A 43,076-nucleotide genomic window follows, 5' to 3' on the forward strand; every position below is an offset into this window, starting at 1 on the left:
GTTATAATCTTTGATTTCACCTTTGTCTGTTGTACAACCAGCTACTAACATAGTAGAAGCAATAACTGCACCGATGCCATATTTAAATTTCATTTTTAAGAAATCCTCCTTTAAATGTGTGTGTTATGTTATATAATATTTTATGATAAATCAAATCTATTACTGTATTTTTCCTATCTAACTTTGGTATATTTTATAATAAGGAAGGTGTATGAACAAATGTTAACAATGAAAGATATTATAAGAGATGGACATCCTACACTTCGTGAAAAAGCAAAAGACGTAACTTTGCCACTTTCAGAAGAAGATCGTAATACATTATTAGCAATGCGTGAATTCTTGATTAATAGTCAAGATGAAGAAACTGCTAATAAATATGGTTTACGCTCGGGCGTAGGACTTGCAGCACCACAAATAAATGTTTCAAAAAAAATGATTGCTGTTTATTTACCTGATGATGGTAATGGTAAGTCTTATGACCTTATGCTAGTTAATCCTAAAATCATGAGTCATAGTATACAAGAAGCTTATCTACCAACTGGTGAAGGATGCTTGAGCGTTGATGAAAACATCCCTGGCTTAGTGCATCGCAAAAACAGAATTACTGTAAAAGCAACTGATGTTGATGGTAAAGAAGTGAAATTACGCTTATCTGGCTATCCTGCGATTGTAGTACAACATGAAATTGATCATATCAATGGTATTATGTTCTATGATCACATAGATAGTAATAACCCACTACAACCTCATGCTGATGCAGTAGAAGTTTAATTAGAAACATTAAAATACCGTTAGCAATGTATTCTTTTGCTAACGGTATTTTTTTACATAAAGTCGTCTCTACGCTCATGAAACGGGATGTCAATTTTTTTCAATTCGGTCTTAAGTTGATTCAATTGCTGAATATCGATAAATTCTGGATCATGATTATGTTTAACATAATTTTGATCACCATTCACATTATCAATAATTTCATCATAGTTAAAAAACATTAGGACTTGCTCAGCGCGTACTTCAAATGTAATATCTTGAAAAATTTTATCTGTGCGCTTTTTTTCTTGCTTTACATCTTCAATAATTTTTTTGACTCGGTCCATATTTATCACCCTCAACAATACTTTCCTGACTTTTTTCAAAATGCTTAAAGCTGTTTGTCTCTTCATCTTAAATAAATTTAACAAGCTACTCAAGTTTTATCTTGTATTTTTATTAATTTTTTATATTTTAACTAACAATTCATAATCCCCTTTTTATGTAACCAGTCATTATATGTCATTAATCGCATACATAAGATAAAACTGCTTTATTTATTCTAGTACATCATGTAAAATAAGAAATAACTGAAAACATGCAAATGATGATATTTGTATTTTTCTAATCGAACGAACTAAGAACGAAAATTCTCTAGAAACATACTGGGCAAGCTAGTATGTTCTATTTATATATTGACATTACAATGTACTTTGGAAATTTAGTAATTCTCATACTTGAATTATTCATTTTTCAACTTATCGTCAATCTAGGGATATACAATAATAATTAATTAAAAAATCAACACATGATTTTTAGGAGGAAAAAATAAATGGCAGTATTTAAAGTATTTTATCAACATAATAAAGAAGAAGTAATTGTACGTGAACATACACAAACAATTTATGTTGAAGCTCAAACAGAGGAACAAGTAAGAAGATATTTAAAAGATCGTAATTTCAATATTGAATTTATAACTAAATTAGAGGGCGCACATTTAGAATATGAAAAACAATCTGATCACTTTAACGTGGAGCAAGCTGAATAATGAAACAAATTCATAAAAATGAAGTTGCGGTTTATGCACTTGGTGGCTTAGGTGAAATTGGTAAGAACACTTACGCTGTCGAGTATCAAGATGAAATCGTAATTATTGACGCCGGTATAAAATTTCCTGACGACAACTTATTAGGAATTGATTATGTTATTCCTGATATCACTTATCTTGTACAAAATCAAGATAAAATCGTTGGATTATTTATCACGCATGGACACGAAGACCATATAGGTGGTGTGCCCTACCTATTGAAACAAATCAATGTACCTATTTATGGTGGACCATTAGCTTTAGGCTTAATTAGAAATAAATTAGAAGAACATCATTTATTGAGAACGACTGAAATGATTGAAATCGATGAGAGTAGTGTTATCAAATCGAAGCACTTTGAAGTTTCTTTCTATTTAACAACACACAGTATACCTGAAGCTTACGGTGTAATTGTAAATACGCCTGAAGGTAATATTGTTCACACTGGTGACTTCAAATTTGATTTCACGCCTGTAGGTGAACCTGCAAACATGGCTAAAATGGCTAAGCTAGGTGAAGAAGGCGTATTATGCTTGCTTTCTGATTCTACGAACTCACTTGTTCCCGACTTTACTTTAAGTGAACGTGAAGTGGGACAAAATGTTGAAAAAATCTTCCGCAATTGTAGTGGTCGTATCATTTTCGCAACATTTGCATCAAATATTTATCGTGTACAACAAGCAGTGGAAGCTGCAATTAAGCACAATCGTAAAATTGTTACTTTCGGACGTTCGATGGAAAACAATATAAAAATCGGTATGGAATTAGGTTATATCAAGGCACCACCTGAAACTTTCGTTGAACCCAACAAGATTAATACAGTACCTAAGCACGAATTGTTAATACTATGTACTGGTTCTCAAGGTGAGCCAATGGCAGCTTTATCTAGAATTGCAAACGGTACCCACAAACAAATCAAGATAATTCCTGAAGACACAGTGGTATTTAGCTCATCACCTATTCCAGGTAATACGAAAAGTATTAACCGTACAATCAATGCACTTTACCGTGCTGGTGCTGAAGTTATTCATAACAAAGTATCAAATATCCATACGTCAGGACATGGGTCTAAAGGCGATCAACAGTTAATGTTACGTCTCTTACGTCCAAAATTCTTCTTACCTATTCACGGTGAGTATCGTATGTTAAAAGCACACGGTCAATCTGGTATTGAATGTGGTGTTGATCCTGAGAATGTCTTCATCTTTGATATCGGTGACGTTTTAGCTTTAACACATGATTCTGCCCGCAAAGCAGGAAGAATTCCATCAGGTAATGTACTCGTTGATGGTAGTGGTATTGGCGATATCGGTAATGTTGTAATTCGCGATAGAAAGTTACTTTCTGAAGAAGGCTTAGTTATCGTAGTTGTAAGTATTGACTTCAAGACCAACAAATTATTATCAGGGCCAGATATTATTTCTAGAGGCTTTGTTTATATGCGTGAATCAGGTCAATTAATATATGATGCGCAACGCAGAATTAAAACAGATGTCATAGGTAAATTGAATCAAAATCAAGATATCCAATGGCACCAAATAAAATCATCAATTATTGAAACCTTACAACCTTATTTATATGAAAAAACGGCGCGTAAACCGATGATTCTCCCTGTTATCATGAAAGTAAATGAAGACAGTAATCCAATGGCTACGAAAAAGCCAAATAATAAATCAGGTAAAACTCAAGCAAAACCATCACAAAAACAACAACCAAATAAAAAGTCATCTGTAAATGATTCACGAAACCAAAAACCGAATCAGCAAACTACAGATCAATCAGAATCTTAATATATACAAAAAGCTATGAAGTTTTCATTCTATGTTGAAATAGAATGTTACTTCATAGCTTTTTATTTTTACGTATCTTCATTTGAAGTTTTTATCAACCCTAGTCAACCATGTTAGGTGGGATTACGAAACCTTTATTAGAAAATTTGATTTCTAACCGTGTTCTTGGCAATTCATTTCACTTCAATAAATAATGCCTATTAACGCACTACCTTTTTCTCAAATCGATTTAAGTCATTGTCATGGCCAATCATAATCAATATATCGCCTATTTCAATGCTGATATTAGGATCTGGAGACACAAGTATCTCTCTACCGCGCTTAATAGCGATAATACTTATTCCAAATTGCGCACGAATATCTAATTGAATAATAGTTTGCCCTGCCATCTTCTCACTTGCTTTAATTTCAACAATAGAGTGTTCATCAGCAAGTTCTAAATAGTCCAAGACACTCGCACTAGCAACATTATGCGCTATCCTTCTACCCATATCTCTTTCAGGATGTACGACAGTATCTGCACCAATTTTATTCAAAATTTTCGCATGATAATCATTTTGTGCTTTAGCTGTTACTTTTTTCACACCTAATTCTTTTAAAATTAATGTTGTCAATGTACTAGACTGGATATTTTCTCCAATAGCAACGATTACATGATCAAAATTTCTAATACCTAAACTTTTCATCACTGCCTCATCAGTCGTATCAGCAACGACGGCATGTGTTGCAATGTCACTATATTCATTCACACGCGCCTCATTCATATCAATCGCCATAACATCCATATCTAATGCGTTTAATTCTCTGACAATACTACCGCCAAATCGACCTAAACCAATTACCACATATTCTTTATCCATGTGCGTCCTCCAATTTAAAAATCGTGGCATGGCTACCATATCAATACCTTACAGCATCAATATATAACCATAACCACATTTGAAAATTTTTATTATTTTTTGCCTTCAACATATTTTTTATCGAAAACGAATAATCTCAATAATAATATTAACGATGGAATGAGCAAAAGTAAACCTAAAATAAAGACAATTATTAGCGCAATTGCCATACTACTATTTACAACATGCTCATCAATTCGAATAAATGGATACAGTAAATATGGTAATTTACTTGCACCGTATCCGAAAAAGGCAAAGCCCATTTGCAATATGACTAGAATAAAAGCATAACCATGCCCTTTTTTCATAAGCGTTAAGACCATTGCACCTACAAAACATACAAAGCTTAATAAGAACATCCACCAATAATTTGAAACTGCATTTATGAAATGCGCTTCATTCTGTAAACGTAATGATAAAAATACAAATAATGAAATAGCTATCATTGGAGGTCCCCAAATTAAGAACCAATATCTCAATAAGTTATACGCAGGCTTATCTTTTGCTTTTGAAGCATAATACGTTAAGAAGCCTGAAGATATATACAATACTGAAATAATTGCTAAGAAAACAACTGACCATGAATATGGACTCAATAATAATTCTGTCCAATTTAAATCTAAATTATTTTCAGTACCGGTAATATAACCACCTTCTGAAATTGTTAACGTAGTTGCAAGAGAAGCTGGAATTAATAATCCGGCAATCCCATACATTGCTAACCAAGGTAATTTCGTATCTGGACCATAGTTTTCAAATGCATAAAATGCCCCTCTAATTGTCAATAATATCAATGCGATTGAAGCTGGTAAGAGTAATACTGTACCAAAATACATTGCTGTATCTGGGAAAAACCCTACCATTCCTACAAAGAAAAACACAAAGAATACATTAGTAACTTCCCATACTGGATTTAAATAACGTGCTATAAGGTGATTAATTTTTTTATCTTGTTTCGTTATTTTTGCATGTAATGTAAAGAAGCCTGCACCAAAGTCAATTGATGCAATAATGATATAACAAAATAAGAAAATCCAAAGTACCGATATACCAATATAAGCAAATAACATTATGCACCACCTCTTTCTTTGGCAATTGACTCTACATCTTTATATGCTGGTTTTTCTTTAAACATACGTATCAACACGTATGCAGAAGTAAATAACAATACAAAGTATAATAAACCAAACAATATTGTTACTAATGTTAAACCGCCAGCCTGTGTAGCTGCATCCGCAACTTTCAGGTATCCACGCACCATCCATGGTTGACGTCCTTGTTCAGTGAGGAACCAACCAAATTCAATTGCTAGCATAGCTGCAGGTCCTGTTAATAATGCACCATAGAGCATTGGTTTTGAAAATGTGAACTTGCGTAATTTTTTGAAAATAAGTGTCAATATAAATAGACCAGAAATAACTAAACAGAACACACCCATCGACACCATAAGGTCAAAATAATAATGTACGATCATTGGTGGGTGTAATTCTTTAGGGAATTCATTTAAACCTTTTACCTCAGTCTTAGTACTGTTATCAGCTAAGAAACTAAGTAATCCTGGAATTTTAATTGCTCCTGATACTTCTTGTGTTTTTTCATCAAGAGAACCAAATAATACTAAATCTGCGTTTGATTCACTTTCAAAATGCCATTCGTATGCTGCCAATTTTTCTGGTTGTTCTTGATGTAAAAATTTTGCTGATAAATCCCCGGCAAGCATAGAACCTAATGTGAATATAACACCTAAGATCATTGTTAGTTTTAATGCTTTCATATGATACTCAGTGTCTTTTTTAAATTTATTTTTTAATAGCTTAAATGCCGCAATCGCTGCTAATACAAAGGCCATTGTCATAAATGCTGTTGCAACTACATGAAATGAACGAATTAAGAACGAATCGTTGAACATTGCCGCTAAAGGTTCTACGTTAACCATTTTGCCATGTTTCATTTCAAACCCTGCAGGAGTATTCATAAATGAGTTAACTGCTGTAATGAAAAATGCAGAAAACGAACCACCAATTATTACAGGTATACTAATTAAGAAATGTGTCCATTTACCTTTAAATCTATCCCAAGTATATAAATAAATACTCAAGAATATTGCTTCGAAAAAGAATGCAAAAGTTTCCATAAATAATGGTAATGCTATTACATGTCCACCCATTTGCATAAATGTCGGCCATAGTAATGAAAGTTGTAGACCTATAATCGTACCTGTTACAACACCAACTGCAACCGTAATTGTATATCCTTTAGACCATCTTTTCGCTAATGTTGTATAGATGGGATTATTCTTTTTAATCCCTATAAATTCAGCAATAGCAAACATGACCGGCATGCCCACACCGATTGTTGCAAAAATTATATGTACTGCGAGTGTCATCGCAGTCAAAAAACGAGCTAATTCAACCGAATCCATAATATCACCTTTTTTATTTATTTGTGACAAAAATCACAACGTCCATTTATTATAAACTGCTTTACATAAATTTGAAATTAATTTCGCTTAAAATAAAGTGACAAATTAATGACCAATTTCATGCAATTTACACACTTGAAAAATATGCAAATGTCTCTTATATTTAAGTATATTGAATACAGAAAGGACTCCTAAATATGAATCAAATTATTATTTATACTCAAAATGATTGCCCTCCTTGCACGTTTATAAAAAATTATCTAAACGATAAAGGCATTGCATTTACTGAAAAAAACATTAGCCATACGCAATATAGAAGTGAAATGATTGACTACGATGCCTTTGCAACACCATTTATATTATTAAATGATGAACCTATGTATCAAATTGATATGGATAAGCTTAATGATACCTTAAACATTAAATAACCCTTTTGAAGAAAGATAGCTTGGAATTTCGATATTAATCGTAAAATCAATAATCTACCTTTAACGTAACTTATTTAGCGTCGTATTACAAAAGTAGACCATTCAAATATCAAACCTTTATAAATAAGTAAACAAGAAAATAAAAATGAGCTACACACAAAGTGATCACATTTGTGTGTAGCTCTCTTATTGTTCTATTATGATGACATCAAATTATTTAGCATATTGGCTAACTAATTCTTGTACTTCCTCAGATGTTGCACAATCGATTGCTCTTTGTGCTAACTCTTCCATTTCATTTTGACTAAGGTCTTTAATTTGGCGACGTGCTTTTAGCACTGAAGTCGCACTCATAGAGAATTCATCTAGACCTAGACCTAATAATAATGGAATAGCAATTTCATCTCCGGCCATTTCGCCACACATACCAGTCCATTTACCTTCTTTGTGTGAAGCTTCAATAACTTGTTTTACTAATCGTAAAATTGAAGGATTGTATGGTTGATACAAGTATGAAACACGTTCAGACATACGGTCAGCAGCCATTGTGTATTGAATCAAATCATTTGTCCCAATACTGAAAAAGTCAACTTCTTTAGCAAATACATCAGCTAAAGCTGCAGTAGAAGGAATTTCTACCATGATACCTAACTCGATATCATCTGAAACCTCAACACCATCATTTTTCAAGTTTTCTTTTTCTTCAAGTAGCAATGCTTTCGCATCTCTAAACTCTTTAATTGTTGCAACCATTGGGAACATGATATTTAATTTACCATAAGCTGATGCACGTAGTAATGCACGTAATTGTGGTCTGAAAATATCAGGTTGATCTAAGCATAAACGAATCGCACGATAACCTAAGAAAGGATTCATTTCTTCAGGTAAGTTGAGATAAGGTAATTCTTTATCCCCACCGATATCTAAAGTACGTACGACAACGCGTTTGTCTTCCATCGTTTCTAATACTTTTTTGTAGGCTTCGAATTGCTCATCTTCAGTAGGCATTTCATCTCTACCCATATATAAGAACTCTGTACGGTATAATCCAATACCTTCCGCACCATTTTCAATAACACCTTTTAAGTCATTAGGTGTACCAATGTTTGCAGCAAGCTCAGCATGTCTACCGTCTACTGTTGTTGTTTCTTCATCGCGTAATTTTTGTAGCTCTTGTTTATCTTCAAAGAAGCGCTCGCGCTTATTTTGGTAAGCGATAACTTCGTCTTCTGTAGGGTCAATGATTACTTCTCCAGTTAATCCATCAACAATAATCATATCACCTTGTTTAACTTCTTGTGTAATTGATTTCGTACCAACTACTGCAGCAATTTCTAATGAACGACTCATGATTGCTGAATGTGATGTTCTACCACCTATGTTAGTTACAAATCCTTGTACAAATTCTTTATTCAACTGAGCAGTGTCTGAAGGTGTTAAATCGTTTCCGATTATAACAACGCTTTCATCGATCATACTAGGATTTGGTAAATCAACACCTAAAATGTGCGCTAACACACGTTTCGAAACGTCGCGAATATCAGCAGCACGTTCTTTCATATATTCATTATCCATCGATTCGAAAATAGTAATGAATTGTCCAGTAACATCAGATAATGCAGTTGGTGCGTTAACTTGTTCATTTTTAATTTTTTCTTCAATCGGTTGAATTAATTCAGGGTCATCTAAAACAAGTAAATGCGCATCAAAAATAGCTGCTTTGTCAGCACCTAAGTTCTTTTCAGCATTGTTTCTAATTTTAGTTAATTCAACTTTAGATGTTTCGATAGCGTGATTGAACTTAGCAATTTCAGCATCAACGTCTGTGATTTTCTCACTATCAAATGATAGATCTGGTTCGACTAATAAATATGCTTTTGCAATAGCTACACCATCAGATGCAGCTATTCCGTTAATATAATTTGACATAATTATTTAGTTAAACCTTCTTTTGATAAAATATCAGTGATTGCTTGAATTGCATCCGCTTCATCGCTACCATCTGCATAGATAGTGATTTCTGCATCTTTACCTACACCTAAACTCATAACACCCATGATTGATTTCAAGTTAACTTTTTTACCGTTATATTCTAATTGAATATCTGAATCAAATTTTGAGGCAGTTTGAACAAGCATTGTTGCTGGACGAGCGTGAATACCTGTTTCGTCGATAATTACATATGATTTTTGTTCCATAATAGATTTCTCCTTCGTATAGTTAGAATCGTTAGTTTATTATAAAACCTAGCATAGTTTTATATAATAACATTACCAAATTATTTATTTAAATTCAATTCGTTGCACCCATGATATGACAATATTCAGCGAAATTTAACTATTTTGTGAAAACGCTATAGTTTTAGACTAATGATTTAACTACTTTTTCACATTTTTGAATGTGGTCATCACCAATTTTTTTCATAAAGTAATAACTAATCGAAGCTGATATCGCTTGTCCAACAATTGGAAACCATTTCGTCTGCTTAGCTGCAACACGTTTAGCAACATCACGAATAACAACTTTTAAAATAGCATTAGATACTTTTTTACCGATGAACTGACTACCTTGAATCGCTGCAGCTGCGAAAACGCGTTCTCTAACATCGTCCCCCATGTTGTTTACTTGCTTATGGTCTAAACCATAGATTTTATTTACATCTTCAATAATATCGCGCATAAGTTTGATGTCTACACCAAAATCTAGACCTGGGACAGGAACGATACTAATACTTGATGATAATACTGATTTTTTTCTAACTAGTGCTTCGGCACGTTTACGACGTTCTTCAATTTCAATATTTGAAGTTGGAATATTACCTTTTTGCTTGATATCTTCAATTTTCAAGACTTTATTGCCAACTTTTTGTGTAACATTATTTGTTAATTTATTTTTAAAACCCATAATTTCACTCCTTAAATATTAAATACATATTTAGTTAAATACCCATTTTTCAAAGTTTTACTGTACTTTTACAAAAATAGCTTTTAAATATTTCGATGGCTTGTAATGTGCATGTGTTTTAAAATCTTTTGGCAATCCCATTACATCTTTAATTTCGTATTCAACATTTGCTTCTTGAAGTGTATTATTGATTACGTTTTTAAACGCTTTTAAAGAAAATGCACTATTATTCGTACATAAAAGAAGCGTACCGTTTGGCCCTAATATCTCCAAGGCACCTTTGATTAATTTGTCGTAGTCTTTTTGAACCGTAAATGTTTTTTTCTTATTTCTAGCAAAACTTGGCGGATCAATAACAATAGTGTCATAAAATAAATCATGGCGACGTGCATAGTTAAAGTAATCAAAGGTATCCATAACATAAATATATTGTGATTTAGGATCAATACCATTCAAACCAAAATTCTCTTCGGTAAGTGCTCGAGAACGATTTGCTAAGTCAACACTTGTTGTCATCGTTGCTGGTTCAGCTGCAACTACTGAAAATGCACCCGTATAACTAAAGACATTTAGTATTTCTTTATTTTCTGCATAACGCTCTTTTAATTTTTTACGTACCTCTTTTTGGTCTAAGAAGATACCTGTCATTGGACCATCATTTAAATCTACATTATAGAAAGTAAAGTTTTCTTCAATGACAATTGGAAATTCAGGTGCTTCGCCATCGACAAAGCCACCTTTGATTTCAGCATCTTTAAAACGCATTTTTTCAAAAACTGATGTGTAATCAAATACTTGTTTTAACGCAGATAAGACATTGTAGCGGAATTTATAAATTCCCTTAGAATACCATTGAATCAAGAAATGACCATCATAGTTATCAATTGTAAGTCCGCCTACACCGTCACCTTCACCATTAAATACTCTAAATGCATTCGTACCATCAATATTATAAAAATATTGACGTTCTTCCTTAGCTTTTTCAAATAACTTTTCAAAAAATTGAGTGTTTATCACTTCATCTTTATCGTAACTTAATACCCAACCTACACCTTTATGTTGTTTTCCTACATATGCTGTCGCAATGTACTGTTCACTATCATTTACTAAATTGAATAAATCTCCTTCTTTTAAATGATCGTGTGAATATAAATCTTCTTCGTCGATTAATGGATATTCATTTAAATATTTTGTTTCTTTACCTTTATTTAACGTGGCGATTTTCATAAAATTATGTCAGCCTTTCTACTTTTTAAATTTATTATTATTATTTTCTTATTCATTTTATCATCTCAACTACAATGAAACATTAAATTTGTTGAAATAACTACAATTAACTGTAACTAAAAAACCTATCTTCCATTTTTCAGGAAAATAGGTTTTCTTAAATCTAGTATTTAGATGGCTCACGCAACTTCATAACAAATGCAACTATTACGGCAACTATCATAATTAATAATATTGGCGTGATAAAAATAGATAACAATAAGCCATGAACCATGATATTCATAAATTCTGTAATCAACTTGAAAAATAATAAACTTACCATAAATAATTGTAAATAATAAAATCTATCTTTCAAGAAATTCGTTAACGTCGTTAAAATATAAATAATGATAATAATCATCAAGAAGAATAATGTAATCCATTCAATTACATATTGCGTTTGTGATATTTCCCAATTACCTGAAACAAATAACGCATTTCTATTATTAAATTCGATTAACGTAAAGAATAGTAATACAGCACCACAGAATAACTCTACATACGCCGGTTTAATCCATTTTGGCTTTTTCATCCAATTTGGAACGTCATCTTCTTGAATATCAATAATTTCTTTCCATTTTGCTATGAACTTATCCTTTTTATCTCTCATTTTTTGGAGATCTACACTTCTACGTGTATTTCTTGTAAATTCAGTCGTTTTGTCTTGCAGATGTTTCCATCTTTCTTTCGTTTGATTCGTTACTGTTCCTTTACTTGTTCTTGATAATTCTGGTTCTTCCTCACCCAACTCTTGCTTCGTTAAAGGCAGTGCTCTTCTTAAGAATAAGAAATTCCAAATTGACATTTGACCTAGCAACCACATAATAATGAAGAATGTATTTACACTTAGAATGTCGATTGGAATAATTTCGTCACTGTCAATTCTACCAAACAACACGATTTGCGTTAATAGATAGCTAATGCCATAACTGAAAATAATCCATAAATAATGATTTTTTCTATGATCTGTATTTAACTCGTCTTTATAAACGATATAACCAATATGAATTGCAAATGGTATTACGAAAATAATAGCAAAAAAGCTATACACTTGAGTCATTAATATCAGTGTGATGATAAAGAACAGAATACCTATAACTAGAAAGAATACTGAAATATCATAGTCATATCTTGTTGTTCTAAACAATGTGAGTCCGAGCATAATTACACCAATACCAAATAAAATGATAATAATAGCACTGATTATTGGAAAGTTTCCTATGTAATTACTCATTACTCTTATAATTTCGCTAAAGAATGCATTAATAAAATCCCATACATTATGAATATGTAATTCAATTTTACCTTTACCATTTAATTTGTTTATTAACGGTAAATTAATCAATATGATGAGACCTGTGAAAAGCGAAACGATGCCTATAATATAACTAAATAATATTTCAGCGTGTTTCTTTATAAAAGACATACCATTCACCTCAAAAGTTATTATATATGAACATTTAGTTCTTGTCTTTATTTATCTAAGAAATAAGTCCATAGTATGATACAAAATGTTGTATAGTCAACTTTCCACTTACTGAACATACTCAAACACTTTTTTGTTTATCCTTCGATAATCTATACTTATTTTCTTTAAAATGATGACTAGTCCAGCTATGATTGCTGATTCGGGACTTCCATCTTATATTGAATTACAATGTTTGATTTTTTGAATAACGTGGTATGTTTTAATTACAAATCAATTTATTGATAAAGGAGCGCTTTATTATGAATAAAGAAGAATTAAACAAACAAGCAGCTGAAAAAGCAAAAGAAGCTGAAGATAAATTAAAAGATCAAAAAGAATCTGCAGAAGAAAGCACTGAAGAAACGAAGAAAAATATCCAAGATACTTTAGATTAATTCCGCGTTTTATTATAAAGATGTAAAAGATAATTGGGAGTGGGACAGAAAGCAAATTTTCTAATAAAGATTTCGTAGTCCCACCCCGACAAGGATGACTAGAGTTGAAAGGTTTACCTGAGCTGAATTTCAGGTATAATTTTCACTAACTTAATAAATTAAGCAGTGAGACTTTACATTTCAATTCAATCATCTACTGCCTAATTGGAAACATACTAACGATTAGCTATGAAGAAATCTATGACGATAGATTTTTTCATAGCTATCTTTTATAATTATAGAGAGATTTTCTATTGAGGTCCTTGACATTATCATTTAAAAATCATACATTATAATTAAATTTAAATAAATCATTCGCACTAGGGGTGTTTTGAAACTGAGATGAGGTATACCCTCAAACCCTTTGAACCTGATCTAGATGAAACTAGCGTAGGAAAGTGTACTGCGATACCTATGTCATAGGTATCCGTATGCCTATTTACGCGCACCTTAACTAGAAGGTTGTGCGTTTTTTATTTTTAGGAGGAAAAATTATGTCAAAAGGTTTAAAGCTTTCTGAGATTTTAGTAACGGTACTTATTGCCGTGGTATTCGCAGTCATTTATAATATTTGGAATTTCGTGTATAAAGCCGTACAAGTGACTGGGTTGCATTTTGAGGAACTAACGTATGGCGCATGGTTTATGGCTGCAGTAGTTGCATACCTAATCATACCTAAAGCAGGTATTGCTATTTTAGCAGAATTTGCTGCAGGTGCTGGTGAAACAATAGTCATGGGAAGATTCGATATTGCAACAATGGTCTATGCACTATTACAAGGTCTAGCTTGTGAAATTATATTCGCAATCTTTAGATATAAATCTCGTTCTGCCATGGTTGCAATGATGGCTGGATTTTTAGCAGCTGTGGCTACACTACCACTAGATTTTGCATATGGCTATTTAGGAGAAATCGCTGGATGGAACTTAGCATTATACATTGGTTTCAGATTAATTAGTGGCATCATCGTCGCCGGACTGCTCTCTTATTATATTGTTAAGGCGCTTGATCAAACCGGTGTAACTAAATTGTTCCGCCCAGCAACACAAAATGATTATGACAACTTATAAGGAGCAATCACTTTGATAGCTACAAAAAATTTACGCTTAAAATATCCTAATGGTCAGAAAAAAATATTTAATGACCTTTCTCTTCGAATAGAAGATAAAGAAAAAGTTTTACTATTAGGACCTTCGGGATCTGGAAAAAGTACATTATTAAATGTGCTTAGTGGTATTGTTCCAAACCTCATTGACCTTCCAATCAAGTATGATCAGTTGGAAATTGATACTTCATGTGGCGTCATTTTCCAAGATCCCGATAGTCAATTTTGTATGCCTAAAGTTTATGAAGAACTTGCTTTTGTATTAGAAAACCTACAAGTTCCAAAAGAAGCAATGCATACCCGAATCGTTGAAGCACTTGCAGCCGTTGATTTAGATGTGGATGAACATCAATACATCAATCAACTCAGTGGTGGTATGAAACAGAAATTAGCCATCGCTGAAACGATTTTACAACAAGCAAACACGCTGTTTTTAGATGAACCAACCGCAATGCTTGATGTTGAATCTACCGCCGATTTATGGCACAAAATCAAAGCCCTATGGCAAGACCAAACTGTACTTATTGTAGAACATAAAGTTGAGCATATTTGGGAACATGTTGATCGTGTCATACTAATGAATTATGATGGTGCCATTATTGCTGATGCTGCACCGACTACAATTTTAAATGAATATGAACATTTACTGACTGAATTTGGTGTATGGCATCCTAATGCTTGGCAATCAGCTCCTACACCAATGCGCTACACTGCAACAGACGTTGATGAAAGTGATGCTTTTAATGGACGAAATCTTTTGATCAAACGTGGTAAACAAGCCCTTGCTGATATTCCAAATCTACAGGTTGGCCAAGGTGAATGGATAACAATTACAGGTCCAAATGGCTCTGGGAAGACATCATTACTTGAATCAATGATGCAGCTCATTAAATATGATGGTCAAATGTTTATAGCTGGACAATCACTTACAAAGATTAAGCATGCTGCTAAATACATGTATTTAGTCTATCAAAATCCAGAATTACAATTCATTACGCACTCAGTATATGAAGAAATTCATATACAATACAAATACCAATTGCGTTCATCTCAAGAAGCTGAAGCGCAAACTCAAAATATGCTTAAAACTTTAAATTTAGAATCTGTACAATCACAACATCCTTATGAATTATCAGTAGGACAGAAAAGACGTTTGAGTGTGGCAATTGCATTAAGTTCAACGGCAAATTTTATCTTGTTGGATGAACCCACTTTTGGACTCGATAGTCATAATACTTTTAACCTTATTAAATTATTCCAACAGCGTGTACAAAATGGGCAAACGATTATTATGGTGACACATGATCCAGAAATCATCTCCCGTTATCCTACTCGGAAATTGCGTTTAGTTGATCACCACTTAGAAGCATTGGTAGGTGATTCAAATGTTTGATATTTGGAAAAAGCATCACACCTTTGTTGATGATGTAAATATAATTACCAAACTCGCGCTTGCGATTGTACTATTTTTCTTTGTTATCTTTGTGCATCAATTTGACTATATGCTATATATTACTTTACTCATACTTATATGTTTATTGATCTTTAATGGCTTACAGTTTAAAATCACTAGCGCTTTCATCATCTTCACTGTTATTTTCAGTCTGATATCAGCACTATTCATGATTTTTTATGGCGATGGCACACATACCCTATTTCAATTTGGATTTATCCATATTACTATGGAAAGTCTATACCGAGGGCTACATTTGGCAATGCGTACAACAACAGTATCCTTTTTTGGTATTTTAATCGCCTTTACTTCTCAAATCGTATTAGTATTTTATAGCTTAATGCAACATCTAAAGGTGAAGCCCAAAGTAGCATATGCATTTATGGCTGCTATTCGAATGGTACCTTTAATGTTCATTTCTTTAATACAATTAAGAAAATCATTAAAAATCCGTTATCAATTAATTAGCGCACAGAATTATCGTGGCTTTAATAGAATTAAACATTTAATCATCCCATTGCTAAGTCAAAATATCAGAAAAGCACATCAACTTTCAGTTGCAATGGAGAAAAAAGGGTTTAAAGATGGCCCTAGAACTTATTATTATCATGCACCTTTCTCGTATAAAGATATTCTATTCGTTGTCGTAGTTGGTATTATTTTAATAAGTGCTTATTTTTTAGCACAATACTTACCAATTACAGGCATAGAAGACGTTCGTATAAACCGTATATATTAGAAATTCAAAAAAATCATTTTAACCAATCCAAAAAGCGCGCAAACAAAACTTAAACCACTTTGTTTGCGCGCTTTTCTTATTTTAGTATTTGTAATTGTTTTATAAATTGTTATGAATTGCTTTATCGCTGATATCATTACGGTAAAACAAAGCATCACTTTCGATACGTTCAACTGCTTCATAAGCTTTTGCCTTAGCACTACGTATATCATTACCTTTACCTATAGCTAGTATCACACGTCCACCTGAAGTAACATAATGTTGATTTATTTTTTTCAATCCACTTACAAAATAATCACCATTCAACTCGAATCCTGAGACGTTGCCCCCTTTTTCGTAGGTACTTGGATAACCTTTAGAAGCTAACATTACGCCTACAACCGCATCTTCTTTCCATTCAAAATGTATCGGTTGTTTCGCCTCTAAATCAAGTATATGCTGCATCAAATCGCTTTCCATTCGAGTTAATAATACCTGCGCTTCTGGATCTCCAAATCGTGCATTAAACTCAATCACTTTTGGTCCTTCTTTAGTAATGATTGCCCCTATATAGAGCACTCCGAAAAATGTATAACCTTCTTTCGTCAACGCTTGAGCTATTGGCTGTGCGATTTCTTTATTGGTACGTTCTAGTATTTCATCTTTAATATGTGGTACTGGACAGTACGCCCCCATACCGCCAGTATTTGGACCTTTGTCATTATCAAAAGCACGTTTATGGTCTTGTGCAATACAATCAAATGGCACGGCATACTCACCATTTACAAACGTCATAAGTGAAAATTCTTCACCCTCTAAAAATTGTTCGAAAATCACTGTTTCTCCATCGTTTGTAAATAATGTATCGATGGCTTCATATGCTTCATTCAAGTTATTGGCAATGATAACACCTTTACCTGCCGCTAAACCATCTTTCTTTAATACGACTGGATATTCGCATGATTGTATATATTCAATCGCCTGTTGTTTCTGATTGAATTCTTGATATGTAGCAGTTGGAATATCATATTTTGCCATTAATTCTTTTGCGAAGCGCTTTGAACCTTCAATTTGAGCTGCTGCTTGGTTTGGGCCAAACACTTTGATTTGTGCTGCCTGTAATTTGTCAGCTAAACCTTCTGTAAGTGGTTGCTCTGGTCCAATAACTACCCATGCAATTTGATGTTTTTGTGCAAAATCTACAATTGTTTCATGCTCTGTTTCAGCTATATCAGTATGAATTGTAGCTACATTTTCCATCGCATCGTTTCCTGGAATTACATGTATTTCATCAACTAATGGTGATTGTACCAACTTATGTGCCAACGCGTGTTCTCTACCACCAGCGCCTATAACAAGTACTTTCATAAATGTACTACCTCCAAGATTTATTAATGTTTAAAATGTCTTACACCTGTAGTTACCATTGCAATACCATGCTTATTAGCCATATTAATTGAATCTTGGTCTTTAATTGAACCACCAGGTTGAATAATAGCTTTAATACCAGATTTTGCAGCTAATTCAACAGTATCATCCATCGGGAAGAAGCCGTCAGAAATCATAGCTACATTGTCAGTAATTTCAATCGCTCTATCTATTGCAATTTGTGCTGAACCTACACGATTCATTTGACCAGCACCAATACCGACTGTTTGCTTATCATTACTTAAAATGACCGCATTACTTTTCACTGATGCAACGACTTTCCATCCGAGTAACATTGCTTCCCATTGTTCATCAGTTGGCTCAACTTCAGTTACAACTGTCATATCTTCACGTGATAATTTCACATTGTCCTTATCTTGAACTAAATAACCACCGGATACTGACACAAATTCTTGTTCACTGTTATCAATTGTCATGTCAATTTCTAAAAGGCGAATGTTTTTCTTTTGGCCTAATACTTCCAAAGCAGAATCTGTAAACTTCGGTGCAATGACTACCTCAAGAAAAATGCCATGTAACGTTTCAGCTAATGATTGATCAACTGTTCTATTTAAGGCTACGATTCCACCAAAAATAGACTGACTATCTGCTTCAAAAGCATGTTTATATGCCATTTCAATATTTTCTCCAATACCGACACCACATGGATTCATATGTTTAACTGCAACAGCTGCTGGTTCTTCAAATTGTTTGACTAATGATAAAGCAGCATCTGCATCTTTAATGTTATTGTAGCTCAATTGTTTACCGTGCAACTGCTTTGCGCCTGCAAGTGTATGCTTAGCGTCAGACGTTCGTATAAAATGCGCTGATTGTTGTGGATTTTCACCATAGCGTAAACTTTCTTTATTGTCTTTAAAGAAATCAACAATGGCTGAATCGTATTGATTTGTATGTTCGAATACTTTGATCATCAATGATTTACGATATGTTTCATCCAAAGTGTCATCTTTTAATTTTTGAATAATTTCATTAAAGTCAGCCGGATGCACAACTGTAATTACATGCTTGAAGTTTTTTGCTGCTGCACGTAACATCGTTGGCCCACCGATATCGATATTTTCAATAGCATCTATTTCCGTAACATCCGGATTAGCCACTGTTTCTTTAAATGGATATAAATTAACTACAACCATATCAATCAAATCAATATGTTGTTCTTTTAATTGTGCTAAGTGCTCTGGTTTATTTCTATCCGCTAAAATACCACCATGTACAGATGGATGTAGTGTTTTAACTCTACCATCCATTATTTCTTCAAACTGGGTCAATTCTGATATTGATTTAACTGGAACACCAGCGTTTGTTAATTCACGCATTGTTCCACCTGTTGAATATAACTCATAATCAAGTTCAATTAATGATTGAGCAAATGCAACAATCCCTGTTTTATTAGATACACTTAATATTGCTTTCTTCATTATCTATTAGCACCTCTTATTGAATGATTTTTGAAATAACTTCTGGGTAAAATTCATGTTCGATTGCTTTAATACGCTCTTCAAGCAATGATTTGTTGTCGTCCGGATATATATCACATGTTCTTTGTTCAATAATTTCTCCCGTATCCATCCCACTATCTACATAGTGTACAGTTGTGCCTGTTTGAGTATCACCACTGGCTAAAGCTTGGCCAATTGCATCTTTCCCTTTGTACTTTGGCAATAATGAAGGGTGAATATTTAATATACGTCTTTGATATGCATTAAGGATATTTTCTCCGATGAGTTTCATATAGCCTGCTAAGATAATCCATTCTACCTTTTCAGCAGTTAACCATTCTATGATTTTGCGTTCATAATCTGCCTTAGAATCAAAATTCTTTAATTCATTTATATGTACATCTAAGTTGTATTTTCTAGCACGTTCAATACAATAGGCATTCACTTGATCCGTGTATAAAGCAGTAACTTCAATTTGAGGTAATAATCCTTGTTCGATTTTCGACATGATACTGTCAAAATTACTTCCTGAACCAGATGCAAAAATTGCTATTTTAGTCATTGTTATACCCCCAACAATTCAATTGGTGCATCGCCTTTAACAATGTCACCAATTTCATATGCTTGAATCTCATGAGATTTAAGCACCTCTAATGCAGTTTTAACTTGGTCACGATCAACGACTAATGTAAAACCAATACCCATGTTAAAGACATTATACATTTCATTCGTTGTGATATTACCTTGTGCTTGCAACCAATCAAATATTGCTGGCGTTGGGAATTGGGTTACATCAATTTTAGCAGTCACACCTTCTGGTAAAGCTCTTGGTATATTTTCATAAAAACCGCCACCCGTTATATGTGTCATTGCATGTATTTTTAAAGCTGATTTTACAGCTAAGACTGGTTTTACATATAAGCGTGTAGGTTCTAAAAATGCTTCAAGATAGCTCTGCTCTTGATTAAATTTATCGTCTAAATCAATGCCTGATTGTTGAATTAACTTTCTCACTAGGCTATAACCATTAGAATGTATACCACTTGACTCGAGTCCAATAATAACTTGTCCAGGTTTAACCGTTGATCCATCTATATATTCACTTTTTTCTACTGCACCAACGGCAAACCCAGCTAAATCATACTCACCTTCATGATACATTTCTCCCATTTCAGCAGTTTCTCCACCGATTAATGCTGTATTTGTCGCTTCACAGCCATCACTTACCCCTTTAACGATTTGTTCGATGACTTCTGGGACAACTTTATTTGTTGCAATATAATCTAAAAAGTAAAGTGGTTCAGCACCCGTAGTTAAAATATCGTTTACACACATTGCCACTGCGTCTACACCAATCGTGTCATGCTTTTGATGATCAATCGCTAATTTCAATTTTGTGCCTACCCCATCTGTACCTGAAACTAGTAATGGTGCTTTCATATTGAGTTGTGATAAATCGAATGTTGCACCAAATCCACCTAATCCACCTAAAACTTCTTTTCGCATTGTTCTTTGAACATGGCTAGACATACGTTCAACGGCTTCATAACCTGCATTAATATCTACCCCGGCTTGTTGGTATGCTTTAGACATTTAAATTACCCTCTCTATCAAAGTATTGTTTGTGTTGCTTTAGATATTCTTTTTGACGTTCACTTAAATGCGCTTCATAATCCGCTTCATAATCGTATAAACCAGCAGGATAATCCCCTGTAAAACTTTCAACACATAAGCCACTATATGGTGCATCCATATCAAGCCCAATAGCTTCAATTAGTCCATCTACTGTTAAATATGACAATGAATCTGCACCAATATAATCACTAATTTCTTCTGGTGATTTACTAGATGATATCAATTCGGCTGTAGTTGAAACGTCTATTCCGTAAAAACTAGGAAACATAAATTCTGGAGAAGCAATACGCACATGTACTTCATTCGCACCAGAATCTTTTAACATTTGTACAATACGTTTACTTGTCGTACCCCTAACAATAGAATCATCAACGAGCACAATATTTTTTCCATAAACAATATCTTTAACTGCTGATAATTTCACGCGAACACCTTGTTCTCTTAGCTCTTGGGTAGGTTGGATAAATGTTCTTGCCACATATTGGTTTTTAACAAGTCCCATTTCATACGGTAATCCGCTTTCTTCTGCATAACCAGATGCTGCTGATAATGATGAATTAGGCACACCGATAACCATGTCAGCATTCGCCGTAGGGCTTTCTTTTGCTAGTAATTTTCCTGATTGTTTTCTAACGGCATGTACATTTTTTCCTGCAATAGTAGAATCTGGTCTTGCAAAGTAAATGTATTCCATAGCAGAAATGGCTGTCGTCGTTTGTCTTGTGTATGATTCCACTCTTATACCTTCATCGTTAATAACGACATATTCGCCGGCATGTATATCACGTACAAATTCCGCGCCCAGTACATCAATTGCACAAGTTTCACTTGCGATGATATATGATCCGTTTTTCATTTTGCCAACGACTAATGGACGGATGGCATTTGGGTCTACTGCTCCATAGAGTGCATCTTTTGTTAATACCGCAAATGTAAATCCACCTTTGATTTTTCTTAAACTTTCTTGAAAAGCCGCTTCAAAAGTTGGTGCCTTACTTCTACGAATAAGATGCATGATGACTTCAGTATCTGAAGAAGAATGGAAAATCGAACCTTGTTGCTCTAAAGATTTTCTTAAACTTTGTGCGTTTATTAGATTGCCGTTATGACAAATTGCTACGCTCATATCATAGAAGTGGTAAAGAAATGGTTGGATGTTTTCGATACCTTTATTACCAGAAGTAGCATAACGTACATGACCAATTGCATGTTGATATGATTTGAATGTTTCCATTTGAATATCTGAAATCGCTTCTGTTAATAATCCTAGTCCACGCTCACCAATTAACGTTTCACCATCCGAACAAACGATACCTGCACCTTCTTGACCTCGATGTTGCAGACTGTGCAATCCCATATATGTTAATTGTGCAGATTCCGGATGATTCCAAATTCCAAATACACCACATTCTTCATTTAATCCGTTGCTGTCATACATTTAGGTATTGCTCCTTCCCATAAGTCAGTAAGTGTCTTAACATCACGTACGACTGTTGAATCTTGATTAGCTACCTTAAATTGACCATCATTTGTCATCTCGCCGATTTCTACTGCATCTTCTAATTGTAATGTTTGTCCTGGTTTTACTGCGACAATGTAACGACCTTGTGTTTCACTAAATAATTGTGCATTGGTCACATCAATTTCTGCTTGCAAGCCTAGTTGGTAATGTGCACTGATACGTGCTAAAGCCAATAGTAAACCGCCTTTACCAACAGTTTGTACATGTGACGCTATGCCATTACGTATAGATTGTTTAATTGCTTCACCTTTACTTACTTCATCTGACAAATCAATAGTTTCAAATTCATGATTGACTTGACTATAAAGTAATTTTTCAATTTGACTGCCACCAAAATCATCTTTCGTTGCACCAACAAGGTATAATTTATCGCCACTCGTTAAATGGAAATCATTCAAATAAGCAATATCTTCAATTAAACCAACCATTCCTACGACTGGTGTAGGGAAAATAGATGTTTCTTTTGTTTCGTTATACAGCGATACATTCCCTGATACAACTGGCGTATTCAAAACTTCACATGCTTCTGCCATACCTTTAGTTGAGTCTGCTAATTGCTGGTAAATTTCTTTTTTCTCTGGTGAACCATAATTTAGACAGTCTGTCATCGCTAACGGTGTTGCTCCTACAGAAATCAGATTTCGATATGCTTCTGCAACTACCATTTTTCCGCCTTCGTAAGGATTGTTAAATACATAGCGTGCTTCACCATCAATTGTTGATGCAATCGCCTTGTTTGTACCTTCTACACGTACCACAGAAGCTTGTAAACCTGGTTTCACGATTGTATTGGCACCTACTTGTTGATCATATTGCTCATATAAATAACGTTTAGATGCAATAGTCGGATGTTGAAGTAATTGATCAAAGACTGATTCTACATCAATATCGCTATAATCATTTTTCGTTTCATTGTAAGTCGGCGTTTCACCTTCTAGCACATATACTGGTGCTTCGTCAGATAATGGCTGTACGGGAATATCAGCAAAGACTTCATCTTCATAAGTTAATACAAAACGATCCGTATCTGTAACTTCTCCAATAACTGCACTATCTAATTCATGTTTATCAAATAAGTCTAAGAATTTTTGTTCTGTACCTTTTTCAACGACAAGCAACATACGTTCTTGAGTTTCAGACAACATCATTTCATATGGTGAGATACCTTCTTCTCTCGTTGGTACTTGCTCTAAGCGCAAATGTAGACCACTTCCACCTTTTGCTGCCATTTCTGATGATGAAGATGTCAAACCAGCAGCACCCATGTCTTGTATACCTACAAGCTCATCGAAAGTAATTGCCTCAAGCGTAGCCTCCATTAATTTTTTACCAACAAATGGATCGCCAATTTGTACAGATGGACGTTTACTTTCACTATCTTCACTTAATTCTTCTGATGCGAAAGTAGCACCATGTATCCCATCACGTCCTGTCTTCAAACCAACGTAAATCACTGAATTACCCACACCTTTTGCAGTCCCTTTTTGCACCATGTCATGATCAATAATTCCGACACACATTGCATTCACAAGTGGGTTACCATCGTATCTGTCATCAAACTCTATTTCACCAGCTGTTGTCGGTATTCCAATGCAGTTACCATAACCGCCAATACCCGCAACAACACCACGTAGTAAACGACGATTTTGTTTTTCAGTTAGTTCACCAAAACGTAAGCTATTCAATAAATTGATTGGACGTGCACCGATTGAGACAATATCTCTTATAATACCGCCAACACCGGTTGCGGCACCTTGATAAGGTTCTACTGCTGAAGGGTGATTATGTGATTCAACTTTGAATACGACTGCTTGGTTATCACCAATATCAACTACGCCAGCGCCTTCACCTGGCCCCATTAATACATGTTCACCTGAGGTTGGAAACTGAGTTAAAAATGGTTTCGAATGTTTGTATGAGCAGTGTTCACTCCACATTACTGAAAAAATGCCAATTTCTGTGAAATTAGGTTCTCTTCCCAAAATGTCACATACTTTATCATATTCTTTATCACTAAGTCCCATATCTTTATAGAGTTGCTCAATTTTAATATCTTCATTACTTGGCTCAATAAATTTAGACATTTTGTTCCCTCCAACTATTTACCATTGCTTGAAATAATTTGACGCCGCTATCTGTACCGAGAATTGTTTCAATCGCACGTTCTGGATGAGGCATCATGCCACACACATTACCTTGTTCATTGACAATACCAGCAATGTCATTGAACGAACCATTTGGATTATCAATATACTTTAAAATAATTTGATTGTTTTGTTCCAAAGTTTGATACATTTCTGGTGTACAGTAATAATGACCTTCACCATGTGCAACTGGGAACACCACATTTTCATTTTCAGAATATAGATTTGTGAAAGCTGTTTGATTGTTAACTACCTGTAATGACTCATTACGGCTTACAAACAAATGTGAATCATTATGTAGTAATGCGCCTGGCAACAAGCCAATTTCTGTTAATATTTGGAATCCATTACATACACCAAGTACTGGTTTACCTGCTTCAGCGAGCTGTTTCACAGCATCAGTTATAGGCGCAACACTTGCCATCGCACCAGAACGTAAATAATCACCAAATGAGAATCCACCAGGAATAAGCACACCATCATAACCATCTAATGTCGTATTTCTATAATCGACATATTCAGCTTCTACACCTGATTTTATCGCTGCATTATACATGTCTCTGTCACAATTTGATCCTGGAAATTTTAGTACTGCAAATTTCATTCTGCTTTCTCTCCTTCTTCCAAGACTTTATAGCTATAAGTTTCAATCACAGTATTTGCAAATAATTTTTCACTCAATGTTGTAATAACATTATGAACTGCTTCATCTGTAGCTTCTTCTACGGTCATATATAATAATTTACCAACCCTTATATCATTTACTTGCGTATATCCTAAATCATGTACAGCGCGATTTAATGCTTGACCTTGTGTATCTAATACCTGTGGTTGTAATGTGATGTGCAATTCAATAGTTTTCATTATTTATGTGCCTCCAATTTATTTAAAAATGTTTGATATACTTCAATAATTGATCCTGTATCTTCTCTATATACGTCTTTGTCAAAATTCGTATCACTATGTGCATCCCAGATACGACAAGTGTCCGGAGAAATTTCATCTGCTAGCAATATTTGTCCATCTTTCGTAAGGCCAAATTCTATCTTGAAATCTACTAACCTTAATCCCATGTCTGCCATAAGCTGTAGTAATACTCGATTCACTCCGAGAGCTGATGCTTTAAGTTCTTGTATCTCCGCTTCACTTGCTATGTGTAATAATTTAATATGATCATCCGTAATTAATGGATCATTTAAATCATCGTTTTTATAGAAAAATTCAACGAGTGGCTCATCAAACACATATCCTTTATCAAAACCTAGTCGTTTTGTAATTGAACCCGCTGCAATATTTCTAACAACTACTTCCAAAGGAATGATTTCTACCGATTCGACCAATTGTTCAGTTTCAGAGATTTGTTCAATAAAATGACTTTTCACACCATTTTCTTTTAAATAATTAAATATGTGCGAAGTGATTTGATTATTTAAGCGACCTTTACCTTCAATAAAATCTTTCTTCGCACCATTACCTGCAGTAACTTCATCTTTATATTCAACTCGAAGTACATGATCTACTTCTGTTGAAAAAATTCGCTTCGCCTTTCCTTCATATAACAATGTCATTAGAGTGCTCTCCCTTCGAATGCTTTTAGTAATGATTGCTCAGTTTGATTAACATCTTCAGTTAATACTGTTAAATGCCCCATTTTACGATTAGCTTTGCGTGTCTTTTTGCCATAAATGTGTATGTGCCAATCTGGCTTTTCTGAAAATTGGGTTTCTAATAAATCGAGATCTTTGCCTAACAAGTTCATCATAATAGCCGGTTTTAATAATTCTATTTCTTGTGGGAGTTGTTGACCTGTTATAGCTAAAATATGTGTATCGAATTGTGAATAATCACAAGCTTCTATAGAATAATGACCAGAATTGTGAGGCCTTGGCGCAATCTCATTGACGTATAAAGCACCTGATTCATCTATAAAGAATTCAACAGTAAACGTACCTATAAAGTGGACATTTGCTATTAGTTTTTGAACTTCTTTACGCGCTGCTTGCTCGATATTATCGTCAGTACGAGCTGGTACAACTGTCTTGAATAGTACTTGTTGTCTATGCTCATTTTCTTGTAGAGGGAAGTATGTTACTTGGTTATTTGTGCCAATGGTTACAGTTAAGGAGACTTCTTTATTTAATTTAAGATATTGTTCGGCTACACATTCTTCAGTTTCGATAAGTTGTTTGGCTTCATTTAAGTCCGAGGAATGCTCAATAAGTACCTGGCCTTTACCATCGTATCCGCCAAATCTTGTTTTAACGATAAATGGATAACCTATTGATGAAATTGCATCATTTAAGTCTTCTGTATTTGTAAGTTGTACGAATGGTGCAATATTGCAGTTGGATTTTTGTAAGATTTGCTTTTCGGTTAAGCGATCTTGGAGTAATTGAATTGCTTGGTATCCTTGAGGAACATTGTAATGTGAGACAAGTGTTTTTAACTGACTTGCAGAAATATTTTCAAATTCATATGTGATGACATCCGAAAGTGATCCTAGTTTATTTAAAGCCTCTTGGTCATCATAATTTGCGTTAATAAACTCATGTGCAACATTTTGACAAGGGCAAGCTTCATCAGGATCAAGGACTATTACTTTATATCCCATTTTTTGTGCTGATTGCGCCATCATTTTGCCTAATTGTCCACCACCAATAATGCCAATGGTTGAGCCGAATTTTAATTTATTTAAGCTCATGTTGCATTTCACTCACTTTCTCAATTAATGATTTTTCATAATTTTCCAAATTTTTTCGAACTGATGAATGACTAATACCAAGTATTCTAGCGGCTAACACACCTGCATTTTTCGCACCAGCTTTTCCAATTGCAGTTGTAGCTACTGGTATACCACCAGGCATTTGAACGATAGATAACAGTGAGTCTAGCCCTTTTAAACTTTTAGATTCAATTGGAACACCTATTACTGGTAATGTTGTCATTGATGCGACCATACCAGGTAAATGCGCTGCACCACCTGCACCTGCAATAATAACGTCATAACCATTAGTACTTGCTTGATTCGCGAACTCAAACATCAATTGAGGCGTACGATGTGCGGAAACTACTTTTTTATCATACGGAATTGCAAATTGTTCTAACATTGCACAACTTTCCTTCATTGTTTCCCAATCAGACGAACTACCCATGATGACTACTACTTTCAAAATGAACACCCTTTCAGAAATTTGAAATGTTACTACTTTTCGATGTATATTACAGATATAGCATAACAACTTAAAAGGTCTTTTTCAATCAAAAATCGAACTTTATTATAAAATTTTATTCTAACCTACGTCTTTTGGTTGTTAATCACCCTACTTTTTGTGCTAATGTTAAGTAAAGTACAAACTTTTAAGGAGGATTTTTCATGGTTGCAAAAATTTTAGATGGAAAACAAATTGCTAAAGATTACAGACAAGGTCTTAAAGATCAAGTTGAAGCTTTACAATCTAAGGGGTATACACCTAAATTATCGGTCATATTAGTAGGTAATGACGGTGCCAGTCAAAGTTATGTTAATTCTAAAAAGAAAGCCGCTGAAAAAATTGGTATGATTTCAGAAATTGTTCACTTAGACGAAACAACTTCTGAGGAAGAAGTACTTAACGAACTTCAACGCTTAAATGAAGATGATAGTGTGAGCGGTATCCTCGTTCAAGTGCCACTACCTAAACAAGTGAGTGAACAGAAAGTGTTGGAATCAATCAATCCGGCGAAAGATGTGGATGGATTCCATCCAGAAAATATAGGTAAACTTTATATCGATAAGCAAACTTTTGTACCATGTACACCACTTGGTATCATGGAAATTTTAAATCATGCTGATATTGATTTAGAAGGAAAAGATGCTGTTGTAATCGGTCGTAGTCATATTGTAGGACAACCTGTTTCAAAATTATTACTTCAAAAAAATGCTTCTGTAACGATACTTCACTCAAAAACGAAAGATATGCACAGTCATTTAAAAAATGCTGATGTCATCGTAAGTGCGGTTGGTCGACCAGGACTTGTCACAAAAGATGATGTTAAAGAAGGTGCAGTAGTCATTGACGTTGGTAATACACCAGATGAAAATGGCAAATTAAAAGGCGATATTGCTTATGATGAAGTAAAAGAAATTGCCGGTGCTATCACACCTGTTCCAGGCGGCGTTGGTCCAATGACAATTACAATGGTATTAAACAATACATTGTTAGCTGAAAAAATACGTAGAGGTATCGAATAATAATTTCCTAAATAATATTTATTATTCGTTTCAACAACCTAATTTTTTATTTAGAAAAAAGCACGCTTAGTCGATCGACTAAGCGTGCTTTTTCACTATAAATCTATTTTAAATGCCTACACTTAATTTAGGTATAAATGACTCAAAATGAATTTGACTAGCATCAATTTCCATTTCTTTAAATAGTGTCATGATAGACTTCAAGAAATTAACTCCGCCACATACGTATATTTCAGTTTCTGGTGTAATATATGGTTTGAGGTAGTCACTTGTAATGTACCCTTCTACACCTTTATTGTGAATAACATAACTCACATTTGAATGCTCATCAGCTATTTTTTCTAATTTTTGTGCAAATGGAATATCTGTGTTGTCAGTTACATTTTGAATGAAGTGTGCTTGTGAACCTGTTGTTGCTACCTCACGAAACATTGGTATAAGCGGTGTTACGCCAATACCCGAACCTATGAACAATTGAGGTGCAGACGCATTAGTAACTGTAAATTCCCCAACAGGAGCCGACAAATCAATATGATCTCCTATACGAAGTTCATCATGCATAATTGTAGATACTTCGCCTTCATGTGTTGTCGTAACATCTCTCTTAACAGCAAATGTAAGTGTATCTTCATCACCTTCCACAATAGAATAATGTCTTTTCGCGCGGTATGGTAATTTCGCACTTTCTATATCTACAGTAATGTATTGTCCGGATTTAAATTGACTTAAATCATATGTGTCTGATTTAATCGTAAATGCCTTGATGTCTTTGGCAATATTTTCAATATTGATAATTTCAAATGATTTAAAGCCGTCCCATGCCATTTCGCTATATATTTCTTTTTCTATATTAATAAACACTGATGCGATTTCGCCATATGCTTTTCCCCAAGTTTGTAGAATCTCATCGTCTTCTTCTAATCCTAAGACACTCTGAATTGCCGCTAAAAGATTCTCGCCTACAATATCATAACCAGATTCAGGAACTTGTAATGCGCAGTGCTTATGCGCAATTTCTTTAACTACAGGTAAAATACGCGTTAAATCTTCAATATTCATCGCTGCTGCTAATACACTTTGTGCAAGTGCCGTTGATTGTAACCCTTTTTTCTGATTCGTTTGATTAAACATATTTCTTAATTCTGGATGTTGTGTAAACATTCTATTATAGAAAAATGATGTAATTTCTACACCTCTTTCCTGTAATACAGGTACAGTTTCTTTAATGATTGTCTTTTCTTGTTCATTCAACATAGTATACACTCCCATTTATTAATCAAATTCTTACTCCATTTTTATCTTATTATAAAGTGTGTTAATTCTAAATAGTTTTGTGATACAATTCACAAAATGTTCATTTTACTAAATTTTAACTGAAAATTACAATTAAGTTTAAAGTAATACGTTATATTAAGACTATAGTATGATGAAATCTTGACTAAAATAAAGTATAGTAAGATTAAATAAATTTAAGTCTCTATGCGGAGGTTACAATTAATGAACAAATTAATCCAATCTTTATCAGCAATTGGTGTTTCTGCTACACTTGTTTCACCTAACCTTAGTGCAGAAGCAACTGATAATTCAATACCAGAACTTAAAGGTGTAAATGATGCCGTGATAGAAAAAGGAAATGATTATAATCTTCTAAATGGTGTGCACGCATACGATAAAGAAGATGGAGATTTAACACATAAGATCACCGTAGATGGTAAGATTGATACTGAAAAAGCCGGAAAATATAAGATTGAATATACGGTTGAAGATTCAGACGGTGCTTCTAATAAATCGATTCGTTATATTGAAGTAAAATAACACCATCAATTTGAATACATAGGTTGAAATAAACTTTAATTGATAAGCATTGTCACTATTATTATAGCCAAATTTACCCTTTCGTCTTAAATATGACACTTTTCACAAAATGTACACATAATTTTAACAAATCTTTGAATGCCCACCAGACCTTGAGTTTGTTGGGTTTCTTTTATTTTTATAATAATTTTTTTCGCACAAACACTTGTAAATATTGCGTAATATCTTAAAATTAATGGTAAGCCCTACATTTGTAGTATTAGGAGGTCAAAAAAGTGTCAAAATTTAAGTCTTTGCTTCTACTGTTTGGCTCACTAATTTTGCTTAGTGGTTGTTCTAATGTAGAAGTTTTAAACCCAAAAGGGCCGATGGCAAGTGATTCGAAGTTCTTGATTATTTATTCAATCATCTTCATGCTTGTTATTATTGCCGCTGTGCTTATCTTATTCTCTGTTTTCCTATTTAAATATAGATTAAAAAACACGGAAGAATCTGGTAAGATGCACCACAATTCTTTAATGGAAACAATTTGGTTTATCATTCCTGTAATAATTGTAATTGCATTAGCTATTCCAACGGTTAATTCACTTTACCATTATGAGGAGAAACCACAGAAAGAAGACGATCCACTTGTTGTTTACGCTACAAGTGCTGGTTATAAGTGGTTCTTTAGTTATCCTGAAGAAAAAATCGAAACAGTTAACCACTTAACTATTCCGAAAGATCGCCCAGTTGTCTTCAAACTCCAATCAATGGATATGATGACAAGTTTCTGGATTCCACAATTAGGTGGTCAGAAATATGCGATGACAGGTATGACAATGGACTGGACATTAACAGCTAATGAAGAAGGAACATTTAGAGGACGTAACTCTAACTTCAATGGTGAAGGCTTCTATCGTCAAACTTTTGACGTAAATTCTGTAAGCCAAAGTAAATTTGAAGATTGGGTAAAAGATGCTAAAAGTAAGAAAGTATTAGATCAAGATACTTTTGACAAGCAACTTTTACCAACTACTGAAAATAAAAACTTAACTTTCAGTGGTACGCATTTAGCATTTGTTGATCCTGCAGCAGATCCTGAGTATATCTTCTATGCTTATGATCGCTTCAATTACGTGCAAAAAGATCCTAACTTTAACTCGGAAGAAGAACTTACTAAAGACGTGTTAGATAAACCGGATAAACCAGCACGTAAACCGCAAATCACAAATGCTAACTACGAACGTCATGGTATGAAAGCCATGATTCTAGGTAATGACAAGCCATATGATAATGAATTCAAGAAAGATGAATCACATAATATGGATGAAATGGAAAAAATCTCTGAAGGTGCAAAAGATGAAAAAGCATCTAAAATTGAGAAAAAAGACCATGAAAATGGAGGTGGACATTAATGAATTTTCCATGGGATCAATTACTCGTACAAGGTAACTGGATGATTACAATGGCACAAATCGGTGCCCCATTCCTAGTTATTGGTATAATCGCAGTAATTAGCTACTTTAAATTGTGGAAATATCTATACAGAGAATGGTTCACATCTATTGACCATAAAAAAATCGGTGCAATGTACCTAATCTGTGCTGTATTAATGTTCATTCGTGGTGGTATAGATGCATTAATGATTCGTACACAATTGACGATTCCAGATAATACATTCTTAGAATCAAACCACTACAATGAAGTATTTAGTACGCATGGTGTTATCATGATTATCTTTATGGCAATGCCTTTCATATTTGGTCTATGGAACATCGTTGTACCATTACAAATTGGTGCACGTGATGTTGCATTCCCTGTATTAAATAACGTGAGTTTCTGGTTATTCTTCGCAGGTATGATTTTATTCAACCTGTCATTTATCGTAGGAGGTTCACCAGCTGCTGGTTGGACAAACTATGCACCACTTGCAGGTGAATTCAGTCCTGGACCAGGTGTTAACTATTACTTAATTGCCATACAGATTTCCGGTATTGGTACTTTAATGACTGGTATTAACTTCTTTGTAACTATACTTAGATGTAAAACACCAACAATGAAATTTATGGAAATGCCAATGTTTACGGTTACAACATTTATCACAACATTAATCGTAATCTTAGCTTTCCCAGTATTAACAGTTGCATTAGCACTATTTACAACTGATAGAATCTTTGACACTGCATTCTTCACAGTTGCTAATGGTGGTATGCCAATGCTATGGGCTAACTTCTTCTGGGTATGGGGGCACCCTGAAGTGTATATCGTTATCTTGCCTGCATTTGGTATTTATTCTGAAATTATTCCGACATTTGCACGTAAACGTCTATTCGGTCATCAAAGCATGGTCTGGGCGACTGCAGGTATCGCATTCTTAAGTTTCTTAGTTTGGGTTCACCATTTCTTCACAATGGGTAATGGTGCGTTAATTAACTCATTCTTCTCTATTACAACAATGCTGATTGGTATTCCAACCGGTGTTAAATTATTCAACTGGTTATTCACTTTATACCAAGGTAGAATCAGTTTTGAATCGCCAATGCTATTCTCATTAGCATTTATCCCTAACTTCCTTTTAGGTGGAGTTACAGGTGTAATGCTTGCAATGGCTGCAGCAGATTATCAGTACCATAATACTTATTTCTTAGTGGCACATTTCCACTACACGTTAGTTACTGGTGTTGTATTTGCCTGTCTTGGAGGTTTAATTTACTGGTGGCCTAAGATGACTGGCTTTAAACTTAATGAAACATTAAATAAATGGTGTTTCTGGTTCTTCATGATTGGGTTTAACGTTTGTTTCTTACCACAATTCGTACTTGGTTTAGATGGAATGCCTCGTCGTTTATACACTTATATGCCAGAAGACGGTTGGTGGTTACTAAATGTAATCTCTACTATCGGAGCATTAATGATGGCATTAGGCTTCATGTTCTTAGTGGCTAGTATCGTATACAGCTTCTTCAAAGCACCACGCGAAGCTACTGGCGACAACTGGGATGGCTTAGGTCGTACTTTAGAATGGGCAACTGCTTCAGCAATGCCTCCTAAATATAACTTTGCCATTACACCAGACTGGAATGACTATGATACATTCGTCAACATGAAAGAACATGGTCGTCACTACTTAGATAATCATAATTATAGTGATATCCATATGCCGAATAATACGCCAGTTGGTTTCTGGATGGGAATTCTATTCACTATCGGTGGATTCTTCATTATCTTCGAATCCATTATACCTGCTGTATTATGCTTGGTTGGTATCTTTATTACAATGATTTACCGCAGTTTCCAAGTCGACCATGGTTATCATATACCAGCGTCAGAAGTTGCTGAAACTGAAAAACGTTTACGTGATGCACGTATAAAAGAAAGGGAGGCTGTAAGTCATGAGTCATGATGCAAACACAATTGATCAACGTTCGCATGAAGGTGAGTTAAATAAACTTGGCTTTTGGATATTCCTTACAGCAGAATTCTCATTATTTGGTACGTTATTTGCTACCCTATTAACGCTACAACACGGTGGCGATTATGCTGGTAAAATGACAACTGAATTATTTGAATTACCACTTATTTTAATTATGACATTTGCATTATTAATTAGTTCTTATACATGTGGTATCGCAATTTACTACATGAGAAAAGAAAAAGAAAAATTAATGATGATTTGGATGATTATCACTGTATTACTTGGTATGGTGTTCGTAGGCTTTGAAATTTATGAGTTTACACACTATGTACACGAAGGTGTTAATCCAACTATTGGTTCTTATTGGTCTAGTTTCTTCATTCTTTTAGGAACACATGGTGCCCACGTGTCACTTGGTATTGTTTGGATTATCTGTTTATTAATTCAAATTGCAATGCGTGGATTAAATAAAGATAACGCTCCTAAATTATTTATAGTAAGTTTATACTGGCACTTTTTAGATGTTGTATGGATCTTCATCTTCACTGCCGTATATATGATAGGGATGGTGTTTAGCGGATGAATACAATTGTAAAACATACTGTAGGTTTTATTGCCTCAATCGTTCTGACAATATTAGCAGTATTCGTAACCTTATACACATCTATGGCTCTTAATGCTAAGATTACCATCATCTTCGGTTTTGCTTTTATTCAAGCGGCAGTTCAATTATTAATGTTCATGCATTTAACTGAAGGTAAAGACGGAAATGTACAAGGGTTTAAAGTTATATTTGCGATTATCATTACTTTAATTACTGTTATCGGTACTTATTGGGTAATGCAAGGTGGACATTCTCATCACTTATAACTTATAAAAAAGACTTCTCTTCGGAGAGGTCTTTTTTTTGAATCTGCCTCCCCTTATCCCTCGTCCAACATTTTTGTCGTAAAAAAAGTTACACTATAAGTAAATACAATATATTTTTTAGGAGGTTATTTTGTTTATGAGACAACCTATTATTATAGATACAGATCCTGGTATAGATGATGCAGCTGCAATAAGCATCGCACTCAATCATCCTAACTTTGATTTACGCATGATTACTACTGTGAATGGTAATGTTGGTATTGAAAAAACAACTGCAAATGCATTAAAGCTTAAGCACTTTTTCAATAGTGATGTACCTGTACATAGAGGTGCTTTTCAACCTCTCGTTAATGCTATTCAAGATGCTAGTGCTGTACATGGTGAATCGGGTATGGATGGTTATCCATTTCCAGAGGTCAACGCTAACGACTTAGCATCTACACACGCAGTTGAAGCAATGCGCAAAGCATTACAATCATCTGATGAACCAATTACAATTATCCCAATAGGTCCTTTAACCAATATCGCCCTATTACTATCAACCTATCCAGAGGTGAAGGACTATATTAAAGAAATTGTATTAATGGGCGGTTCTGCTGGTCGTGGTAACATCACACCTTTAGCAGAATTCAATATCTATTGTGACGCTGAAGCAGCACAAATTGTGTTTAATTCAGGGTTACCCATTACGATGGTAGGTCTTGATGTGGCAAGAAGTTCTACACTTAGTCATGAATCCATCGATGCGTTACAAACTTTAAACAAAACTGGTGATATGTTACATCAAATTTTCAAACATTATAAAGGTGACGATTTTGAAAAAGGCATTAATGTTTATGATGCATATACGATACTTTACTTACTCCATCCAGAAAAATTCAATGTACAGGAAGCCGAAGTACAAATCGAAACAACTGGAATATTAACAAAAGGTGCCACAGTTACTGATTTTAATACACATTTTCCAAACTGTACTGTTGTAATGTCAGTGGACCCAAATGATTTTAAAACAATGTTCATGAATGCATTACAGTATTGTGATTGAACTACTTTCTACAAATTTCTATATTCATATAGAAGAACACGCCTATGTCCTGATAATCATAATAGTGAACTATGATTATCGGTATAGACGTGTTCTTTTTAATGGTGTACTTTAATATTTTTGACCTACATTATTATAAAGTCCACCTTGTTTTAATATTTGATAATAAATATGCTTTATTTTCTTTTCATTATTTATACTACTATTTTCATAATTAGTACCTAAAACAACAATATATTTATCATTAAAATATGAAGTAAATACTTGTCCAAAAAAGCCACCATTTATTCTATTTTTATCACCAAACGAATAGAATCCATATCGATATGGTTGTGGATACAGTTTTGTTAAACTCTCATGTATCAGTGGGTTAGTAATTTCATTACTAAATATTTTATTTTGTTGTAAACTCAATATCAGTTTCCCCATATCACTTGGAGCCATATAAAGATTTCCAGCACCATAGTATTGTTCTAAAACATTAGGTACTTGTTTAACAGGATTACCTAGCACATTATCTTTTTTATATCCATCTGCCATGTAGCTTTGGAATTTTGCATTATCGAAAAATGCAGTAAAATCAAGGTGCTGTGGTCGTGCAATTCTCTTATTAAAATTTTCTACATATGATTTGTTTGTTACCGCTTCAATCACAGAGGATAATACTAAATAGTTCGCATCATTATATCTATTTTTATTGTAGAATTTATTCTCAATACCTTTATGTTGTATTGCATGTACAGCTTCATTTAAATTTTTATAATTAGGCGAAGCCTTATATTTATATAATCCACTTTTGTGTAGCATCAACTGATTTAAAGTAATCGGTTTTTTTGTTTTAAACCATGGTAAATACTTTTCAACCGGATCATTCATATTAATTTTTTTCTCATTGACTAACTGCTTTAACATTAATCCAGTTGTAAATTTTTGAGCAGAGCCAATTAAATATAAAGTATCCGCACGATTTTCCTTATTTTCTTCAAAATTTTGAATTCCATACCCTTTATTCAATTTTAGCTTGCCATTTACAAAAACGGCAGCTGTACCATTAAACTCAACTTGCTTTAAATAGTTGTTAATCGCTTCAATTTCAGGATCCTTTTGGTCAACAATTGTGTTCAAGTGTTTCCCATGACTTTCATTATTATGTTTCGTTGTTTGGTCTTGCGATGAAGCTATATCTTGTTCAAATGGTCGGTAATGTTTGTATATGATTACAATTGTGAGCAGTAGAAAGCAAATGCTTAAAATAATTAATAATTTTTTATGTGTTTTTCTTGTCATCATGGTGCCTCTGATTATTTTAATTTATATTTTGGATATAATCTTTTTCAAATTGACTTGTAATAGCGTCTATATTTTCTACATTTAATGAAAAATATAACTTAATTTTAGGTTCTGTACCTGATGGTCGTAACGCAATAAAACCTTCATTAAAGATAAATCTTATTAAATTTGTTTTTGGCAATGTCAATGTATCAGTTGAGCCATTTTTAATATTTCTAACTTCACCTGTATCATAATCTTCAATACTCAATACTTCCATACCACATACAGAAAATACTTCTTGATTTCTAAATTGTGACATAATATTAGTTATTTTCTGAACGCCTTGTTCCCCTTTAAATGTAGGTGCAAGTGTTCTATCTTTGAAATTACCAATATTATTATAAATATCTTCGATTGTATCTTTAAATGTTAAGCCATTTTTAGTTAACAAATTTTTATATTTTATTAATAAAGGCACCATCTGAATCGCATCTTTATCTCTAGATATAGGTTTTGCTAAATATCCGTGACTTTCTTCAAATGCTAATAATAACTGTTGTTGTGGCTGATGTTGTTTTTGCTCCAATAAATCAGAAATAAATTTAAATCCAGTAAGCACGTTATGTACTTCTACATTTAATGATAGTGCTAATCTTTCAGCTAGTTCACTTGTTACTATGGATTTAACAATATATTGAGGTCTAGTATCGTCCGCTAATTCTTGGAATCGTAATTTCATTAATAGTAAGCCGATTTCATTACCATTAAAATATCTAAATTGTTGCTTGCCATAGCGTTCAACAAATCCTAATCTATCGGCGTCTGGATCAGTAGCAATCACCAATTGCGCATCTGTTTCATCCGCTAGGTCTTTTCCAAGTTGGAATACTGCTTCATCTTCTGGATTAGCAACAGCAACTGTTGGAAAGTTTCCATCTGGAGTAGATTGTGCCTCTTCAATCACGAAATTATGATAGTTCATTTCTGTTAATATCTCAGATAATAGCGGTAAACTTGTGCCATGTAAGCTCGTAAGTACGACTTTGGCTTCACTTTCATCAATATTTCCCACAAGTGCTTTAACTTCATTTTTATAACTTGCAGTGACTTCATCTGCAATATATTGTATTTTTTGTTGATCAACAAATCTTTCAAAATCACCTTTTTCAATGGCTAAAGGCGCATCAATTGCATTAATATAATTACTTAATATATCGGAAGCTTCTGGTAATAACTGACCGCCTTCTTGGTTATATATTTTGATACCATTATAATTTTTGGGATTATGACTTGCAGTAATCATGACCCCTGCTTCAGCGTTCAAATGTCTGACAGCAAAAGATAATTCTGGCGTTGACTTATAATCATTTGAAAGAATTGCTGTTATACCATTATTTGCCAATACACTAGCCATTTCTCTAGAAAATGATTTTGATAAAAATCTAGTATCAAAATGTATAATAACTTTGGCTTCATCGTACTTGCTATTCAAATATTGTGCTAAACCAAGTGCAACTTTACGTACTGTAAAAGCATTCAATCTCCCTGGACCTAATCCAAATGTACTTCTTATACCTGCCGTTCCAAATGACAACTCACTTTCAAACCCCTCATTTTGTTCTGCTTCCGTTTGTTGTTCATAAAATGATTTCACTAAACTTTCATCTATCTTTTCTAACCATGCTGACTTCATACCTATAAATCCTCCTTCTATCATTAAAGCTATGACGTGTAACATCTATAACTTTCAATTGTAACGCTATATAATAACAACTCTATATTTAATCACCATTTCGCATAACATACTTGCTTTGTTAGATGATATTCACAATGCTTATTATATCCTATGTCCATAGATAAATCATTTGTTATCAAATGACATTATTGTAATATATTTTATCATTCATATTACTTTCTTTATCATTGTCTAAAAAGCATATGTTATACAAATCCCCCTATTTCTCAACTTTTAATGTCGTAAATATCATACCTTCATCAACCCACGTTATTCTTTAGTTAGTTTGTATTATTTAAAATGATTGATTTTCAAAATAATTATATTCATAGTTGATATTTTTTAATGATAGTAATAAAATTATTAGTTATAGTACATTTTCTCCTTTACAAAAAATTTACAAAGTTATAATTAACTAAAAATATAGGCACATGTACAAAATTTGATATATTGGGAGCTTCACTTATGAATAAATTTTTAAAATATTTTTTAATATTTCTATCTTTAATTCTAGTAGTTGTTCCAGTCATTTTTGCTGTTATCTTACTAAAATCGTCCCAAGGTGCTTTTGAACATTCATTTAATAATGATGACTCATCGAGAAAATCCAATATTCGTGAATCAAAAGTTGATCCTTCTAAAGATCCTATTTCCATTCTGTTTTTGGGAATTGACGACAATAGCGGACGTGAGAAAAATGGGCAAACTGCTGAACACTCTAGATCTGACGCAATGATTCTTTCTACTTTTAACGCCGATAAAGCACAAATTAGAATGCTAAGCATTCCACGTGATACAATTAGTTACGTACCTAAAGTAGGTTATTATGATAAAATCACACATGCACATGCATATGGTGGACCTACTGCTTCTATGGATTCTGTAGAGGCAACATTAAATGTTCCAGTTGATTACTATGTACGTATTAATATGGAAGCATTTGTTGATGCCGTCAATGAACTTGGTGGTATTGAATACGATGTCCCGTATGACATCAGTGAACCAAACACTAATGACACTGGTAAAATAAAAGTTAAAAAAGGTTATCAAAAACTAAATGGTGATGAAGCGTTAGCAGTTGCTCGAACGCGCCATCATGACTCTGATTTAAAACGTGGTCAAAGACAAATGGATTTGATTAAGAAATTATTTACTAAAGCACAAAGCGCTGATTCATTCAGCAAATTAGATGATGTTATAGAAATTGTTGGTAAAAACGCTAAACATAATTTGAGTTATAAAGAAGTTAAAGCACTTGCTACTTCATATTTAAAAGATGATATCGACATTAAAACAACACAACTTGAAGGCGATGACGATTATCTAAATGGTATCTACTATTACAACCCTGATATTAAAAATATTAAAGCTACCTCAAATTTATTGAGAAATGATTTAGATTTACCTAAAATAAAAGATAAGGATGATTTCCTGAATCAACGTGTAATTGACTTTTATGGTACACTCGTACCACAAACCGAATTAGATAGTAGTCTTTTAAGAAAACAACAAAAAGATAGCTCATCTAATGATTCAGATGAAACACAATCATCAGAAGACAGTAATAATGAAAATCAAACTGATGACACTACAACTTATGATGATAATCAACAACAAAATCCAAATGATTATTCAAATGAACAATATGATGCCAACCAGCAACAAAATACTCAAGAAGCACCTACTAATTTATATTAATTTTGAGAGGAGTGCATAATATGTCACGTAAAACATATGAAAAACTTGCTCACGTAAATAGCATGTTTAATGTTTTAGAACAACAATTAATCCACAGTAAAGATATGGCCCTATTTAGAAATGAATTTTTCTATGTTAATCATGAACATCGTGAAAACTATGAAGCATTGCGAATTTACTACAAAGACAGTGATATAAATCCTGTTGTCGATGGTGCATGTTATATTGTCGCACTTCCAGAAATATTTGAAAAAGTTGATGTTTTTGAATCCGAATTACCTTTCACTTGGGTATATGATCAAAATGGTATCACTGATACGATGAAACAAATTAGCGTTCCAATTCAATATCTCATAGCTGCTGCTCTAGAAGTTACAGATGTCAATTTGTTTAAGCCCTCAGGTTACACTATGGGCATGAACAATTGGAACATTGCCCAAATGCGTATTTTTTGGCAATATACTGCAATAGTTAGAAAAGAAGCTCAATAATTTTTAATAATTTAACTGCCCTATCACTACATTTTGTGATAGGGTATTTTTAATATCTATAATCAGAAAAGAGGAATTTTATGTTTAAAATTGTTTCGACACCAGCGATGTTAGAAGATGCATATCATATTCGTAAATGTGTCTTTGTTCAAGAACAAGGTGTACCTTTAGAAAATGAAATTGATCAGTATGAATCCATAGCAACACATGTGATTGGTTATGATCAAAATAAAACCCCTTTCGCGACGGGTAGATTTCGTCCGATCAATAATGGCGTTAAAATTGAACGTATTGCTATTATGCCTACTCATAGAAAATCAGGTTATGGTAAGTTACTCATGCAGTTTTTAGAAGAAGTCGCAAAATCACATGGACATTCGAATTTAATGTTAAATGCACAATGCCATGCCCAATACTTTTACGAAGGGCTTGGATATAAGCCTGTTGGTAGTGTATTTTTAGAAGAAAACATTGAACATATTGCTATGTCAAAAATGATATAAAACCAAAATCCAAAATATTACAGTCAATCTTCATTTATTTTTTGTAACATTTCGAAATATATCAAATTTGCTTATTTTTAAAAATAAGCGTCACAACGCTTTAAAATGGATTATTTGTCAATTTCGACACAAATTTTAGATTAATATTAGATTACAAATCGGTAAAAAGTAGTTAACTCATTCTTTAGTCGTATTATAATGAGATTAAATATATAAAGGTAAAGGGGCAGTTTAATGGCTAAGAAAAAGAACACTTATAAGGTACCTTCAATTGTAGCACTTACGTTAGCAGGTACAGCTTTGACTACTCATCATGCTCAAGCAGCAAGTAATACTCAAGATCAAACGTCAAACAAAAATGTTTTAAATGATGAGAAAGCACTTAATCAAAGTGAAGAAATCAAATCTGAAATAAGCAATCCAACTACAAATATTTCAGGAACACAAACATACCAAGACCCTACACAAGTTAAAGAAGTATCTAGTGACAACACTACAAATTATGATGCTCATTTAGATGGATTAAATGACCAAACTTCTGAACAAACATCAAACCAAGATACATATAATCAAGACGAACATGTTCAAGAAGAAAATACAGACACTACACAAGAAAATGATGTTGTTGAGGAGCAAGAAACTTCTAACAATCTCACACAAGAACAAGATGTCACTAAATCTGAAGATACTTCTTCTAATGATTCAACTGACGTGAAGGCTCAAGATGATGTTGCTTCTGATGTTGCAGAATCTAATTCAACTTCTGAACAAACAACAACTACTTCTGAGCAACAACAAGATACAGCTAAATCTGAAGATACTTCTTCTAATGATTCAACTGACGTGAAGGCTCAAGATGCTGTTGCTTCTGATGTTGCAGAATCTAATTCAACTTCTGAACAAACAACAACTACTTCTGAGCAACAACAAGATACAGCTATATCTGAAGATACTTCTTCTAATGATTCAACTGACGTAAAAGCTCAAGATGCTGTTGCTTCTGATGTTGAAAAATCTAATTCAACTTCTGAACAAACAACAACTACTTCTGAGCAACAACAAGATACAGCTAAATCTGAAGATACTTCTTCTAATGATTCAAC

Annotated in this window: 42 protein-coding genes, 1 pseudogene and 1 riboswitch (1 of these 44 only partly in view); of the genes and pseudogenes, 19 read left to right on the forward strand and 24 right to left on the reverse strand. The window is 33.6% G+C overall.

Features of this window, described 5'->3' with window-relative positions:
- Positions 1–93, reverse strand: partial view of a YkyA family protein gene (locus ACSULM_RS06010; RefSeq protein ID WP_436861340.1) — the beginning only. Its footprint begins 534 nt before the window's first position; 93 of the gene's 627 nt are visible here — the first part of the coding sequence; its start codon is at positions 91–93; its stop codon lies beyond the left edge, outside the window.
- 126 nt (positions 94–219) lie between these two features.
- Here ACSULM_RS06010 and def point away from each other — a divergent pair, with 126 nt between their 5' ends.
- Positions 220–771: a peptide deformylase gene (def, locus tag ACSULM_RS06015; RefSeq protein WP_436853579.1), complete on the forward strand. Its 552-nt coding sequence runs from the start codon at positions 220–222 to the stop codon at positions 769–771.
- 53 nt (positions 772–824) lie between these two features.
- On the opposite strand, the gene ACSULM_RS06020 is transcribed toward def, so the two are convergent.
- Positions 825–1,097 carry a hypothetical protein gene (locus ACSULM_RS06020; RefSeq protein ID WP_436861343.1) on the reverse strand — a complete coding sequence of 91 codons (273 nt, stop codon included), beginning with the start codon at positions 1,095–1,097 and terminating at the stop codon, positions 825–827.
- Positions 1,098–1,582: 485 nt separating this feature from the next.
- Between ACSULM_RS06020 and ACSULM_RS06025 the strand changes: the two genes are divergently transcribed.
- Positions 1,583–1,798, forward strand: a complete 216-nt coding sequence (locus tag ACSULM_RS06025) for a DNA-dependent RNA polymerase subunit epsilon (RefSeq protein WP_002483681.1) — start codon at positions 1,583–1,585, stop codon at positions 1,796–1,798.
- Positions 1,798–3,627 (forward strand): ribonuclease J1, encoded by a 1,830-nt coding sequence (rnjA, locus tag ACSULM_RS06030; RefSeq protein WP_436861345.1) that lies wholly within the window; start codon positions 1,798–1,800, stop codon positions 3,625–3,627. Before ACSULM_RS06025 ends, rnjA begins: the two co-directional genes overlap by 1 nt.
- Positions 3,628–3,827: 200 nt before the next feature.
- Here the strand turns inward: rnjA and ACSULM_RS06035 are convergent, their stop codons facing one another.
- The 3 genes from ACSULM_RS06035 to ACSULM_RS06045 form a co-directional block, all read right to left on the reverse strand.
- Complete coding sequence (locus ACSULM_RS06035; RefSeq protein ID WP_069994825.1) at positions 3,828–4,487, reverse strand: potassium channel family protein; 660 nt, start codon at positions 4,485–4,487, stop codon at positions 3,828–3,830.
- Positions 4,488–4,579: 92 nt separating this feature from the next.
- On the reverse strand, positions 4,580–5,596 hold the full coding sequence (locus tag ACSULM_RS06040) for a cytochrome d ubiquinol oxidase subunit II (protein ID WP_069994826.1): 1,017 nt from the start codon (positions 5,594–5,596) through the stop codon (positions 4,580–4,582).
- On the reverse strand, positions 5,596–6,948 hold the full coding sequence (locus tag ACSULM_RS06045) for a cytochrome ubiquinol oxidase subunit I (protein ID WP_436861397.1): 1,353 nt from the start codon (positions 6,946–6,948) through the stop codon (positions 5,596–5,598). Before ACSULM_RS06045 ends, ACSULM_RS06040 begins: the two co-directional genes overlap by 1 nt.
- 197 nt (positions 6,949–7,145) lie before the next feature.
- On the opposite strand from ACSULM_RS06045, the gene ACSULM_RS06050 reads away from it, so the two are divergent.
- Positions 7,146–7,376, forward strand: a complete 231-nt coding sequence (locus tag ACSULM_RS06050; RefSeq protein WP_436861347.1) for a glutaredoxin family protein — start codon at positions 7,146–7,148, stop codon at positions 7,374–7,376.
- A 213-nt stretch (positions 7,377–7,589) separates the two neighbouring features.
- Here the strand turns inward: ACSULM_RS06050 and ptsP are convergent, their stop codons facing one another.
- The 5 genes from ptsP to auxA form a co-directional block, all read right to left on the reverse strand.
- Entirely contained in the window at positions 7,590–9,305 is a 1,716-nt protein-coding gene (ptsP, locus tag ACSULM_RS06055; protein WP_436861349.1) for a phosphoenolpyruvate--protein phosphotransferase, read from the reverse strand.
- Positions 9,306–9,307: 2 nt separating this feature from the next.
- Entirely contained in the window at positions 9,308–9,574 is a 267-nt protein-coding gene (locus ACSULM_RS06060) for a phosphocarrier protein HPr (protein WP_069994833.1), read from the reverse strand.
- A 163-nt stretch (positions 9,575–9,737) separates the two neighbouring features.
- Positions 9,738–10,280, reverse strand: a complete 543-nt coding sequence (locus ACSULM_RS06065; RefSeq protein WP_436853574.1) for a DUF697 domain-containing protein — start codon at positions 10,278–10,280, stop codon at positions 9,738–9,740.
- A 57-nt stretch (positions 10,281–10,337) separates the two neighbouring features.
- On the reverse strand, positions 10,338–11,507 hold the full coding sequence (locus ACSULM_RS06070) for a class I SAM-dependent rRNA methyltransferase (RefSeq protein ID WP_436861351.1): 1,170 nt from the start codon (positions 11,505–11,507) through the stop codon (positions 10,338–10,340).
- A gap of 163 nt (positions 11,508–11,670) precedes the next feature.
- A complete protein-coding gene (gene auxA / locus ACSULM_RS06075) occupies positions 11,671–12,972 on the reverse strand; it encodes a lipoteichoic acid stability factor AuxA (RefSeq protein WP_436861353.1) in 1,302 nt (433 codons plus the stop codon).
- 302 nt (positions 12,973–13,274) lie between these two features.
- On the opposite strand from auxA, the gene graF reads away from it, so the two are divergent.
- The 4 genes from graF (at position 13,275) to ACSULM_RS06095 (ending at position 16,745) form a co-directional block, all read left to right on the forward strand.
- Positions 13,275–13,409, forward strand: coding sequence for a glycopeptide resistance-associated protein GraF (gene graF / locus ACSULM_RS06080; RefSeq protein WP_209436227.1), 135 nt, complete (start codon positions 13,275–13,277; stop codon positions 13,407–13,409).
- A 351-nt stretch (positions 13,410–13,760) separates the two neighbouring features.
- Positions 13,761–13,862: riboswitch (TPP riboswitch) on the forward strand.
- Positions 13,863–13,942: 80 nt separating this feature from the next.
- Positions 13,943–14,518, forward strand: coding sequence for an ECF transporter S component (locus tag ACSULM_RS06085; RefSeq protein WP_436853570.1), 576 nt, complete (start codon positions 13,943–13,945; stop codon positions 14,516–14,518).
- A gap of 12 nt (positions 14,519–14,530) precedes the next feature.
- Positions 14,531–15,946, forward strand: a complete 1,416-nt coding sequence (locus ACSULM_RS06090; RefSeq protein ID WP_436861357.1) for an ABC transporter ATP-binding protein — start codon at positions 14,531–14,533, stop codon at positions 15,944–15,946.
- Positions 15,939–16,745 (forward strand): energy-coupling factor transporter transmembrane component T family protein, encoded by an 807-nt coding sequence (locus tag ACSULM_RS06095; RefSeq protein WP_436861359.1) that lies wholly within the window; start codon positions 15,939–15,941, stop codon positions 16,743–16,745. The genes ACSULM_RS06090 and ACSULM_RS06095 overlap by 8 nt, the downstream gene beginning before the upstream one ends.
- Positions 16,746–16,844: 99 nt before the next feature.
- Here the strand turns inward: ACSULM_RS06095 and purD are convergent, their stop codons facing one another.
- The 11 genes from purD to purE are packed head-to-tail and all read right to left on the reverse strand — an operon-like array spanning position 16,845 to position 28,086.
- A complete protein-coding gene (gene purD / locus ACSULM_RS06100) occupies positions 16,845–18,092 on the reverse strand; it encodes a phosphoribosylamine--glycine ligase (RefSeq protein ID WP_436861361.1) in 1,248 nt (415 codons plus the stop codon).
- Between the two features lie 23 nt (positions 18,093–18,115).
- Entirely contained in the window at positions 18,116–19,594 is a 1,479-nt protein-coding gene (purH, locus tag ACSULM_RS06105) for a bifunctional phosphoribosylaminoimidazolecarboxamide formyltransferase/IMP cyclohydrolase (protein WP_436861363.1), read from the reverse strand.
- Positions 19,595–19,610: 16 nt separating this feature from the next.
- Entirely contained in the window at positions 19,611–20,177 is a 567-nt protein-coding gene (purN, locus tag ACSULM_RS06110; protein ID WP_436861364.1) for a phosphoribosylglycinamide formyltransferase, read from the reverse strand.
- A gap of 2 nt (positions 20,178–20,179) precedes the next feature.
- Positions 20,180–21,208, reverse strand: coding sequence for a phosphoribosylformylglycinamidine cyclo-ligase (purM, locus tag ACSULM_RS06115; RefSeq protein WP_436861365.1), 1,029 nt, complete (start codon positions 21,206–21,208; stop codon positions 20,180–20,182).
- Complete coding sequence (gene purF / locus ACSULM_RS06120) at positions 21,201–22,688, reverse strand: amidophosphoribosyltransferase (RefSeq protein WP_436861366.1); 1,488 nt, start codon at positions 22,686–22,688, stop codon at positions 21,201–21,203. The genes purM and purF overlap by 8 nt, the downstream gene beginning before the upstream one ends.
- On the reverse strand, positions 22,667–24,856 hold the full coding sequence (gene purL, locus ACSULM_RS06125) for a phosphoribosylformylglycinamidine synthase subunit PurL (protein ID WP_436861367.1): 2,190 nt from the start codon (positions 24,854–24,856) through the stop codon (positions 22,667–22,669). Before purL ends, purF begins: the two co-directional genes overlap by 22 nt.
- Positions 24,849–25,520 (reverse strand): phosphoribosylformylglycinamidine synthase I, encoded by a 672-nt coding sequence (gene purQ / locus ACSULM_RS06130; RefSeq protein WP_436861368.1) that lies wholly within the window; start codon positions 25,518–25,520, stop codon positions 24,849–24,851. Before purQ ends, purL begins: the two co-directional genes overlap by 8 nt.
- On the reverse strand, positions 25,517–25,780 hold the full coding sequence (gene purS / locus ACSULM_RS06135; RefSeq protein WP_069994851.1) for a phosphoribosylformylglycinamidine synthase subunit PurS: 264 nt from the start codon (positions 25,778–25,780) through the stop codon (positions 25,517–25,519). The genes purQ and purS overlap by 4 nt, the downstream gene beginning before the upstream one ends.
- Positions 25,780–26,484 carry a phosphoribosylaminoimidazolesuccinocarboxamide synthase gene (gene purC / locus ACSULM_RS06140; protein ID WP_436861369.1) on the reverse strand — a complete coding sequence of 235 codons (705 nt, stop codon included), beginning with the start codon at positions 26,482–26,484 and terminating at the stop codon, positions 25,780–25,782. Before purC ends, purS begins: the two co-directional genes overlap by 1 nt.
- Positions 26,484–27,617 (reverse strand): 5-(carboxyamino)imidazole ribonucleotide synthase, encoded by a 1,134-nt coding sequence (purK, locus tag ACSULM_RS06145; protein WP_436861371.1) that lies wholly within the window; start codon positions 27,615–27,617, stop codon positions 26,484–26,486. Before purK ends, purC begins: the two co-directional genes overlap by 1 nt.
- Positions 27,604–28,086 (reverse strand): 5-(carboxyamino)imidazole ribonucleotide mutase, encoded by a 483-nt coding sequence (gene purE, locus ACSULM_RS06150; protein WP_436861373.1) that lies wholly within the window; start codon positions 28,084–28,086, stop codon positions 27,604–27,606. Before purE ends, purK begins: the two co-directional genes overlap by 14 nt.
- 203 nt (positions 28,087–28,289) lie before the next feature.
- Here purE and folD point away from each other — a divergent pair, with 203 nt between their 5' ends.
- The gene (folD, locus tag ACSULM_RS06155) at positions 28,290–29,147 is read left to right on the forward strand and encodes a bifunctional methylenetetrahydrofolate dehydrogenase/methenyltetrahydrofolate cyclohydrolase FolD (protein WP_436861374.1); all 858 of its coding nucleotides are present in this window, start codon (positions 28,290–28,292) and stop codon (positions 29,145–29,147) included.
- 108 nt (positions 29,148–29,255) lie between these two features.
- On the opposite strand, the gene ACSULM_RS06160 is transcribed toward folD, so the two are convergent.
- Positions 29,256–30,401 carry a globin domain-containing protein gene (locus ACSULM_RS06160; RefSeq protein WP_436861376.1) on the reverse strand — a complete coding sequence of 382 codons (1,146 nt, stop codon included), beginning with the start codon at positions 30,399–30,401 and terminating at the stop codon, positions 29,256–29,258.
- A 243-nt stretch (positions 30,402–30,644) separates the two neighbouring features.
- Here ACSULM_RS06160 and ACSULM_RS06165 point away from each other — a divergent pair, with 243 nt between their 5' ends.
- From ACSULM_RS06165 to rihC, 6 genes are all read left to right on the forward strand, one after another.
- Complete coding sequence (locus tag ACSULM_RS06165) at positions 30,645–30,962, forward strand: DUF5011 domain-containing protein (RefSeq protein ID WP_436861377.1); 318 nt, start codon at positions 30,645–30,647, stop codon at positions 30,960–30,962.
- A 275-nt stretch (positions 30,963–31,237) separates the two neighbouring features.
- On the forward strand, positions 31,238–32,359 hold the full coding sequence (gene qoxA, locus ACSULM_RS06170; RefSeq protein WP_436861380.1) for a cytochrome aa3 quinol oxidase subunit II: 1,122 nt from the start codon (positions 31,238–31,240) through the stop codon (positions 32,357–32,359).
- Positions 32,359–34,347, forward strand: coding sequence for a cytochrome aa3 quinol oxidase subunit I (qoxB, locus tag ACSULM_RS06175; RefSeq protein WP_436861382.1), 1,989 nt, complete (start codon positions 32,359–32,361; stop codon positions 34,345–34,347). The genes qoxA and qoxB overlap by 1 nt, the downstream gene beginning before the upstream one ends.
- Positions 34,337–34,942, forward strand: a complete 606-nt coding sequence (gene qoxC / locus ACSULM_RS06180; protein WP_436853552.1) for a cytochrome aa3 quinol oxidase subunit III — start codon at positions 34,337–34,339, stop codon at positions 34,940–34,942. The genes qoxB and qoxC overlap by 11 nt, the downstream gene beginning before the upstream one ends.
- Complete coding sequence (gene qoxD / locus ACSULM_RS06185; RefSeq protein ID WP_069994871.1) at positions 34,939–35,229, forward strand: cytochrome aa3 quinol oxidase subunit IV; 291 nt, start codon at positions 34,939–34,941, stop codon at positions 35,227–35,229. Before qoxC ends, qoxD begins: the two co-directional genes overlap by 4 nt.
- 136 nt (positions 35,230–35,365) lie before the next feature.
- Complete coding sequence (rihC, locus tag ACSULM_RS06190; protein WP_436861383.1) at positions 35,366–36,274, forward strand: ribonucleoside hydrolase RihC; 909 nt, start codon at positions 35,366–35,368, stop codon at positions 36,272–36,274.
- A 111-nt stretch (positions 36,275–36,385) separates the two neighbouring features.
- On the opposite strand, the gene ACSULM_RS06195 is transcribed toward rihC, so the two are convergent.
- Together ACSULM_RS06195 and ACSULM_RS06200 are read right to left on the reverse strand one after the other, a co-directional pair.
- Positions 36,386–37,561 carry a serine hydrolase domain-containing protein gene (locus tag ACSULM_RS06195; RefSeq protein ID WP_436861385.1) on the reverse strand — a complete coding sequence of 392 codons (1,176 nt, stop codon included), beginning with the start codon at positions 37,559–37,561 and terminating at the stop codon, positions 36,386–36,388.
- Positions 37,562–37,580: 19 nt separating this feature from the next.
- Positions 37,581–39,239 carry a phospho-sugar mutase gene (locus ACSULM_RS06200; protein ID WP_436861387.1) on the reverse strand — a complete coding sequence of 553 codons (1,659 nt, stop codon included), beginning with the start codon at positions 39,237–39,239 and terminating at the stop codon, positions 37,581–37,583.
- Positions 39,240–39,746: 507 nt separating this feature from the next.
- Between ACSULM_RS06200 and ACSULM_RS06205 the strand changes: the two genes are divergently transcribed.
- The 4 genes and pseudogenes from ACSULM_RS06205 to ACSULM_RS06220 all read left to right on the forward strand — a co-directional run.
- Positions 39,747–40,979 carry an LCP family protein gene (locus tag ACSULM_RS06205; protein ID WP_436861389.1) on the forward strand — a complete coding sequence of 411 codons (1,233 nt, stop codon included), beginning with the start codon at positions 39,747–39,749 and terminating at the stop codon, positions 40,977–40,979.
- 20 nt (positions 40,980–40,999) lie between these two features.
- Entirely contained in the window at positions 41,000–41,470 is a 471-nt protein-coding gene (locus tag ACSULM_RS06210) for a DUF2538 family protein (protein ID WP_069994878.1), read from the forward strand.
- 80 nt (positions 41,471–41,550) lie between these two features.
- On the forward strand, positions 41,551–41,973 hold the full coding sequence (locus ACSULM_RS06215) for a GNAT family N-acetyltransferase (protein ID WP_436861391.1): 423 nt from the start codon (positions 41,551–41,553) through the stop codon (positions 41,971–41,973).
- Positions 41,974–42,207: 234 nt separating this feature from the next.
- Positions 42,208–43,076, forward strand: a pseudogene (locus ACSULM_RS06220) (GW dipeptide domain-containing protein); the annotation flags it as partial.

The organism is Staphylococcus caeli, assembly GCF_051413795.1.
GTDB lineage: Bacteria > Bacillota > Bacilli > Staphylococcales > Staphylococcaceae > Staphylococcus > Staphylococcus caeli_A.

What these genes read in the sequence shown, in the direction of transcription:
- def (WP_436853579.1), top strand. Translation starts at nt 220, where the DNA reads ATGTTAACAATGAAAGATATTATAAGAGATGGACATCCTACACTTCGT.
- ACSULM_RS06020 (WP_436861343.1), bottom strand. Translation starts at nt 1,097, where the DNA reads ATGGACCGAGTCAAAAAAATTATTGAAGATGTAAAGCAAGAAAAAAAG.
- ACSULM_RS06025 (WP_002483681.1), top strand. Translation starts at nt 1,583, where the DNA reads ATGGCAGTATTTAAAGTATTTTATCAACATAATAAAGAAGAAGTAATT.
- rnjA (WP_436861345.1), top strand. Translation starts at nt 1,798, where the DNA reads ATGAAACAAATTCATAAAAATGAAGTTGCGGTTTATGCACTTGGTGGC.
- ACSULM_RS06035 (WP_069994825.1), bottom strand. Translation starts at nt 4,487, where the DNA reads ATGGATAAAGAATATGTGGTAATTGGTTTAGGTCGATTTGGCGGTAGT.
- ACSULM_RS06040 (WP_069994826.1), bottom strand. Translation starts at nt 5,596, where the DNA reads ATGTTATTTGCTTATATTGGTATATCGGTACTTTGGATTTTCTTATTT.
- ACSULM_RS06045 (WP_436861397.1), bottom strand. Translation starts at nt 6,948, where the DNA reads ATGGATTCGGTTGAATTAGCTCGTTTTTTGACTGCGATGACACTCGCA.
- ACSULM_RS06050 (WP_436861347.1), top strand. Translation starts at nt 7,146, where the DNA reads ATGAATCAAATTATTATTTATACTCAAAATGATTGCCCTCCTTGCACG.
- ptsP (WP_436861349.1), bottom strand. Translation starts at nt 9,305, where the DNA reads ATGTCAAATTATATTAACGGAATAGCTGCATCTGATGGTGTAGCTATT.
- ACSULM_RS06060 (WP_069994833.1), bottom strand. Translation starts at nt 9,574, where the DNA reads ATGGAACAAAAATCATATGTAATTATCGACGAAACAGGTATTCACGCT.
- ACSULM_RS06065 (WP_436853574.1), bottom strand. Translation starts at nt 10,280, where the DNA reads ATGGGTTTTAAAAATAAATTAACAAATAATGTTACACAAAAAGTTGGC.
- ACSULM_RS06070 (WP_436861351.1), bottom strand. Translation starts at nt 11,507, where the DNA reads ATGAAAATCGCCACGTTAAATAAAGGTAAAGAAACAAAATATTTAAAT.
- auxA (WP_436861353.1), bottom strand. Translation starts at nt 12,972, where the DNA reads ATGTCTTTTATAAAGAAACACGCTGAAATATTATTTAGTTATATTATA.
- graF (WP_209436227.1), top strand. Translation starts at nt 13,275, where the DNA reads ATGAATAAAGAAGAATTAAACAAACAAGCAGCTGAAAAAGCAAAAGAA.
- ACSULM_RS06085 (WP_436853570.1), top strand. Translation starts at nt 13,943, where the DNA reads ATGTCAAAAGGTTTAAAGCTTTCTGAGATTTTAGTAACGGTACTTATT.
- ACSULM_RS06095 (WP_436861359.1), top strand. Translation starts at nt 15,939, where the DNA reads ATGTTTGATATTTGGAAAAAGCATCACACCTTTGTTGATGATGTAAAT.
- purD (WP_436861361.1), bottom strand. Translation starts at nt 18,092, where the DNA reads ATGAAAGTACTTGTTATAGGCGCTGGTGGTAGAGAACACGCGTTGGCA.
- purH (WP_436861363.1), bottom strand. Translation starts at nt 19,594, where the DNA reads ATGAAGAAAGCAATATTAAGTGTATCTAATAAAACAGGGATTGTTGCA.
- purN (WP_436861364.1), bottom strand. Translation starts at nt 20,177, where the DNA reads ATGACTAAAATAGCAATTTTTGCATCTGGTTCAGGAAGTAATTTTGAC.
- purM (WP_436861365.1), bottom strand. Translation starts at nt 21,208, where the DNA reads ATGTCTAAAGCATACCAACAAGCCGGGGTAGATATTAATGCAGGTTAT.
- purF (WP_436861366.1), bottom strand. Translation starts at nt 22,688, where the DNA reads ATGTATGACAGCAACGGATTAAATGAAGAATGTGGTGTATTTGGAATT.
- purL (WP_436861367.1), bottom strand. Translation starts at nt 24,856, where the DNA reads ATGTCTAAATTTATTGAGCCAAGTAATGAAGATATTAAAATTGAGCAA.
- purQ (WP_436861368.1), bottom strand. Translation starts at nt 25,520, where the DNA reads ATGAAATTTGCAGTACTAAAATTTCCAGGATCAAATTGTGACAGAGAC.
- purS (WP_069994851.1), bottom strand. Translation starts at nt 25,780, where the DNA reads ATGAAAACTATTGAATTGCACATCACATTACAACCACAGGTATTAGAT.
- purC (WP_436861369.1), bottom strand. Translation starts at nt 26,484, where the DNA reads ATGACATTGTTATATGAAGGAAAGGCGAAGCGAATTTTTTCAACAGAA.
- purK (WP_436861371.1), bottom strand. Translation starts at nt 27,617, where the DNA reads ATGAGCTTAAATAAATTAAAATTCGGCTCAACCATTGGCATTATTGGT.
- folD (WP_436861374.1), top strand. Translation starts at nt 28,290, where the DNA reads ATGGTTGCAAAAATTTTAGATGGAAAACAAATTGCTAAAGATTACAGA.
- ACSULM_RS06160 (WP_436861376.1), bottom strand. Translation starts at nt 30,401, where the DNA reads ATGTTGAATGAACAAGAAAAGACAATCATTAAAGAAACTGTACCTGTA.
- ACSULM_RS06165 (WP_436861377.1), top strand. Translation starts at nt 30,645, where the DNA reads ATGAACAAATTAATCCAATCTTTATCAGCAATTGGTGTTTCTGCTACA.
- qoxB (WP_436861382.1), top strand. Translation starts at nt 32,359, where the DNA reads ATGAATTTTCCATGGGATCAATTACTCGTACAAGGTAACTGGATGATT.
- qoxC (WP_436853552.1), top strand. Translation starts at nt 34,337, where the DNA reads ATGAGTCATGATGCAAACACAATTGATCAACGTTCGCATGAAGGTGAG.
- qoxD (WP_069994871.1), top strand. Translation starts at nt 34,939, where the DNA reads ATGAATACAATTGTAAAACATACTGTAGGTTTTATTGCCTCAATCGTT.
- rihC (WP_436861383.1), top strand. Translation starts at nt 35,366, where the DNA reads ATGAGACAACCTATTATTATAGATACAGATCCTGGTATAGATGATGCA.
- ACSULM_RS06195 (WP_436861385.1), bottom strand. Translation starts at nt 37,561, where the DNA reads ATGACAAGAAAAACACATAAAAAATTATTAATTATTTTAAGCATTTGC.
- ACSULM_RS06200 (WP_436861387.1), bottom strand. Translation starts at nt 39,239, where the DNA reads ATGAAGTCAGCATGGTTAGAAAAGATAGATGAAAGTTTAGTGAAATCA.
- ACSULM_RS06205 (WP_436861389.1), top strand. Translation starts at nt 39,747, where the DNA reads ATGAATAAATTTTTAAAATATTTTTTAATATTTCTATCTTTAATTCTA.
- ACSULM_RS06210 (WP_069994878.1), top strand. Translation starts at nt 41,000, where the DNA reads ATGTCACGTAAAACATATGAAAAACTTGCTCACGTAAATAGCATGTTT.
- ACSULM_RS06215 (WP_436861391.1), top strand. Translation starts at nt 41,551, where the DNA reads ATGTTTAAAATTGTTTCGACACCAGCGATGTTAGAAGATGCATATCAT.